This is a genomic window from Pseudomonas deceptionensis, from assembly GCF_900106095.1.
GTDB lineage: Bacteria > Pseudomonadota > Gammaproteobacteria > Pseudomonadales > Pseudomonadaceae > Aquipseudomonas > Aquipseudomonas deceptionensis.
This window is the reverse complement of record NZ_FNUD01000002.1, coordinates 2,946,603-3,001,395: the sequence shown is the minus strand read 5'-3', so window position 1 is coordinate 3,001,395 and position 54,793 is coordinate 2,946,603. Positions and strand designations below refer to the sequence as shown.

At 59.0% G+C, this 54,793-nt stretch carries 61 protein-coding genes and 1 tRNA gene (2 of these 62 only partly in view); 20 read left to right on the top strand and 42 right to left on the bottom strand.

What is annotated here, in order from left to right:
• The 23 genes from BLW11_RS13760 to BLW11_RS13650 form a co-directional block, all read right to left on the bottom strand.
• On the bottom strand, positions 1-1,226 hold the 5' portion of the coding sequence (locus BLW11_RS13760; protein ID WP_048358223.1) for a pectate lyase family protein. It extends 868 nt beyond the left edge of the window; the window shows 1,226 of its 2,094 coding nt (coding positions 1-1,226); it begins with the start codon at positions 1,224-1,226; the stop codon falls past the left edge of the window.
• A gap of 137 nt (positions 1,227-1,363) precedes the next feature.
• Entirely contained in the window at positions 1,364-1,828 is a 465-nt protein-coding gene (locus tag BLW11_RS13755) for a hypothetical protein (RefSeq protein ID WP_048358224.1), read from the bottom strand.
• A 17-nt stretch (positions 1,829-1,845) separates the two neighbouring features.
• A complete protein-coding gene (locus tag BLW11_RS13750; protein ID WP_048358225.1) occupies positions 1,846-4,902 on the bottom strand; it encodes a host specificity factor TipJ family phage tail protein in 3,057 nt (1,018 codons plus the stop codon).
• Complete coding sequence (locus BLW11_RS13745; protein ID WP_048358226.1) at positions 4,841-5,275, bottom strand: hypothetical protein; 435 nt, start codon at positions 5,273-5,275, stop codon at positions 4,841-4,843. The genes BLW11_RS13750 and BLW11_RS13745 overlap by 62 nt, the downstream gene beginning before the upstream one ends.
• A 2-nt stretch (positions 5,276-5,277) precedes the next feature.
• Positions 5,278-5,757: a DUF1833 family protein gene (locus BLW11_RS13740; RefSeq protein WP_048358227.1), complete on the bottom strand. Its 480-nt coding sequence runs from the start codon at positions 5,755-5,757 to the stop codon at positions 5,278-5,280.
• 10 nt (positions 5,758-5,767) lie between these two features.
• The gene (locus tag BLW11_RS13735) at positions 5,768-9,289 is read right to left on the bottom strand and encodes a phage tail tape measure protein (protein ID WP_053069517.1); all 3,522 of its coding nucleotides are present in this window, start codon (positions 9,287-9,289) and stop codon (positions 5,768-5,770) included.
• 62 nt (positions 9,290-9,351) lie between these two features.
• Entirely contained in the window at positions 9,352-9,750 is a 399-nt protein-coding gene (locus BLW11_RS23820; RefSeq protein WP_139272544.1) for a hypothetical protein, read from the bottom strand.
• A 167-nt stretch (positions 9,751-9,917) separates the two neighbouring features.
• Positions 9,918-10,175 (bottom strand): phage tail assembly protein T, encoded by a 258-nt coding sequence (locus tag BLW11_RS13725; protein ID WP_048358228.1) that lies wholly within the window; start codon positions 10,173-10,175, stop codon positions 9,918-9,920.
• Between the two features lie 29 nt (positions 10,176-10,204).
• On the bottom strand, positions 10,205-10,555 hold the full coding sequence (locus tag BLW11_RS13720) for a phage tail assembly chaperone family protein, TAC (RefSeq protein ID WP_048358229.1): 351 nt from the start codon (positions 10,553-10,555) through the stop codon (positions 10,205-10,207).
• A 9-nt stretch (positions 10,556-10,564) separates the two neighbouring features.
• Entirely contained in the window at positions 10,565-11,056 is a 492-nt protein-coding gene (locus BLW11_RS13715) for a phage tail tube protein (protein ID WP_048358230.1), read from the bottom strand.
• Between the two features lie 57 nt (positions 11,057-11,113).
• Positions 11,114-11,479, bottom strand: coding sequence for a DUF3168 domain-containing protein (locus tag BLW11_RS13710; RefSeq protein WP_048358231.1), 366 nt, complete (start codon positions 11,477-11,479; stop codon positions 11,114-11,116).
• Positions 11,479-11,952 carry an HK97-gp10 family putative phage morphogenesis protein gene (locus tag BLW11_RS13705; RefSeq protein ID WP_048359474.1) on the bottom strand — a complete coding sequence of 158 codons (474 nt, stop codon included), beginning with the start codon at positions 11,950-11,952 and terminating at the stop codon, positions 11,479-11,481. The genes BLW11_RS13710 and BLW11_RS13705 overlap by 1 nt, the downstream gene beginning before the upstream one ends.
• Positions 11,945-12,280 carry a phage head closure protein gene (locus BLW11_RS13700; RefSeq protein WP_048358232.1) on the bottom strand — a complete coding sequence of 112 codons (336 nt, stop codon included), beginning with the start codon at positions 12,278-12,280 and terminating at the stop codon, positions 11,945-11,947. Before BLW11_RS13700 ends, BLW11_RS13705 begins: the two co-directional genes overlap by 8 nt.
• Positions 12,277-12,609: a head-tail connector protein gene (locus tag BLW11_RS13695; protein WP_019822885.1), complete on the bottom strand. Its 333-nt coding sequence runs from the start codon at positions 12,607-12,609 to the stop codon at positions 12,277-12,279. The genes BLW11_RS13700 and BLW11_RS13695 overlap by 4 nt, the downstream gene beginning before the upstream one ends.
• The gene (locus tag BLW11_RS13690) at positions 12,606-12,830 is read right to left on the bottom strand and encodes a hypothetical protein (RefSeq protein ID WP_048358233.1); all 225 of its coding nucleotides are present in this window, start codon (positions 12,828-12,830) and stop codon (positions 12,606-12,608) included. Before BLW11_RS13690 ends, BLW11_RS13695 begins: the two co-directional genes overlap by 4 nt.
• A 37-nt stretch (positions 12,831-12,867) precedes the next feature.
• Positions 12,868-14,037: a phage major capsid protein gene (locus BLW11_RS13685; protein ID WP_048358234.1), complete on the bottom strand. Its 1,170-nt coding sequence runs from the start codon at positions 14,035-14,037 to the stop codon at positions 12,868-12,870.
• A 3-nt stretch (positions 14,038-14,040) separates the two neighbouring features.
• Entirely contained in the window at positions 14,041-14,703 is a 663-nt protein-coding gene (locus tag BLW11_RS13680; RefSeq protein WP_048358235.1) for an HK97 family phage prohead protease, read from the bottom strand.
• Positions 14,704-14,720: 17 nt separating this feature from the next.
• The gene (locus BLW11_RS13675; protein WP_048358236.1) at positions 14,721-15,992 is read right to left on the bottom strand and encodes a phage portal protein; all 1,272 of its coding nucleotides are present in this window, start codon (positions 15,990-15,992) and stop codon (positions 14,721-14,723) included.
• Positions 15,992-17,665 (bottom strand): terminase large subunit, encoded by a 1,674-nt coding sequence (locus tag BLW11_RS13670; protein ID WP_048358237.1) that lies wholly within the window; start codon positions 17,663-17,665, stop codon positions 15,992-15,994. Before BLW11_RS13670 ends, BLW11_RS13675 begins: the two co-directional genes overlap by 1 nt.
• Positions 17,666-18,160: a terminase small subunit gene (locus tag BLW11_RS13665; RefSeq protein WP_048358238.1), complete on the bottom strand. Its 495-nt coding sequence runs from the start codon at positions 18,158-18,160 to the stop codon at positions 17,666-17,668.
• Between the two features lie 242 nt (positions 18,161-18,402).
• Positions 18,403-18,732, bottom strand: coding sequence for an HNH endonuclease (locus BLW11_RS13660; RefSeq protein ID WP_048358239.1), 330 nt, complete (start codon positions 18,730-18,732; stop codon positions 18,403-18,405).
• Positions 18,729-18,926 carry a hypothetical protein gene (locus tag BLW11_RS13655; RefSeq protein WP_048358240.1) on the bottom strand — a complete coding sequence of 66 codons (198 nt, stop codon included), beginning with the start codon at positions 18,924-18,926 and terminating at the stop codon, positions 18,729-18,731. Before BLW11_RS13655 ends, BLW11_RS13660 begins: the two co-directional genes overlap by 4 nt.
• Before the next feature lie 60 nt (positions 18,927-18,986).
• Positions 18,987-19,316, bottom strand: a complete 330-nt coding sequence (locus tag BLW11_RS13650; protein ID WP_048358241.1) for a phage holin, lambda family — start codon at positions 19,314-19,316, stop codon at positions 18,987-18,989.
• A 148-nt stretch (positions 19,317-19,464) separates the two neighbouring features.
• Here BLW11_RS13650 and BLW11_RS13645 point away from each other — a divergent pair, with 148 nt between their 5' ends.
• The gene (locus BLW11_RS13645; protein WP_139272542.1) at positions 19,465-19,668 is read left to right on the top strand and encodes a hypothetical protein; all 204 of its coding nucleotides are present in this window, start codon (positions 19,465-19,467) and stop codon (positions 19,666-19,668) included.
• 104 nt (positions 19,669-19,772) lie between these two features.
• Here BLW11_RS13645 and BLW11_RS13640 read toward each other — a convergent pair whose 3' ends face one another.
• The 6 genes from BLW11_RS13640 to BLW11_RS13615 all read right to left on the bottom strand — a co-directional run bounded on the left by BLW11_RS13640 (position 19,773) and on the right by BLW11_RS13615 (position 23,573).
• Positions 19,773-20,156 (bottom strand): antiterminator Q family protein, encoded by a 384-nt coding sequence (locus BLW11_RS13640; RefSeq protein WP_169883045.1) that lies wholly within the window; start codon positions 20,154-20,156, stop codon positions 19,773-19,775.
• 2 nt (positions 20,157-20,158) lie between these two features.
• Positions 20,159-21,454 carry a tyrosine-type recombinase/integrase gene (locus tag BLW11_RS13635; protein WP_048358243.1) on the bottom strand — a complete coding sequence of 432 codons (1,296 nt, stop codon included), beginning with the start codon at positions 21,452-21,454 and terminating at the stop codon, positions 20,159-20,161.
• Positions 21,451-21,660, bottom strand: a complete 210-nt coding sequence (locus tag BLW11_RS13630; RefSeq protein WP_048358244.1) for a hypothetical protein — start codon at positions 21,658-21,660, stop codon at positions 21,451-21,453. Before BLW11_RS13630 ends, BLW11_RS13635 begins: the two co-directional genes overlap by 4 nt.
• Positions 21,653-22,348, bottom strand: coding sequence for a replication protein P (locus BLW11_RS13625; RefSeq protein ID WP_048358245.1), 696 nt, complete (start codon positions 22,346-22,348; stop codon positions 21,653-21,655). The genes BLW11_RS13630 and BLW11_RS13625 overlap by 8 nt, the downstream gene beginning before the upstream one ends.
• A complete protein-coding gene (locus BLW11_RS13620; RefSeq protein WP_048358246.1) occupies positions 22,345-23,118 on the bottom strand; it encodes a DnaT-like ssDNA-binding domain-containing protein in 774 nt (257 codons plus the stop codon). The genes BLW11_RS13625 and BLW11_RS13620 overlap by 4 nt, the downstream gene beginning before the upstream one ends.
• A 233-nt stretch (positions 23,119-23,351) precedes the next feature.
• Entirely contained in the window at positions 23,352-23,573 is a 222-nt protein-coding gene (locus BLW11_RS13615; RefSeq protein ID WP_074836787.1) for a transcriptional regulator, read from the bottom strand.
• Positions 23,574-23,669: 96 nt separating this feature from the next.
• Here BLW11_RS13615 and BLW11_RS13610 point away from each other — a divergent pair, with 96 nt between their 5' ends.
• The 4 genes from BLW11_RS13610 to BLW11_RS13595 all read left to right on the top strand — a co-directional run bounded on the left by BLW11_RS13610 (position 23,670) and on the right by BLW11_RS13595 (position 27,038).
• Complete coding sequence (locus BLW11_RS13610) at positions 23,670-24,422, top strand: S24 family peptidase (protein ID WP_053069519.1); 753 nt, start codon at positions 23,670-23,672, stop codon at positions 24,420-24,422.
• Positions 24,423-24,447: 25 nt separating this feature from the next.
• Positions 24,448-25,536, top strand: a complete 1,089-nt coding sequence (locus BLW11_RS13605; RefSeq protein WP_048358247.1) for a type I restriction endonuclease — start codon at positions 24,448-24,450, stop codon at positions 25,534-25,536.
• A 377-nt stretch (positions 25,537-25,913) separates the two neighbouring features.
• Positions 25,914-26,297 carry a LuxR C-terminal-related transcriptional regulator gene (locus tag BLW11_RS13600; protein WP_048358248.1) on the top strand — a complete coding sequence of 128 codons (384 nt, stop codon included), beginning with the start codon at positions 25,914-25,916 and terminating at the stop codon, positions 26,295-26,297.
• Positions 26,298-26,690: 393 nt separating this feature from the next.
• Positions 26,691-27,038, top strand: a complete 348-nt coding sequence (locus BLW11_RS13595; protein ID WP_048358249.1) for a hypothetical protein — start codon at positions 26,691-26,693, stop codon at positions 27,036-27,038.
• A gap of 107 nt (positions 27,039-27,145) precedes the next feature.
• Here the strand turns inward: BLW11_RS13595 and BLW11_RS13590 are convergent, their stop codons facing one another.
• Positions 27,146-27,349, bottom strand: coding sequence for a hypothetical protein (locus BLW11_RS13590; protein WP_048358250.1), 204 nt, complete (start codon positions 27,347-27,349; stop codon positions 27,146-27,148).
• Between the two features lie 116 nt (positions 27,350-27,465).
• Here BLW11_RS13590 and BLW11_RS13585 point away from each other — a divergent pair, with 116 nt between their 5' ends.
• From BLW11_RS13585 to BLW11_RS13560, 6 genes are all read left to right on the top strand, one after another.
• Entirely contained in the window at positions 27,466-27,714 is a 249-nt protein-coding gene (locus BLW11_RS13585) for a hypothetical protein (RefSeq protein ID WP_048358251.1), read from the top strand.
• An 81-nt stretch (positions 27,715-27,795) separates the two neighbouring features.
• Positions 27,796-28,836 carry a nucleoid-associated protein YejK gene (yejK, locus tag BLW11_RS13580; RefSeq protein ID WP_048358252.1) on the top strand — a complete coding sequence of 347 codons (1,041 nt, stop codon included), beginning with the start codon at positions 27,796-27,798 and terminating at the stop codon, positions 28,834-28,836.
• A gap of 299 nt (positions 28,837-29,135) precedes the next feature.
• A complete protein-coding gene (locus BLW11_RS13575; RefSeq protein ID WP_048358253.1) occupies positions 29,136-30,059 on the top strand; it encodes a DNA cytosine methyltransferase in 924 nt (307 codons plus the stop codon).
• 46 nt (positions 30,060-30,105) lie between these two features.
• A complete protein-coding gene (locus tag BLW11_RS13570; protein WP_048358254.1) occupies positions 30,106-31,032 on the top strand; it encodes a phosphohydrolase in 927 nt (308 codons plus the stop codon).
• 47 nt (positions 31,033-31,079) lie between these two features.
• Positions 31,080-31,319: a DUF4224 domain-containing protein gene (locus BLW11_RS13565; protein WP_048358255.1), complete on the top strand. Its 240-nt coding sequence runs from the start codon at positions 31,080-31,082 to the stop codon at positions 31,317-31,319.
• A gap of 1 nt (position 31,320) precedes the next feature.
• Positions 31,321-32,370: a tyrosine-type recombinase/integrase gene (locus BLW11_RS13560; RefSeq protein ID WP_048358256.1), complete on the top strand. Its 1,050-nt coding sequence runs from the start codon at positions 31,321-31,323 to the stop codon at positions 32,368-32,370.
• A gap of 98 nt (positions 32,371-32,468) precedes the next feature.
• Here BLW11_RS13560 and BLW11_RS13555 read toward each other — a convergent pair.
• Positions 32,469-32,542: transfer RNA gene (locus tag BLW11_RS13555), tRNA-Cys, on the bottom strand.
• A gap of 193 nt (positions 32,543-32,735) precedes the next feature.
• A complete protein-coding gene (locus tag BLW11_RS13550; protein ID WP_048358257.1) occupies positions 32,736-33,299 on the bottom strand; it encodes a helix-turn-helix domain-containing protein in 564 nt (187 codons plus the stop codon).
• Between the two features lie 111 nt (positions 33,300-33,410).
• Here BLW11_RS13550 and BLW11_RS13545 point away from each other — a divergent pair, with 111 nt between their 5' ends.
• The 7 genes from BLW11_RS13545 (at position 33,411) to BLW11_RS13515 (ending at position 40,588) form a co-directional block, all read left to right on the top strand.
• On the top strand, positions 33,411-34,322 hold the full coding sequence (locus tag BLW11_RS13545; RefSeq protein WP_048359477.1) for a DMT family transporter: 912 nt from the start codon (positions 33,411-33,413) through the stop codon (positions 34,320-34,322).
• 181 nt (positions 34,323-34,503) lie between these two features.
• Positions 34,504-37,434, top strand: a complete 2,931-nt coding sequence (locus tag BLW11_RS13540; protein WP_048358258.1) for a monovalent cation/H+ antiporter subunit A — start codon at positions 34,504-34,506, stop codon at positions 37,432-37,434.
• Entirely contained in the window at positions 37,434-37,778 is a 345-nt protein-coding gene (locus tag BLW11_RS13535) for a Na+/H+ antiporter subunit C (RefSeq protein WP_003446102.1), read from the top strand. Before BLW11_RS13540 ends, BLW11_RS13535 begins: the two co-directional genes overlap by 1 nt.
• Positions 37,775-39,460: a monovalent cation/H+ antiporter subunit D gene (locus BLW11_RS13530; protein WP_048358259.1), complete on the top strand. Its 1,686-nt coding sequence runs from the start codon at positions 37,775-37,777 to the stop codon at positions 39,458-39,460. The genes BLW11_RS13535 and BLW11_RS13530 overlap by 4 nt, the downstream gene beginning before the upstream one ends.
• Positions 39,457-39,945 (top strand): Na+/H+ antiporter subunit E, encoded by a 489-nt coding sequence (locus BLW11_RS13525; RefSeq protein ID WP_048358260.1) that lies wholly within the window; start codon positions 39,457-39,459, stop codon positions 39,943-39,945. The genes BLW11_RS13530 and BLW11_RS13525 overlap by 4 nt, the downstream gene beginning before the upstream one ends.
• Positions 39,942-40,220, top strand: coding sequence for a K+/H+ antiporter subunit F (locus tag BLW11_RS13520; protein WP_048358261.1), 279 nt, complete (start codon positions 39,942-39,944; stop codon positions 40,218-40,220). Before BLW11_RS13525 ends, BLW11_RS13520 begins: the two co-directional genes overlap by 4 nt.
• Entirely contained in the window at positions 40,217-40,588 is a 372-nt protein-coding gene (locus tag BLW11_RS13515) for a Na+/H+ antiporter subunit G (protein WP_048358262.1), read from the top strand. Before BLW11_RS13520 ends, BLW11_RS13515 begins: the two co-directional genes overlap by 4 nt.
• A gap of 98 nt (positions 40,589-40,686) precedes the next feature.
• On the opposite strand, the gene BLW11_RS13510 is transcribed toward BLW11_RS13515, so the two are convergent.
• From BLW11_RS13510 to BLW11_RS13485, 6 genes are all read right to left on the bottom strand, one after another.
• A complete protein-coding gene (locus tag BLW11_RS13510) occupies positions 40,687-42,177 on the bottom strand; it encodes a DASS family sodium-coupled anion symporter (protein ID WP_048358263.1) in 1,491 nt (496 codons plus the stop codon).
• A 197-nt stretch (positions 42,178-42,374) separates the two neighbouring features.
• Entirely contained in the window at positions 42,375-43,169 is a 795-nt protein-coding gene (locus BLW11_RS13505; protein WP_048358264.1) for an energy transducer TonB, read from the bottom strand.
• Positions 43,166-43,612 (bottom strand): protein TolR, encoded by a 447-nt coding sequence (gene tolR, locus BLW11_RS13500; protein WP_048358265.1) that lies wholly within the window; start codon positions 43,610-43,612, stop codon positions 43,166-43,168. The genes BLW11_RS13505 and tolR overlap by 4 nt, the downstream gene beginning before the upstream one ends.
• Positions 43,613-43,625: 13 nt before the next feature.
• A complete protein-coding gene (gene tolQ / locus BLW11_RS13495) occupies positions 43,626-44,336 on the bottom strand; it encodes a protein TolQ (protein WP_048358266.1) in 711 nt (236 codons plus the stop codon).
• A 65-nt stretch (positions 44,337-44,401) separates the two neighbouring features.
• On the bottom strand, positions 44,402-46,309 hold the full coding sequence (locus BLW11_RS13490; RefSeq protein WP_048358267.1) for a phytase: 1,908 nt from the start codon (positions 46,307-46,309) through the stop codon (positions 44,402-44,404).
• A 129-nt stretch (positions 46,310-46,438) separates the two neighbouring features.
• Entirely contained in the window at positions 46,439-48,973 is a 2,535-nt protein-coding gene (locus tag BLW11_RS13485; protein WP_048358268.1) for a TonB-dependent receptor, read from the bottom strand.
• Between the two features lie 418 nt (positions 48,974-49,391).
• On the opposite strand from BLW11_RS13485, the gene BLW11_RS13480 reads away from it, so the two are divergent.
• Together BLW11_RS13480 and BLW11_RS13475 are read left to right on the top strand one after the other, a co-directional pair.
• Entirely contained in the window at positions 49,392-50,312 is a 921-nt protein-coding gene (locus BLW11_RS13480) for a GGDEF domain-containing protein (RefSeq protein WP_048358269.1), read from the top strand.
• Positions 50,309-51,340: an AraC family transcriptional regulator gene (locus tag BLW11_RS13475; RefSeq protein WP_048358270.1), complete on the top strand. Its 1,032-nt coding sequence runs from the start codon at positions 50,309-50,311 to the stop codon at positions 51,338-51,340. The genes BLW11_RS13480 and BLW11_RS13475 overlap by 4 nt, the downstream gene beginning before the upstream one ends.
• A gap of 22 nt (positions 51,341-51,362) precedes the next feature.
• On the opposite strand, the gene BLW11_RS13470 is transcribed toward BLW11_RS13475, so the two are convergent.
• From BLW11_RS13470 to BLW11_RS13455, 4 genes are all read right to left on the bottom strand, one after another.
• Complete coding sequence (locus BLW11_RS13470; RefSeq protein ID WP_048358271.1) at positions 51,363-52,790, bottom strand: amidohydrolase family protein; 1,428 nt, start codon at positions 52,788-52,790, stop codon at positions 51,363-51,365.
• Positions 52,791-52,814: 24 nt separating this feature from the next.
• The gene (locus tag BLW11_RS13465) at positions 52,815-53,543 is read right to left on the bottom strand and encodes an ABC transporter permease (RefSeq protein WP_338152523.1); all 729 of its coding nucleotides are present in this window, start codon (positions 53,541-53,543) and stop codon (positions 52,815-52,817) included.
• Between the two features lie 64 nt (positions 53,544-53,607).
• Positions 53,608-54,450: an ABC transporter ATP-binding protein gene (locus BLW11_RS13460; RefSeq protein ID WP_048358272.1), complete on the bottom strand. Its 843-nt coding sequence runs from the start codon at positions 54,448-54,450 to the stop codon at positions 53,608-53,610.
• On the bottom strand, positions 54,447-54,793 hold the 3' portion of the coding sequence (locus tag BLW11_RS13455) for an aromatic ring-hydroxylating dioxygenase subunit alpha (protein ID WP_048358273.1). 688 nt of this gene lie beyond the right edge of the window; 347 of the gene's 1,035 nt are visible here — the last part of the coding sequence; the start codon falls outside the window, past its right edge; the stop codon is at positions 54,447-54,449. The genes BLW11_RS13460 and BLW11_RS13455 overlap by 4 nt, the downstream gene beginning before the upstream one ends.

Genomic DNA, 54,793 nt, shown 5'->3' with positions numbered 1-54,793 from the left:
TCAAAAATAGCTAAGTGCCCGCTACCGTTGTCAGCAACACAGTTGAGCATAAAGCCGTCGTTAGTGATCCCCTTGGTTCTTACACCTACGTCAGCAAAGAACCAGCAGTCCCGAACGTCCCAGCCAGAGATGCTGTCGAGGAAGATTGCGCTGACGCCGCCCACGGTCTCGGCAAGGCAGAGATCTGTAACCTTTGGGATGAGGCCGCCGGGGTCTCGCACGAGTACGCCGTCAACCAACCCCCAGCCCACGTAGATAAGCTGACCTATCCCGGATTGGTTGGAGAAGATGCGCGTGGCGGTGTAACCGCCACCCTGAAACCAATCCCCCTTGCGCAGGTACACAGGGCGCGTGATCCGGTAGTTACCACCAGGGCGACCTTTGATCCTACGACCACCCTCCTTGCGGAACGTGTAGCCATAGTCGGCAACGTACTGACCTTCTGAGCGGCAGGCTAAGCGCAGCGCGTCGGTGTCGTCCTGTACACCGTCACCCAGAGCCCCGTACCACTCTGGCTTCACAGTGGAAGTGTGGCCCATGCGCACAACGCGCCCTCCGGGAACTTCGAAGACGATGCCGTCATCCGCTGGAATGGTAGAGCCAGCCAAAAAATTGAAGTCACCACCGCCCAATGGGCCGACGTAGGGCACTGCGACGGCCCATCCGCCGTGGTAGGACGCAACACGATAGGTCAGAGATTCTTTGTGTGTTGCGGTCAGCAGATCGGCGATTGACGCTATCGAAACAACGCCGCGCCCGAGGATGGCCGCGCCTTTGGCTGGATCAGTGAAGTTGGCCATATCCTGTCGAAGCGAATCATCACCAACCAGCTTGAGCTTCGACTCGTCACCGACCCAGTTCGTAGTCAACAGCGGCAGAAACTGGCTTTTAACTCGGTACTCATTTCCCAGATAGCCGACCGTCTGAGTTGCACGCTCAAGAATTAGGCCGGGCGCATATGGCACGGGCGCTTCATAACCGCTGGCATCCAAGAACGCTTTGAACTGGGCTTCGCGCTCAGTTTGAGCCGTATGGAATTCAGTGGCGCGGCGCAGGCGATCCGCAACGTACTCGGCCTCCATGCCCTTCCACGACTTGCGCGGCACGCCCTTACGGTCCGGGTATGACGGATCATCTCCGAGCAGCAACAGGTCCAGGTTCCGGGCGTTATCGGACAGGTCTTTTGGAGAGGTCGACCCGATCGGGTTGCCAGTGTTGTAAGCCATGGGCAGTTTCTCGCAGGCGCGACGACGCCTCCGCGAAAAAGTGCGGATGCGTAAACGCTGTTTTTAAGTTCCCGGCGAGCTGCCGGTGGAATATTTGTAGAGGTGCAGTGACCCGTGCTGGCGGTTACGGGGTTGGTTCAGCTTTCGGTGTGTCTTGGCCACTTCTGGTTCATAGCTATATCGAAGATGTCTGCCCCGAGGATGTAGTCCGGTGCATCTACTATCCACTCCTTATCAATCAGTGGCCGCTTGAAAAGGCTGAGCTGGGCGCTAAACCGCCAGAGATCAACGCCCACCAATACAGGGCCACTGTAGATGTCGACGAAGTTGGCGCGGTAAGGCTCCATCCCCATCGGCGTCAGGAGTGGGCATTCAAACGGTAATGATCCAGACAGCAGAACGTATTCAAACCACCCTTCAAACAACTGCGCCTCGGACGGTGTCAGCAACCAGGTGACAGTCGCCACAGTTGGAGTGCTGACAAAGGCCCGACGACGCTCCGAACGCCCGCTCACCAGTTTTGTGCTGGTCATCGGGCTGACAGGATCAAAGCCGTAGCCCTCCCGCTGCGGCGTAGGCAGACCTTCAGGGTATGCAAGCATGGTTAGCAGATCCTTTATCAGTCAGGCGCCGTGGCGTGGTCGTAGGTGTAAACGCGGGCGTCATAGGGCATTCCCTTCATTGAGACGTTGCCGCCGGAAGGATCGGCCGAGGTCACCAGCACCGGGTAAGCCCACTTGTCAGCAGGGCCAAACAGCAGGCGTGGTGAATTTAAGGCCGGATCGTTGCTGGGCACGAAGTCCAGGTCATCGACCCTGACGTGGAACTCATCGATTTGAGTGGCCGGATAAGGCCCGGACAACGTGCCATCCAGGCGACTGATTCCGATCTTGTGGGCGCCGCCGGCAGACCAATCCAGCGGCTCCGATGATTCCAGTACCAGCCCGTCAATTACCGGCTGAACGCCAAATAACAGCGCGCTCTGACAAAGCCCCGGTGTATCACTGGCAACCGCGCAAAAGCTCAAGTAACCCGAGTTACGCCCGGCCAGCGTGGTCGCCCAGGTGTAAGTATCCGATCGGAACAGTTGGTGCCCCCGGCGGCGCATACCCCACCGATAGGCGCGGTCTCGATCAGTCACCCCGGGCAGTTTTACCTTCTCGACTTTCAGCCCAAGGTCGTTCGGCCAACGGCACTCGACAGTCTCCCAAGCCCAGCTCTTACTGGAGTAGAACTCAACGTCCACACCATCGAAGTCGTTGATCGAAGGAAGTGGCCCGCTGATTTTCAAGGCGGTGGTCATGTTCTGCGGTGAGTAGGTTTGGGTCTTAGGGCCGTACTCGCGCTCAAATACGGCTCTAGGCTCATCACGGACTGGTCTGATGAGCCCGTTAGCGATGGTCAGCTCAGCCCAGCCGCAGGCGAGCGCATTGTTCAGCGCTTCCTTGGCAATACTTGAGGCATCAATCGTCTCGTCGTAGAGCTGGCCATCGGCAACACAGGACGCGTGCAACTGGTCAAACTCTTCAAGGTCGATATCGGCGTCGGTGTAACCCAGCGATTTGAGTACATTCAGCACCCACGGCACGATGTCGCGTGTAGGTGCAGGTGCTTGCCAGGCGCCGCCGTTGCGCAGTGGGAGGATTCGGGTGGCCTCCAGATTCACCTGGCTCTCTGATTGCGCTGAGAGCCGGTCAGCACCACGGATTTTGGCCGAGATGACAGTCATGCCCGGATAGCTGGTTGGGCGAATCTGACGCAGCCCGCGCAGGCCGTACCACATCATGTCATCGTTGACCTCGTCAGCGTTCGCGCCGCCGATCTTGGGTAGGCGCTTGAGGCGACACTCAGGGCGCATTGGATAAGGCAGCTCATGGCGGAAGGTAAAGCCCTGGGCGTCACGTGAAGCTCCACTCACCCATTTCGGCAATACCGTCCAGGCACCAGCCACATCCGCATCCCGGTACTCAAACTGGTGGCCTGATGAAATAGCGTACATGTCCCCTTTCTTTCCAAGACCAATCAGGCCGTTGGCCGCAAAGACGGAATACTCGATGGCGGTGACCTTCTCTCCGACCGGAGCGCAGACGAAGGGACCGCGGTACCCACCCTGCAGGCTGGAGGGGTCGAGGTTGATCACGCTGTTGACGCTTTCCAGATAGCTGAACCCAGGCCAATCCTCATCAACGGCACCTGCGGAGGTCAGACGCTCGACTTCAATAATGGAACTACCGGAGGCTGTGATGCGATACCTCAACCCTCTAGGACCAATGCAGGCCAAGCCAGTGCCCAGCGCAAGGCCATTCGCAGGCGCTCCGCCGTCATAGTTCAAGGTCATCTCTGCGGTCTGCTCAGGCGACCCGCTGGTTGGCGCAGTGCCGGTGCTGCTGATTGGACTGCTGCCGAAAAGAGTCGTGTCCGTCGATGTCAGCGGCATACCGGCAAAAGCGGACGTTTCCGTGATCAGCAGTCGGCCCAGCGAGGCGCTGGCAATGAATGGCGCAGCGCCCTTGGCAGCGTTGAGCGCCGACACCAGACCGGCAAGATCGGTTGTCGCAGTGTTCAGGGTGGCCGGGTACGCCGTCCCGCCTCGGCTGACGGTGAACGACAACGGTGTCACATCAAAGTCGTAGCGCGACGGAGCACTGGAGCCCCGCAGCGTTGAAGCCGTACCTGCGCCGGGCGGTATTGCAGGCGCATAAGGCGTGTAGCTGTTGACGATGTACAGCCCGCCGTTGGCACCCACAACCTCGATCGGCATGCCGACTTCAGGATTGAGCACCTCCAAAGGGCCTTGGACGATGTCACGACCCGCCCCACCATCGATGACCGTGTATTCGTAGTAAGCCAGCGCACGAATCACCAAGCCGCTGACCCAATCCACAGGGAACGCGCCCGCGCCCGCAGGGATCGAGATGGTATCGCCATTGAACTGGTAGGCCGAAGCCCGCGCCGATGGAGTGATGCTGTTTGAAACCGTCAGCTGAAGGCCAGCCGATCCGCTCGAACTCGCTCCCACCTCGGCCACGTTGTACCAGAGCATCGATGCGGTATCTCCCGACACATCCGCACCAGGCGGATAGATCGTCACGCGAGCATCGGCACCCAGCGAAATCAGTGGTGTTTCACCCACCTTGATCTTGCTGATAGGAATATCCAGATCGCCCGCCGAGACGTACAGCAGCATCTCGATCCACTGCTCCCGTGGAGAAACAAACCAGGTGCGTGGTTCAGCCAGGTAGGACGGGTATACCTTTTGGTGCCCAGCGATCTGGCGAATGGTGTCGCCCAGCTTGACCTTGTTGCCCTTGGCGCTGGCCTCGGTCAGGGGGCTGCCCTGCACAGTAGAGTTCGAAGGCATGCCGGGCATCTTCGGCACCATCATCTTCATCACCGCTTTCGCGCCTGCAAACAGGGCGTAGGTGATGCTGAAGGGGTCAGTGCCCTTGGGCTCGCGATAGATCTCGACATGATCAGACGGCTTGAAAACTACCTTGTGCCAGCGTTTCGCTTCAATCAGTTCGTCATTCAGCACAATGCTGATCGGAGGCGACTCCATCCGCTGGTAGCTGGGCGACTGCTCGATCAGCCACTGCTCCAGCGTCATGCGCCGATCAGTCGTGTACGCGGCCATCGGCGCCGAGCCGGCCATCTTGTTCGGGAAAAATTCGATCACGGTAGAAGACCACCCTTGGAAAGTCAGTTTCAAACTCACGGACGGTGCGCAGTCGTACACCGCCAGGGTTGGTGTCCAGCACCTTGAGCCTGCCATCAGCCTCGACCACCACGCCGACATGCAGGCACAGCGCGCCACGAAACACAGCCGCAATGGCGCCGACCTCTGGAGGACACGTTTCCATGCCCTGCTTGAGGTCGTGATAAGCGTGGGTGTTCTCGCGTAGCCGGTCCTTGCCTACAGCGCCCAAGCTGGGCAGCAGAGGCAGGCCCAGTAGCTGATGGCGAACCGCGATGCACAGCCCCCAACAATCGAAGGCAATAGGTCCCCGGCCGCCATCCCGGTAAGGGGCGGATAAGTAGTGTTTAAGCATGGTTAGATGTACTTCAGGCCAGGTGCGACCAATGTGGTGAGCTTGTTTCGCGGGTACCCAATGTTCAGCAGGTCAAAGAACCCGCAGGAAAACTTGGCTGTGTTATCGGCGTACTCTCGATCCAGCACCGTGAGGTGGTAAATCGATGTCGGATAACTCAGATCGCTCAGTAGGTATTCGCGGTGAGTGATGTAAATCCGTTTCCCAGCAAGCCGGTATTCCTCGACGACCTTCTGCACGTTGCCCAGAGTGTTATCAATTTCGATGTTCAAGCTTTGGTATCCGCTGCCATCACTCTTGGGCAGCGCATCCCCCATCGCCACACCCGGGAAGGTCAGCTCCCTGCCGTCCTCGGTACCGCACGTCCAGTCATCGAAGCCCTGAGAAAACAGCAGTGTGGCGCTCTCTCCTTCTGCCCGGACTTCGACGGTCTTGATGATCATGTCGCCGCCAGAGGCGTAGCACTGTTCGATTGCGCTCATGTGATACCTCCTATCCAGCTTGGCGTTTCAGCCCGTAGGCGGCCTCGAGTGAATCTGACGCCTCGTTTCCTCCGGATCGAATCTGCGCTGCCCATAGGTTCAGGTATTCAGAGCCATCAGAATTGGTACCGCGCTCGCTTTGCCCTGCACGAGACCTGTCCTCGATGAGATTTACGGTCAGGCCTTTCCCGCCTGCCCCTCCGCCTTGCGCGACCTGCTCCAGCGTACGATCCAACTTTGCACTGGTCTGAGCAGTAGTAACCCGCTCACCCTTTTGCAGCAACCAAGTGCCGGTTTCCGGTACCGCATCGATGCCGTCGTGCGCCATACCGGCCACAGAGCCGATCATCCCCATGAAACTGCCCGCCGCACCCAGGGCGGAAGCTGCAGCCGCCGGCGCCGCAAACGGGCCTACGATAGGAATGGCTGCCGTCGAGGTGAAGGCGTTCAGAGCAGCCATGGCTACCTGAGCCGTACCCCACTGAATAAGCATCTTCAGCGCAGAACTGGCGAACGTCGCGGCCATATCTGAGAAGGACAGCTTGCCGGTGGTCACGAAGTTGTACAGCGCGTCATTCATGCCAGAGAAGGCATCGGTGAACATGTCCTTGGTCTGGCCGGAAATGTCCCGACTCTGATCCAGATAGTTGTTCCAAGCATCGCCCACACCGTCCATCCAGTTGCTCTGGGCGGCATCGAGCTGGTTGTAATAGTCCTGCTGGATCACCATGCGTTCGGCGAGTGCCTCGCTGAGCAGCTCGGTTTCCTGTTTGTAGAGCTCCTTGCTGATATCTCCAGCATTGCGCTGCTTGAACAGGTCAGAAACCTGCTTGTCATGCTCCTGCTGGATTTCCAAATCAGCCTGTAGACGCTCTTTCAGCTTATCGCCGGAGCCTGCGCCGGATAATTCAATTCTGTAGCCCTGTCTGATCGTTTGGTTGGTGTCTTTCAGGGTTGCGCCGAATGCAGCCAGCTTGGCGGCATCTTCGTTGGCCTGCTTCAACTGTTTCAGACTGTCCAGCTCTACAGCGAGACCTTCAAGTCGTTTTTGCTGCAGGGCATTGATGCCAACCAACTTGCCACTGGTGATCTCGAACGCCAGCTTCGATACTTCAGTGGCGTTTTTCTGCTTGTCGGTGGTGGTGTTGATCAGCTCGATTTGCCGCTGATAGTCCTCTTCGGTGCTGTCGAACGCTTTCTGATTGGCTTTGACAGCCGAGGTGTTCTCTTTGGTGGCCTGAGTGGCAACCTTGTTTGCGGCGGCTTGGGCTTTAAGCGCATAGCCCGTCGATAGAATCGCAACCCTGTCGCTTTCTGATAGGTCAGTATGCTCTTCGATGTATCGGGTCGCTTCCTTGACTGCATCACCGTTGTCCTGCAGCTTTGCCAGCTGCGACTGCAGAGTTGCCAGATATTTTTGCCCGCCGGCAGTCATCCCCGCCTTGGCCTGGGTATTGAGCTGCGTCTCGGTGGTGTTTCGGGTGAGCGAATTGCTGAGCACATCGAGGCGCTCAGTTGTTTGATCAAGCACCTGTTGGGCATCACTGACCTTGCCGGCCAGGTCCGTCCAATTTCTTGCAGCTTGGGGACGCACACCGGGATTGCTCGCCAGCTCATCCAGAATCGGCGTCAGTGACTGGCCATTGGCGCGCGCCTCCTTGAGGCGAGTCGACAACTCTTCAAACGCTTTCAGCTGCTTGCTGTGTTCCGGGGACCGGACATTGGACAAGCTGACCATTGATGACTTGATTGATGTTTCAAGATCGTCGTAAGCGTCCTGGACCGCCAGCGTCGCGCCAAGCTGCTTGTCTTTCCACTCGCTGATCTTGGCGCGCTGCTGATCCTCGTTGAGCCCGGCAAAGCTTTGGCGCAGTTGATCGACTGTGGTTTTAAGATCGCTCAAATCACCCATCAGTTTTTGGGATTTACTGCTCCAGTCAACAAATGAAAGGGCTACAGCGCCCGCAATAAAGGCCAGCCCCAATGGGCCACCCATCAACGTGAGCAAGCCCGCACCCGCCGCACGCAGCCCCGCAAAGGCTCGAGCGGTAACGCTTGCTGCGGCCGCCGCCCGATCGGACGCAATAACTGCAGCGTTCACCACCGCAGTTGTTTCGCCATAAGCCAGAGTCGCGGCGGTACGCATGGCGTAACCCGCCTGAATCTGGGCGGATGTTGCCGATGTAGTGGCCGCGAGGGACCGCTCGGCGATTTCGACCTGTTTTATCGTCGCAACTTCAGCCAGTCGCAATTCCGCCAAACGCGCAATCGAGAGCGTGCGGCCCTTTGCAGAAATTTGTGCAAGTAACCGCTGTTGTTCCAAATTGCGCTCAGCAAGAAGCGTTGCCTGCACTGCTTGTAGATTGGCCAGTTCGGAAGTCTGTCGCACCCGGTCGGAGGCGAGCTTGCCTTGTGCTGCTGCAATTTCAAGTTCAGCCCGGGCCACCATGGCCTTGGCATCGATCTGTTTGGCCTGGGCGGCCCACAGGTCCTGCTTTGCAGTTCTTGCGCTGGCCGTGAGTGCGGTTTGATTTGCCTGGGCGGCATACAGCGCTGAAGCGCCTTGCTGTGCATACCCACCCGCTACCCGGGCAAGAGCGACAAGTAGCCCTGTAGTAAGCGCCTGAGCCAATGCATCCGAGTTGTTTTTAACTCCGGAAATTGCTCCCGGCAGACTGCCATCAATAGCCTTGGATACGCTGACAAATGCGTTAGCGATCTGGTTGCTGGCTCCCGTGGCTTGATCAAGCTCGCCCACGAAGTGGGTCAGTGAGTTACCAATCTTGGTGAAGCTGTTGCCGATAGTGGTCGCCGTTTTGTCGAACAGTGCATCGACTGCTCCGACCTGACTTTGCAGGGCTTTAACCACTGCCTGGGCGGTCAGTTCGCCAGCCGCACCCATTGAGCGCAATTCGCCAACGGTTTTGCCCATGCCCGCCGCAATGGCCTGGGCCAGTGCAGGCGCCTGCTCCATAACGGAGTTCAGCTCCTCACCACGCAGCACACCCGAAGCAAAGGCTTGGCCCAACTGAATCAAGGCAGCGTTGGCACTTTCAGCGGACGCGCCGGACACTGCGAGGGTTTTACTGATGGTGCCAACGACACCCGCCACACCCTCACCGGAGAGCTTTAGCGCTTCCTGGTTGGTGGCAATGCGTTGATAAAGCTCTGCGGTCGAGGCCAAAGGCTGAGCCGATGCCTGAGCGATGTTGAACACCGCCGATTGAGCAGCTACCAACTCCGCTGAGCTGCTGGTCACAAGCTTTAAACGGTTTGTCAGAGTGCCATAGGCCTCTGTCATGTCATACACGCCCTTGACGCTCAGGGCTGCAGCCAGCGGCCCCGCAATACTGGCGGCGACACTGGCCAACGACCTGAAGCTGTTTTGCAGCGTGAGTACTTCTCGTGAGGATGCGCTGGCCACCGACGCAGTCCGGGACACCGAGCGGGAAGCGCGGTCCATGCTCTGCTCAAAGCCGCCAATGCGCGCAATGAGATCGAGCGTCAGCGTGCCGAGTGAGCGCGAGGCCATTTATCAATCTCCAGATGTGAAAAAACCCGCCGGGGCGGGTTTGTGCTGAAAGCAATAGTTTCTTAATTCTTTCCCGCAGCAGTATTTACAGAGCGATTGAAGTCAACCAGCGCCTCCCAAGCACCAGGCTGGCATCCAAAAATATTGTCACACCATAATTTTGCGATGATTTGATATTTACCGGAGCCGATTGCATCTTTGGATACTTGAGCTGCAAGCCTTGGGCTGTTTGCTATCGGATTGTATGTATCAAGATAATCTGCACCGTAGTTTTGAATTTTCGTTCCAGCATTACTCAATACCCATCGTCTTGCGGCAGACCACATAACCTGGCATTCGTCGTCCGACTGGCACTGCGGGGTAGTTCGTTGCGCTTCAGCTTTAAGAGCGTCTGACTGCTGATTATTTGCACATCCAACTAATAGAAAAGCACTTATTGCTAACGGATAAAGCAGGCGCATTTTTTCTACCCTCTATTGAAAATGAAGGCAATTTAACATCATTGCTTGAAGCAGGGTCTTCTACTCGCCAAAATTTCCACCCGACGCTACCAAACCCTCAGCACAGCACCTCCCCTAAGGGAGGGCCGATCCGATTTTTAGCCACGCTTAAATATCATCGGAATCATTTACTGCCACGTCGCCATGGCCTCTTCCAGGCTGATCGTCCCTTCTGCCTGGCTGTAAACCATGAAATCGCTCAGATCCATTTTCCCGCCTGCTACTCTGCTGGTCAGGTGGGTCAACAGCGCGAAGTGACGCTCCAGGCGCCGGTTCTGATCCAAAGTGCCGTACTTTTCCCTATAAGCGATCCAGTCCAGCACTTCGCGGTGGGTCAGCCGCTCCTTGGCTTCGGCAATGGTGCTGCCTCCGATGCGGTTCAGCACCAATTCGTGCCAGAACTCATCGGAGGCGCTTAGTTTTTTGCCTGATCCTTCCCGGTGCCATTGGCTTCATTGACCGCGGTGAGAATGGCAAAGCCCAGGGACGACTCCAGGCTAAAGGCGTCTTCGTAGCTAAGCGTTTCAGCACCCTCTTCACCCAGAAACACGCTTGCCGCGATGTACTTCGCGTTGCGGCTTTGCTCGGCTTCGTCCGGGGCAAACAGGCGCTCAATGACACCGAACGACTGGCGGCGGATATGCACGTTGAATTTATCAGTCACGTCCTTGCCGGTGACCGGGTCTGCATGCACCCAGGTGACTTCTTTTTTAACCAGCGCGCCGTCGACGATGCCGCCTTTGGCTTTGAGTTGCTTGAGGTTCATGGAAAGCCCTTAGATTGTTTTGCGGATCCAGGCGAGACCGCCGGAACGCTGAATGGAAACGGTCGAGGCAACCACTGCGTTTGCCGCGAAAGAAAAAGGGAAGTCGGCCACATAACCCTCAAAGGCACACCAGGTGCGCGTTTTGGGAAATTCAAAGTCATCACCCGCCTCATTCAAGGTCGGCGGCGCAGCCCCATCGGCCCAACCAATGGCCCACTTGATGTTGTCCTCGTCATCCGATTCGGAAAGCTGATGCACGCGGACGTGGCTTGCATTGGTGGGGTCAGCGTTGAGGCCAATGGATGCCTGGCCGGGCGTGCGCAAACCCTTCTTGTAACGGCGATCTTTATCGCTGAGGCAGGTGTCTTCAATCTGGTCTGCCGGTGAGCCCGCCGGGTCGAAGGTGGTGATGCACTCCACCTCCATGACGGTCAACGGGCCGGTACCGGGCAAGGCCTGCACGAGGATGTAGGCCTGCGTGCCCTGTGTGAGAACGGACATGGGTGTCTCCTTTAAACGAAAAAGCCCGCTCAAGGCGGGCTGGGGGGCGGTGTTGGTTTAGCGCGGTACCAGCCAATCCACATCGAAGCTGTAGCGGTAGGTCTTGGTGGCCGGGTCATGTGAGTCGCCGCCCCAGCGCGCAATATTGGCCTTGAGTTCAATAGCGTTTCTGATGGCTTTGGCAACGTCACGGGCCTGTGTCACGGAGAGCCCATAAACATCGATTTGCAGACTGAAACCGTCGATGTCCGGGCGTTGAGCCAGATAATTTTCAGGGTTGCCGCCTACCGTTTGCCACACTACATAGGGCTTGGTGACACCTTCGGGCGCTTCGCCAAAGGGGTAGATCCGCACGGGCGAAACGCCCAGCAAGTCCGTTACCGCCAGATCGGCGGCGCACACGGCGAATATCGGCGCGTACATCAGCGTGCCCCCAGCAAAGCGTTGATTTCAGTATTCAGCACTGCGACAAAACGATCAGTGACAGCCTGCACGTTGCTGGAAAATGCCGGTCGCATAAATGGCGCCGCCGGATTGTGCTCGGTACCGAACTCGATATAACGCCAGTGCCGGGTATCACCGCCAGGGTTGCCGGAAGCGTCCTTGCTGTGCTGGTTGGAACCCGAGCCGCCGCGCACGCCGACCCGCATCACCACCCCGCCTTCGCGCTTGGACTGCTTACTCGACTCCTGGGTGATCAGGTTGCGGAACACCTTCTCTTTGGTGGATGGGTCGTCGATGGCCTTGGCGTTGGCTTTCGCGGCGTCACGCACAATGTTCATTGCAGCCCGCGCCGCTTTACGCAGGCCTTTCTTTTGCAGTCGTGGGCCCAGGGTGCGCATTTTGTCGACTACGCCATTGAGCCCCTGGATATTGAAGTGCATACCGTCAGCCATCATTCACCCCCGTAGCGACAACAAGGGTCAGGTACTCCAGGCCCGAATTTCTGTCCGGGAGTGGCTGACCGATGATTGTGAAGATTTGCCCGCGATGCAGGATGCGCATGGTCGGCAGCACGCCTGGGCGATAGCGGATCGTGATCCGCCCGCTGGCCTGGGACTGGCTTGCTTGCGCGGCAATCAGGTCGCGGGCGCTGAGTGGGTCGACTGCCGCCCATACACGCGCAAGCTCAACCCAGGCCGTTACTACCTCGCCTGTGACCGGGTCTTGCTGTGTGGTTTGGTGCTGGATGACGATCGGGTGTCGCAGATCCCCCGCTCTCATGGCTCAGGCTCCTTTCTGGCCGGGCCTGTGAAGTTGCGGGACGACCACAGCAACGACTCCACCCCGAGCGGCACCTTGTCCGCCGTGGTGCCCACAACAACCGCTTCGCGGACGGCGTAGGAGTTGCCAAGCAGCAATAGCAGTGCTGATTTGAATGATGCGGGTATGTCGCTGGCTTGAAGAAATGCAGGGTTGTCGCAGAACCACAAGGCCCAGGCCAAAGCAGACTCGGCATACAGCTCGATCAGGTCGTCGTCCTCCTGGTGATCGACCCGCAGGTGCTTGCGCATCAGCTCAATCGACAGCAGATCCGCAACGGTGATGGTCATTTTTTCGAGCCTTTCTTCTCAAGTTCGACCGGAGTTGTGGGCTCTGGCTCTGGCTCTGGCTCTGGCTCTGGCTTCAGGATGGGATCGGCATGGACCTCTTCTGCCAAGCCCATTCCGATCAATGCTTCTGCATAATCGTCTTTAACCACTCGCACTTCGAACTGGTTGAAGCTGCCAGCGTGATAGTGCGAAAACTGACGCAGTGCGCGAATTTTAGTCATTGCGGTACCGGGGCAGTTGCCTGCCCCGCCTCGATAATCAGCCGCCTGCAGCTGGGGTGAAGGTGCCTTTGATGATCGCGGTTGGACGGTAGTGAGCCAGGGCCAAACGCTCTTCACACAGGATGGTCAGCATGTTTTTGACGAAGTTGTCGCGATCCTGATTGCTGACCTCGACCGTGGCGTCCATGCGGTCCCATACCTGCGAAGCGAGGTCAAAACCACCAACGGTGAAGGTGCCCAGCGTCTGGGCCTTGGTGGCTACCACAGGCAGGCCCCACATGACCTTCGCCGCAAATGCAGCTGGACCACCGAAAATGTAGCGGCCATCAGCGTCTTTCAGCAGTGCAATGGCGTGCCAGTCACGGGGGTTGAGGATCAAGCCCGATGCTTCAAACTCGGACTCACTGGTCTGGAAGATCGCGTGGGCAATCTGGTCGGCGCGGGTATCGCCCTCGACATCCAGGCCCGCATCGTAGGCCGTGGCCACCTTGTTCAGGCCGATCAGGTTGTCGCCCGTGCCGTCACCGTTGAGCAACTGGCCCTCTTCCACCAGCGCCAAACCGAACAGCAGGCGGTTGTTGACGTAGGACTCCAGCATCGGCGCGTCATCCATCACCTGGCGCGATGCCTGAATCCAGTGAGCAATGGTTTTGACGTTGGCGGTTTCTTTGGTGAAGGTCAGCTGAGATTCAGGCTTCAGAGTGCCTTCGGCCACCGATGCGGCGCTGTTGACGAAGACGTTTTCACGAACGTACTCGATTGCATTGGACGTGGTGCGGCCCTGGGCCAACAGGTCCCGGATGGTCAGACGGCGCAGGCCGGGCATCAGGATGCCAGGGTTTTGCTGTGCCTGAATCAGCGTGCCGGCAGAGCCCGCGCCACTGCCCAAAGCCTTGTTGAAGGTCTTCACCTCAACTTTTCCGGAGGTCGAGCCATTCCACGACTTCTTGAGGTCTTCAGCGGTGCGCTCGGCGAAAGACTTTTTGGTCTCTGGGTTGTCCAGGCTCCCAGCCGCCAGTTTCTGCTCCAGATCGAACAGCCGGGTGCTGGATTTGGTCAGATCGGCCTGAACGGTCTGCAGGTCGGTTTGCAGTTTCTTGCTGATCTCGCCGGTGGAGGCGATCTCTTTTTTCTGCGCATCGAACAGTTGGGTCATGTTCGTTTGCGCGGTTTCGATTGCCTTTTGGATATCAGCCAATTCGGACATGAATTAGTTTCCTACAGATGGGAAGGACTTGATGCGATCAAGGATCGCGTTGATTTCGCCACCTTCGGAGTCGCTCCGAACTGCGGACTTGATGCGGGCGATAAACGCCAACGCTTCCGACTTGGAGAGCCCGGCGGAATCTCTCAGCCAGTTCTCCGCATCACGGATGGTTTCAATGGTGTCCATGCTCTTGAGCGCCGACACCGTGGCGTGCTCATTCGCGGGGAAGGTGCAAATGCTGATTTCGCTCAACCGGGAGACGTTTTTGAACGAATAGCCGGTCGCAATGGGAGCGCAGTCGCCTTTTGCCGCAGAGAAACCCACCGACATGCCGCCCACGGTGCCGTGGATCATTGCCGCCTTCAGCGCGTCCGACTGCGGGTTGCCGGGGGTCAGCTCACCCCGGACATGCAGGCCGGTGCTGTCTTCCGATAGATCCAGCCACTTGCCCACCGGGATTTCATTGCGCCGGTGGTTGAAGAACATGGCCACCGCCCGGGATTGGGTTTTCAGTGCGGCAGCAAAGGCGCCCGGCTCGATAATGTCGCCGTCGCTATCGACCACGCTGAAGACGCTGGCATAGCCTTCGAAAATGCCCTGGGAGCCGCCGCTGGAAAACTTGATTGCGGCCTGATCGAAGGCCAGTGTTTTGCAAATGCTCGGCATTTCAGTCTCCAGAAGAACTAAACCCCGCTGGGTGCGGGGTTCGTTTTGCCAAGTTGGGTAAGCGGCACGTTCTGAGACTGCCGGGTTGCGACGTCGCCGCCGGGGAGTGGCGGACGGTTATCAACGCGCCGGCCCTCGTTCACCGTGAGCAGGCCCGTGTCGATTTTGGTCTTCATGTAATTGGCTCGTGCCGTCGAGTCACCGCTCAACAATCCGTCGCGGTTGTGCTCGGCGTGGATGCGGCCCAAGTCCGCGGGCTTGATCAGCCAGCGCAAAATGCTGGTTTCCCAGATTTCGAGGTACGGGTCCAGGGTGTACTGCAGGAAACCGAGATTCTGCTGCTCGATGCCGGAGCCCCAACTAGTGGATTTTTCGACATCTCCCACCAGGTGCGGCGGCACGCCGAAGAACCGGGCCAGTTCGCTGACCTGAAACTTGCGCGCTGCCATGGTTTCGGCGTCCTGCGGGCTGACGCCGATGGCCTGGGTGGTGAACCCCGCCTCCAGCACCCACAGACGCTTTTTGACCGGCCCGCCGGAGATCTCCTTGAAGTTCTCCTCAAGCTGATCGCGCTGGGCCTTGTTGAGTGTCTTACCGTCGCCGGTCATAAGGATCTGCGGCGACTTCGCACCATTGGCATAGAAGTCGCGCTGCTGATCCTCCATCGCCACCGCGACACCGACTGTTTTGGCGCCAAAGGCAATCGGGGAAAGTCCCACCAGCCCGTTAAAGCCAAAGCCCTTGAGGTGGAAAATCTCCGACTGTTTGAAGTCGGCGTATTCACTGTCACGGCGGTAGCGGTACACAACCCGCTTGCCCTCTAGTCGCACGTCCATATTGACCGACATCAGCGGCACCAGACTAATGATGTCGCCCACGCTGTTGCGCTCGATCAGTGCGTAGGCATTGCCGTAATAGCAAAGCTGCATGGTCATGGCGGCGCGAAAATCGAAGGCCGTCATAAACTGGTTGGGGCTGTAACGCAGCAGGCGTGCCAGCGGATTATCAAAGCCAACCTTGGAGCGATCCTCACCTTTGGTTTCAAACACGTCCAGCGGCAGGCAGGCCGTTACGCTTGAGATCAACCGCACGCAGGCGAACACAGTGGAGATTTGTAGCGAGCGTTCATCGTTGACGACTGAGTCACCCACCACGCCGGTGGCGGAGACAGGCCCGGTCTGCGAGCCCCTCTCGGGAGAGACCAGACGCCCACCAACGAAGAAGCTCGCCATACGCGCCCAGAACGGACTGCGGGTGCGCAGGTCAATGCTGTAGTCGGTGTCTGCCATTACATACTCATTGGTCGATTAAGGAAGTCATCGATGTTTGCCGAGGGCATGGGATTCAGTGACAGCAGCGTCACCGCGTTAAACGTGGCCATCAGTGGATCGATCTTGGCCGAGCCCGACGCCTGCTTGGTGATCAGGATCGAGTTGCCACGTGGCTCGACTTTGGCGTTGCCGCAGCACCAGGCCATCATTGGCTGGCCGCCGTGGATCAAGGTGCCTTCGGCCAGCTTTCGCTCAGCGGTCTTGATTGCGCCGCCGAGCTTCCAGCCCTGAGAGATACCAATGACCTTTTCTTCGGGTACGCCGGCTTCGACCAGGGCGTCGAGAATCGCGCCGATACCCGCCGGGTCGAGCCCGACCTTGTCCAGCAGGCCGGATTGCTCAACCCGGGCAACCAGATTGGCTACCTGCTCCACGTCCTGACCGATCTGGTCGACCAGGGTGAGGTTTCCGTCTTTGGCAAAGTCGTGAAAGTTGGCAGCGACGGACTGGCGACGGACCAACACCGAGGGGTGAGCCCAAGCGTGATTCCACAACAACCACTCGCGTGTCACCCGATGCCTACCAGCCGCTGCAAAGCCCAGCAAGTCATCCAGCCCGCCGCCGTCGATGCCGATATCAATCACTTCGCACTGGCGTAGCAGGTCATCGAAGCTCAAGCCAGGGCGCTTGCCCTGTACCTCCCAAAAGTCCGCCCCGGCCCAGCGTTCGGACAGCAGAGCCAGACCGACTTCGATATTGGCGTGCTTGGCCAGAAAGCCGCGCAGCTCTTCTTCGCCCGCTTCCTGCGCCATTTTGAAGCTGCGCAGCAGGAAGGCTTCATCCACCGAGAACCCCATGTTCGGATTCACCAGGTGGAAGTTTTCAACCAGGCGGGCTTCGCCGCTTTTGATCATCGCCTGCGGAAACTCGTAGATCACAGGCAGGAACTGGTTGTCATCGATACGCCCGTCACGCACGGCGCGGGAGTACTTGAGCTTTTCGCGGAACACACCGGCAGGCGGCTCGTTGGACTGCGTAGTCAGCCAGATCACAAAGCCTTCAGGCCGTGACGCCAAGCCGCCGGTGGCCTCGCGGATAATGTCCGGCGCCTTGACGTTCTTGCCGAACAGCCAGGCTTCGTCGATCAGCACGCCCACGGCCTTTTTGCCGCCCACCGTGTCGCCATCGGCAGCCACCACCTTGAGCGTGGCGCCGGTTTCGCGATGAGTAATGGTGCGCAGATGCGGTTGGACGTGCATCAGGTCGCGCAACTCTTCATCGTGCTTGACCATATCGGCAGCAGGCTTGAATGAGTTGTCAGCAATTTCCTTGGTCGGGGCTAAGATGATGAACTCGGCCGACAGGCGCCAATTGCGAATCAGCGCGGTAAGCATGATCCCGGCAGCAATGGTCGACTTGGAGTTCTTCTTCGGAATGCACAGCATGTATTCCGAGATCATCCGGCGCCCGGTGGTGTAGTCGTAGGCGCCGAAGATCGCCCCGGCAAAGTCGAACACCCACTCGGCGCAGGACTCGCCAATAGTCGGGCTGCCTGGGGCGTCGACGATCTTCAGTTCGCGCAACACCGCCAGACCGGCTTCGGCCTCCTGCGGGAACAGCGGCGCCGGGATGATCGACTGCCCCAGGCGCAGTTTTTGCTCCCAGTCCGGGCAGGCAGTCGTCCATTGCATTTACTTCACCGCCTTCAATGGGGGTGGGCTTGAGCCGAAGCGCCCTGCCCCGGCAACCTTCGCCGCGTTTTCGCGCTCAGTCTTCTTGCCGGTCTCGCCTTTGCGCGGGTGCATAAAGGGCATCAGCGCTTTGGCGGCATCGACCCGCAGCTTTGCCTCGGCCTCATGGTCATTCATGGCAGCCAGCAGGAACGCTTTCGGGTCGGAGAATGACAAGGCCCTGTTCAAATCGAAGCCGGGGCCGTCATCGAGGTCAGCTGCTTGCGGCGCATCAGCAGCCGGTTGTTGCGCTGCTGGAGCTTTAACAATTTTGTTAACTTTTTTGTTAAAGGTCGTCCCGGCCATTGCGGCCATGACGTAAGGGTCTTTTGCCAGCCGAGAACCGGCGGCCGATGCGCTGGACGCCGCGTAGCCTGCGGCGATGGCTGCGTCCTTGTTTGAGGCACCGCCCCGCAAAGCGTCGACGAATGCCCGCTTCTTGGGTGTTAAAGCCATTAACAAAAATTCCTGAAAAGGGGAAAAAATGTGCGCGTGCGGGGATGGGTGGTCTAGGAGCAAAAGACCTCTGGAGTTTTACCCTCCCCCCTCCATCAAATGAGAAACATTCTCATTAAATCGAATAAGAATCATTCTCACAATCATAAATGAGAATAAATTGCAACAACTTTATTGATAAGTATTCTTATTTGCATATTTGTGACCGAAACGAACAATAAAGATTGACATTGCAAGGTCGCTCAACCTGCTGATTCCTCACGCTTTTTGACGATATCGTGGCAAGGTCTGCACAGCGACTGCCAATTGCTGCGATCCCAAAACAGCGTCATGTCGCCACGGTGCGGGATGACGTGGTCGACCACGCTGGCCGCTGTCACCCGGTCATCACGCTCGCAGTAGACACACAGGGGATAGGCATTGAGGTGCACCAGTCGCGCCTGTTGCCATGCGTAGCCGTAACCGCGCTGGGTCGAGGTGGCCTTGTCACTGCGCCATGACCCAGGCACTGCGGTTGCGATGCGATTGGCTTGGGGTTGCAGGCGTGTAGCCAGTGTCTTGAGGCGGCTCATGCTGGATGGCGCGGTGCGCCGCTCATGTAGGTCAGAGGCTCTGACTCGGGGTCCTGCTCAATCCCCTCTTCCGCCAAGGCTGTGATCAATTGGGTCTGCTGGGTCGCTATCCGTTGGAGGATCGCTGTCTGCTTGATCTGTTCCGCCAGTACCTGGCTGAGCAGGCCAGCCAAAGAGCTCTGCTGCTCGCTCATATGCAATCGCCTTCCACTTGTTGAGTTGTTCGCGCCGGGCGGCGCATCCGCTGCAGGCCATTACTCGGACCGCCGTGGCAGCTTGAAGTCAGCAAAGCGGTCAGCCAGGTCGGCGATCTTCTTCACACCCAAGAAACCAATCCAGATACCTACCGGTGTAGCCAGGCTGGACGGCAGGCCGAAGTACTCCAGTACCGCGATCAGGCTGGTGGTGAGCAGCATGCAGATGGTTGCTTCGAGCATCGCCTGCCGCCGAGTGCCGCCGCCATAGATGATTCGCAGCGCCGCCATTACAAAGGACAGTGTGGCGGCATAGATCGTCGGCGAGTGCTGACTCAGCCACGCGAGCGCTATCACCCAGGTGTCTGGCTTATCAGGCATATGAGGCATCCGGTGTCCTCCCGAGCTGGGAGCAGAATGGGTTCGGCCCCGACAGCACTCCCAGCTTGAGGCGATGGGTGTGGCGGGGCCGAAAACGAAAAAGCCCAGCGCGATGGCTGGGCCTTGTATATTTATCAATCACCAAAGGGAGATTGATATGTTCAAGCGTACTGAGTTCGATCGTTTGCTAGTTACTGCTAAAAACCACCTTGATCTATCCGAAGATAATCCTGTTGAGCTTCGAAATTCGCTCATCATGATGATGCACGCGATGAAGGCGTTAGCGGATAGCTGCGAAAATGACTTTAACGATCAATTGAAAGCACTGGAAGCACACTCAGCAACAGGTGTAGCCCGATAAGGCAAAAAGCCCGACTCAATGGTCGGGCTTTCTCTGTGGTGTCCCGCTGTAACAGCTAAACACGGTGCTATGAAAACAGAGCTATTCCATATGGACAACTCTTTTTACGCAGCTTCGCGCAGGGTCTCCAGAACGCAGTCGATCCATGCCACGCCCGCCTTGATCAGCTCTCGCGCCTTCATTTCGCTCACCTTGTAGTGGCGACCTACCCGCACTGCCGGCCATTTGGATCCGTAGTACAACCACACCATATCGCCCATCTGCTGGTCACGCTTGCACAGCTTGGCCAACGCCCCGTCAACGGCGCAGGCCAGCTCATCAGTGATGGTGTAAGACTTCGTACTGGAAGGCAGCGCGTCACGCATCAAGGCCAGCATTGGCGAGGCATAGCTGGGAATCCCCATCCCGTCCATTCGCCACCAGCCCCATTGCTCAAGCATGTGTTCGGTATCACCCAAAGGTCGGTGCAGCGTTTTGCGAATCATCATTTTTAATCCTCACCTATGGTTGTTTTCTGAATAGCGCTGTAAGCCTTGCCGTTAGCGGCCTCCAGCGTATTACCGGATTCTCCGAATCTAACGCCTGTCTGCCCGTGGATCAGGTTGAAACCCTTCTGGTCTAGATGGTCGTGCCACTTCTCCAGCGCGTCACGCTTGCGGCCCATCACGTCCGACTGGATGTACACCTTCACGTTGTGGCCCATCGCGTGATTGATCAGCAGCTCACCGATCAGGTGGTCAATACCGAGGTCTGCCCAGCCGGTACGGGCTACTTTGCGCAGGTCGTGGCTGGTCCAGTCGCCCTTGCCCAACCGGGTGAACACGGCACTGGCCTGCCCTTCGCTCAGCGCCTTGCCATTGCGCGCCGGAAACAGGTACTGGCCCTCATAGCCGCGGGCGGTTTGGGTTTCGCGGTACTGGATCAACAGGGCGCGCACCTGGTCAGTCAATGGCAGGTGATGCTCCACGCCGGTCTTTGTGTGTTCAGCCGGAATGAACCACTCGCGTTCGGCCAGACTGATATGCGGCCAGCGTGCTTGCCGGGTTTCCCCGATCCGGGTGCCGTGGCACAGCATCATCAGGGCCAGCATGGCGTCAGCCGGATCGCTCACCATGGCCTGACCCAGTTCGCCCAGCAGATCCTGCAATTGCACGCCACGCAGACGCGACGGCTTGATCCCTACCTTGGCCTTGGAGAAGTCGCTGAACTTGATGCCCGCCATCGGGTTGGACGAGATCAGGCCCAGCTTCAACGCCTGCCGGAATGCCAGGGCCAGCAGCTGGAACGCGAGGCGCACGTAATCGATTGAAAGAGCTTCCTGCAGCGGCCACATGAACAGATTATCGAGGGTCGCCTTGTTGACCTCCACCAGCGGCAACTCACCCAGGCGCGGCAGCAGGTGGCACTTCATGGCCGAGGCGCCGGTGTTCTTGCGCTTGGCCGACAGGCTGCGGTCGCGGGCCATACGATCGGCGTACCAGTTGAGCAGCTCGCCCGTGGTAACCCACTGGGAAATGGTCGAGCCTGCATCAGCCGAAACGCGCAGGCGCACGGCCGGCAGCGCGGCCAGCACCTGCTTGGCGCTCAAGTCCGGGAAGGCGCCGATGCGGTGCCAGCGGCGCTTGTTGAGCAAGTACCAGGAGCCCCTGGTGCGGTTCTTGGAGAAGCGAAAGTGCAGCGCCGGGTGACCGGCATCACGCAGGTCACGCACATGCTCAAGCTTGGCATTACGCCCGATCTCGGCGTCGGACAGCTTCACGGTCAGGGTTTGGATTTTGGTGTTCAACGGTCACCTTCCTGCGGGGGTTGCCGGTCGACAACCTCGTAAGTGGTTGGCCACATCAGGCGACCAAACGTGTGTGCCGCACTTTCATGCTCAAACAGGGCCACGGCCTGGTCGGGCTTATGGCTCAAATCGAGCTTGTAGGAGCAGCAGTGAACAGCCCAACGGTAGGCGCTCGACTCAACCGGGGCCAGGTGAGGGTTAGGCATGTGCAGCAACTCCCGAACGCATGGCCCGCAGCGCCGCCAGAGCCTTGTTGCCCACTTCAGGTGCGCTGCGCTCGATAGCTCGTGGCGGCAAAGCCAGCGGCATTTTCTGCAACGGCAGGCCCGCCAGAATGCGGCGCACCGTGATGGCGTAATTGCGCTCAAACAGCTTGATGCTCAGGTCGTGGGACAGCCGGTTGAGGTTTTCAAAGCTGCACTCTTTGGCCGTATGCCACACCGCGTCATGGGACCATTTCGCCTGCCCGGCCATGGACGGATGCGCGTTACGGCAAGCCTCTCGGTGAGCCGCTGCCAATCTCGGCAAGCCGAGCATTTCCGCCGTAGGTGTGCACCAACCGATGAACACGCCCACATTCGGTACAAAGTCCTTGGCTGCTTGGCGGGCCTGCATCAGGCCGAACCGCAGCTGCTCGGTGCTGCAGATGCCCGCTTCGAGAAAACCCCGCATCCACTGCTGCTTGGCCGCTTTGTAGGTCGCCATATCCGGCCAAGCCTGCTTCCACGCAGGGAAGATCGATCGCAGTTCGCGGAACAGGCCGTTGATAACCTTGGCCGTGGCCTGGGACAGCTCGGCGGCAGGCTGGATGTTTTCGCTTTCACCGGCAGCGATAAATTGGCCGGTCTGGACCTTGGCCCACAGGCCGGTGGCAATCACTGAAACTTGATTCATTGGGTGGCCTCCTGATGCAGCCAGTCGGTGTTTTCATCGTCAAAGGGTTCGTCAGAACGGGGCTTGCCCGGGAAGCGGCTGACGTTGGTTCCGGCGCTCTTGACCTGATCACGCTGCACCCACTTGACCAGCATGCTCACCCACTCGGCCTGGGTGTTGATCACACCCTTCGGCTCGTAGTGGCAGGTGAACAGGGCAATTACCGCTGGAGTGAACAGAGCGCCAGACAGGCCAACGTGAACGGCATAGGTTTTTAGGGTTTCTGGATCTGGCAACCAGTCCAGGGTCATGGCGACCATTTCGCGTGGGTCGAACGTCTCGTGCGCGTTGGGTGGGTTTTCTCCCTTATATTCCCCTTCCCTTCCGGGGGTGAGGGCTCGTCTAGGCTCTGGCGGCTCCTCGGCGAGGGCTCGTCGAGCACTCGCCGAGTCAGCGTCGATAGTCAGTCGATATGCAGGGTGCTTGATCGTCGGTCGGTCGATCTTTTGATGCTTCCAGCCGTTGACGTGCAGGTACTCTTTACCCGACACCTCGTAGAGATCGATCAGCCCATTCGTTGACAACTCAGCGAGCAGTTCACCGACCTTCGCCGAGGTGATGTCGTCGCCCGGGAATACCAGTGCCTTCAGGGTCTTGGCCGACATTGGATGGTTCCCCGCGTCGTCGCAGAAATTCCACACACCTATAAACAACAGGCGCGCCAAAGGGCTGCATTCCATGACCTGTTCACTGGTCCAGAACTCGGGTTTGATCGTGCGGATGCGGGCCATTACACGGCCTCCTGTGCGGTGGTCGTGGCAAGTAATGGTGCAAGGCGAGGTATCACGTCAGCGGTGTTGCGTGATGAACAAATGGTGCACATAATGGCCCCCGAAAGAAGTTGTGAAGAAGCCGGTCTAGCCACCGGCTTTTTTTTGCCTGCGATTTGGTAACTGGATGGATTAACAGCTAATCCGAGGTGCTGTTCCCTTGTGCCAAATGGCCTGACAATCGAATCTCTGGACTACGCGACCATCTCGGACCAGGGAAACGATGGGCAAAGGTCACCGCGTTTTACTTGGCCTTTTGTCAAAGCTTCGATTTGCAGAGCTCTTGGTGGGGGAATTGGCCGGTCGCCAGAGCACCACTGACTGACAGTCGGGGCTGAGACGGTAAGGCGCTTTGCCAGATCGGTCTGGCTCCCTACGATGCGGGCCGCCTCCCGAGCTGCTTGTGCTGGTGTCATGGATGTTCTCCGTTAGATCGCCGGGCAAATATAAGGCATTAGCTAATCACGGACAAGCTATTGCCTACTCAACCTGCGGATAGGCTTAATTAGGCAATGCTTACAGGTAAAGAATTAGGCGCAGCCATCGAGCAAGCTCGACTCGCCAAAGGTGTTTCAAAAAAGAAGCTCGCCGAAGATTTCGGCGTGGCGCCTCCGTCTGTCCAGGGTTGGGTGAAGACTGGGCGAATAGACAAAGCCAAGCTCATGGAGCTGATGGACTATTTCTCGGATGTGGCTAAGCCCTCGCACTGGGGTCTTAGCGATCGCGTGTCCGATTTTCTATCTGTATCGAGTCCTGTTGTGCAAGCAACTGATGTTGATCAGGAGAGCAACGTGTTTGCCATTAACTTTCGCAGAAAGAGCGCAGACATTAACTTCTTCACCATCCCCCACCTTGATGTAACGGCATCTATGGGGCCAGGCAGAAGTCCTCCCGAACACAACACCGAAGTCATACGGGATATAACTGTTCACGTTGACTGGCTCAAAAGCCAAGGCCTCAATTACTCCAGACTAGAGAACCTCGCCATCATTGATGGTGACGGCGATAGCATGGATGGCACCTTCCGTAATGGTGACTCTTTGCTCGTTGATCGCGGCATCACTGAGATTCGGACGGACGCGATTTACGTCTTCACCCTGGATGGCGACCTGTTCATCAAGCGGCTGCAGCGAATGACCGGCGGCTCGCTGAGAATGATTTCTGACAACCCGATTTATCCGGCAATTGTGATTGAAGGCGCACAACTCGAACGCGTCCATATCCAGGCAAGGGTTCTTCTCGCATGGAATGCTCGCAAACTGTAGAAAATTTTTCCCTGTGGAGGGAATCATGGAATTTGAAGAAAAGCTCGCAGGATTAGCGGCAAAAATTCGACAACAGAGCGCAGCCATTCAAACCGAAGAAGCAACTAAAAATGCTTTTATCATGCCCTTTATCCAGTCAATTCTGGGTTATGACGTTTTCAACCCGCTTGAAGTAGTGCCTGAGTTCACCTCCGATATCGGCACGAAAAAAGGCGAAAAGGTTGATTACGCCATCCTGAAAGATGGTGCCATTCAGATCCTCATTGAAAGCAAGAAAATCGGCGAGCCGTTGAACATCAACCATGCCGGCCAGCTCTTCCGCTACTTCCATGTCACAAGCGCACGCATTTCCATTCTTACAAACGGCCAGGTCTACAAGTTCTTCACCGACCTGGACGCCCCGAACAAAATGGACGAGAAGCCCTTTCTAGAACTCGACCTCCTGAATATCGACGAACACGCCATCCCTGAGCTGCAAAAACTGACCAAATCGGCGTTTGATGTGGACTCCATCATCAGCGCCGCAGGCGAGCTCAAATATGTCGGCCAAATCAAACGTATCCTGGCTGCTCAATTCAATGAGCCTGACGATGATTTCGTAAGGCTTTTCGCTTCTCGAATTTACGATGGCGTCATTACCCAAAAAGTCCGCGAACAGTTCGGCCACCTGACCAGAAAGGCTACAGTGCAGTTTCTCGGTGACCAAATTAACGAACGCCTCAAGTCCGCTATCAGCGGTAATACTCAGCCGGTGTTTTCAAGTCAGCCCGTGACGCCCTCTCTTACACCAGAGGTTGAACTCCCGGCAGACGAAGAGAAGGATCTGATTGTTACGACTGAAGAAGAAACTGAAGGCTACAACATCGTCAAAGCGATTGTGCGTACCGAGGTTGATGCCAAACGCATCGTTGCTCGTGACACCCAGAGCTATTTCGGCATTCTTCTTGATGACAACAACAGAAAGCCCATCGCCCGCCTCCACTTCAACCGTGCGCAAAAATACCTCGGCCTGTTCGATGCTGACAAAAAAGAAACTCGGCACCCGATAGAAACCCTGGACGATATTTTTCTGCATACCGATGCCTTGAAGTCGACAGCCAAACTGTACGGCTGAACCCCGCCTGGCTGGCTAAACCAGCCAACCGAGCACCTGTTTCCAGCAACAAACTGAAGCCCGCCAACGCGGGCTTTTTCACGTCCACAGGAAAATAATTAGCTAATGCCTATTTACACAAAATAGGCATTGGCTTATCTTTGCCTCGTCGAGTAGCCACACTGGCTCGACAGGCCCCAACAGGGCTCGGGTAACCGGAACGCTCTTTAACAACCTACAGACAAGCCCTGACGCCATACGGCGTTTGAGTTCAGGGAACAGCACGCAACAAGGCATCGCTTAGGCCACCGACATTCGGCGCTCAGGCTTGCTAACGGACACTTTCACTGCTGCACCTGGCTTGCCGGGTGCATCGGGAAAACAACCGAGTAAACATCATGGAATCGACAATCGTAGACGGTGCATGGAAAGGCCACCTCGGCCGAGGCCTTGCGCCGCGGGAACTGCAATTCGTGCTGTCAGTTGCCCAGGGACTGACCGCCAAAGAGATCGCCAGAGCGTTCGACATTGCGCCGGGCACCGTGGTCAAGCGACTGGCCTGTGCCATGTACAAGCTTGGCGTTCACCGTCAGGGCGCAATGGTCGCCGAAGCAATGCGTCGACAGATCATCAGCCCACTCTGCTTGCTACTGGCCGGGCTGATCGCCTTGCACGCCGCTACAGACAGCGAAATGTCGCGCCGCGACCGTCGCCCCTCAGAACGTCGCTTCGCCGAAATGCGCCTGGTGCGCCGCGCCGACGCACTTGAGCTGACCGTATAACCCGAATCAACCAGCGCCACGACAGCCTGTCGCTAACTGCCCGAGCCCCTGGTACTCCCCAGCACCAGGACGCATCGGTCTGATCTTGGGCATTACCCCGCTTGAGTACAGACCGATGCGGACGCCAACCCAGCAGACGCTGGACACCTGTATCACCCCGCCCTGCTGACGATCAAAACGGAGGATTTAGCCATGCACAAGTAATCAAAGACGGGCACGCCCGCACAGCCAGGCTCTTACATACGGTGGTGTTTTAAGAGTGCAACACGGCCCGGTTTCGACTGGGCTTTTTAATACCTGCGTTTATTCGTCAGCACTCCATTGCGCGCCCATCGGCAAACAGCGCAGCGCCTGAGTGCTGACGAATAACCGTAACCCTTTCGAGGATCGACCATGCATACATCTTTCGCCAAGCGCTGCGCAATTCTTGAAGGGTTGCGCGAACGCACACGCCAGGCCACTGCCGAGTTTTACCAAAAGCCCGGCGTAATGCCGCCGCCACTGGCTCCGCTGATCATTGTGCGCCCAAGCGGCAATAACACCTTCTCGCTGATCAACCGGGCTACTGGGGTGGTCGTAGCCGAGCGCTTCGGTCACAACAACGCCACCAGCCATGCCCGGGAACTGGAAGCCAAAGCCGCGCAGTTCAACATCAAGCAATTCGGGCAACACCTGCGAAATTGGGCTTTACGCATCGGCGCAATACTGGCCGTTTTCGTCTTCTTCGGGAGCCATCTGTGAGACGCATCAACGCCTCAGTAAGGCGCAGCCTTCGAAAAACTCAACACCATCTGCCGCCCAGCGCGCTCACAGTTGAAAAGTCAGCACTCCGGGCAGAGGTCGCGCCATTAGTTGTTACGGCTGAGCTGCAGGTTCTGGCTTGTGCATTCTGTAGTGCTAACGGTTCCCATAAATGCGTTCAGCTTCACAGCGCACCGCTCAATGTTCAGGCCATTGCGACCATCGCTAGAGATGTTCGTGACGTATGGACCGGCGGTTGTGCAGCCACCCAACACAGCGAGCAGGCACAGGGCGGTGATTTTCAGTTTCATGTGAATCCTTTGAGTAGTAGTTCAGACCGTTTAGTTGATCACAAAGCTATAGCAACTTGCCACTACACATCACCCTCTACTCCCACTGCCCCCATACGGACTTGAAGAGAAAGGCCATGGCCAAATCTGCAACCGAGCGCAAGCGCGAACAGCGCGTGCGGGACAAATTGAGCGCAAAGGAAAAAGAAGCGCTCCTGTTGTCACGCAAGATTGTCACGGCCCTCTATCACAACGATGACGCCGCGCTGAAACGTACCATGGCGCGCACCGGGATTGATGAAGAGCAGGACCTGATATCGCGCTTCATTCGCGGCGCCGACCGCATGACCGATCATCAATTAGCGGAGTTTATCCGCCTTCATTGATTGTCACGCCTGCACGTCACTAACGATAAATAACCTCGCTGCATCCGGTCACGGAGGGCGGCGCTATTCCGAGGTAAGCCCATGCCTATCCGTCACAGCATCATCCATAAGATCGACAAGAAGCCAGATGGCTCCCCCGCAGTTTTGCACGTCAGCGGCACAGAACTGGCCGAATCACAGGTCACTGAGAACCTGCTCCACGATCTGAACGAAGCCTACAACGCAAAGACTGGCAAGGGTTGGGGCTTGTTTCACGCTGAATCAGGTGCCTACCCATTCAGCGGCTGGCTGCGGGCCTATGTCGACGGCGGCGACTTTATCGAATTCAGCCGCGTCGCCGTTGAGCACCTGACCAAGCTGATGGAGGAGTCGAATCTTTCCGTTGGTGGCCACGTCTTGTTCGCGCACTACCAGCAAGGCATGACCGATTACCTGGTTATTGCACTGCTCCAGCACAGCGAGGGGATCACGGTGGGTGCTGACCTTAGTGACACGCCTTCCAAGCATCTGGACTTTGGCAACATCAACCTGGCAGCACGGATCAATATCTCGGAATGGCGCAGCAACCCTAAGTCGCGGCAATACGTTTCATACCTGAAAGGCTCGAAGGGCCGCAAAGCAACCGACTACTTCCGCGACTTCATTGGCTGCCAGGAAGGCGTCGACGGGCCGGGAGAAACGCGCACTCTGCTCAAGGCGTTCAGCGACTTTGTCACAGCTGAGGACCTGCACGAAGACAGCGCCCGCGAGAAGACTCAGGCGCTGGTCAGCTACTCAATGGCCCAGGCCAAGATTGGCGAGCCGATCACCCTCGACGAGCTGTCGGAACTGATCGATGAGGACCAGCCGAAGATGTTCGCCGACTTTATCCGGGGCAAGGACTACGGCCTGTCTGCCACCATCCCCGCGGACAAAAAGACCCTCAACAAATTCCGGCGCTTCACCGGCCGCATCGATGGCTTATCGATCAGCTTCGAGCAGCACCTGCTGGGCTCGAAAATCGAATTCGACGAAGCCGGGGGCACCCTGACGCTGCGCAGTCTTCCGACCCAGCTCACCGACCAACTCAAGCGCGCAGTCGCCTGCGTGATCGACGACCGCATAGAAGCGCACAATAGTTAACCAATCTGGCACCGGAAAACCCAGTTCGAGATGGCGCTTTAACCACGCCCTACCGGCCCACTGGATGCCAATTACATTTGTCCGGAGCGCGAGTATCGACCTGTCGCTGCCAGCGATCACCGCACTCCGTGCATTTGAATGGAGTGACTAACCGACCACGGTCTTCGACAGTTTCTCCCTTCTGAAATTTCTCAGAGGTGCCTGTTGCTTCCACCTCTTCCATAGCTTCTTGGCAGCAATTCCCGATCATAAATCCCACTCCTGAAAGTTCCCCCAAATATACTGGGCGCGGTGACCTCATGACTACAGCAATCGATTTGTTCGCCGGACTCGGCGGATGGTCTACCGGCGCCCGCAATGCGGGTGTAGATGTCCTCTGGGCCGCTAACCATTGGCCGGTTGCGGTTGAGTGGCATAGCGCCAACCACCCGGAAACACAGCACGTCTGCCAGGACTTGCACCAGGCGCAATGGGAGAAGGTCCCGCCGCACGACCTGCTGCTGGCTTCCCCATGCTGCCAGGGGCACTCGAAAGCCCGCGGCAAGAAGTCCGGCAACCCGCAGCACGACTCATCACGCTCGACTGCCTGGGCGGTGGTGTCGGCGCTGGAGTTTCATCGGCCTGAAGCTGGACTGGTGGAGAACGTCGAGGAGTTCACCGACTGGGCACTGTACCCGGCTTGGGTCGCGGCAGTGCAGGCGCTGGGTTACCAGGTAGCACCGCACGTCGTGGACTGCGCCGACTTAGGTGTGCCACAGCATCGAGTCCGACTGTTCTTGGTCCTGACCCGCAGCAAGGCGCCGCTGATGCTCGAGCTGCACCGGCGTCAGCATGTGCCAGCAGCCAGCTTCCTCAACTTTGACGCCGGCCGCTGGTCACCAATCGAGAAGCCGGGCCGAGCCCAGGCCACTCTGGATCGAGTGCGCAATGGCCGCCAAAGCTTCGGCGAGCGGTTCATCATGCCCTATTACGGCAAGGGCTCAGGCCTGACCGGGCGCGACATCAACCGCCCGATCGGCACCATTACCACGCTGGACCGATGGGCCCTGGTCGACGGTGACCGCATGCGGATGCTCAGCGCCGGCGAGGCCCTGGCCGCACAGTCCTTCCCGGCAGACACCCTGCGCCCGGACAACCACCGACTGACAATGCACATGGCCGGCAACGCGGTACCGCCGCTGGCTGGACAGCGAATCATCGAAGCATTGAAAGCCGCTTCCTAATCACCCCCCCTTCAAAGTCAGCCGCTATAGCGGCAAGGACGAAGTCATGCCTGAAAACAAATCGAAAACCATGTGCATCTACCACGGCAACTGCGCCGATGGCTTCGGTGCAGCATGGGTAGTTCGCAAAGCCCTTGGGGCTAATGTCGAGTTTGTACCTGGTGTCTACGGCCAAGAGCCACCGGATGTAACTGGAAAAGACGTTGTTCTCGTCGACTTCAGCTACAAGTACGACGTACTGGCGGAGCTCGCGTGGAGAGCGAAAAGCATAATCGTGCTCGACCATCACAAGAGCGCGGCCGAAGATTTGGGGCGCTTTGAGCCATTCCACGCAGGCATTGAAGAAGATACCCGCCGCGATGACGGGACCCCACTACTCGGATGGAAAACAGCGCACGACATGGCCAACTCACAAAACGGCCCATCGATCGCCTGCTGTTTCGATATGAACAGAAGCGGGGCAATGCTCGCGTGGGATCACTACTTCCCAGGCCAAGAGCCCCCTCAGTTACTGCGGCACATCGAAGATCGCGACCTTTGGCTGTTCAAGCTTGAAGGAACGCGGGAGATCCAAGCCAACCTGTTCAGCTACCCCTACGACTTTGAAGTATGGGACCAACTTATGGCCGCTGATGTACTCACCCTGGTATCCGATGGGGCCGCAATTGAGCGCAAGCATCACAAGGATTTAGCAGAGTTAGTTGGCGTGACAAAGCGAAGGATGCTGATCGGAGGTTTCGACGTACCTGTCGCATCCCTACCTTACACACTGACCAGCGATGCCGGCCACTTAATGGCCCAGGGCGAACCCTTTGCAGCCTGCTATTGGGATACGCCGACCGGACGAGTGTTCAGCCTGCGCAGCACTGATGAAGGAATGGATGTTTCGGAAATTGCCAACCAGTACGGAGGCGGTGGCCACCGCAACGCTTCAGGGTTCCGCGTGCCATTCGGCCATGTACTGACTCTCTGATCCCATCAACCTTCTGCCGCCCAGCGCGGCGGCATGGAGACACGCCAATGGAAACTGAAATCCTCTCCGAGGAAGAGCTGGCCGACCTTACCGGCTACAAACACCGTGGCTATCAGCGCCAATGGCTCAAGGCTCGCAACTGGGTCTTTATCGAAAGTCGCGGTGGTCGCCCTCTCGTTGGCCGTATGTTCGCCCGCATGAAGCTCGGAATAATTTCGCCAACACTCGCAGCCCAACCCCCACCACCAGCCCCTACCTGGACCCCTGACTTTTCTCGAGTAAGTTGAAATGCGCCCTCGCAAAACCGAAAACCAACACCTACCGCCAAGGATGTATCAGCGCACGCGCCTACGTAAAAACGGGAAAGTGTGGACGGCTTACTATTACCGCGATGCAACGGGCCATGACATTCCGCTGGGCAAGGATATTAACCAGGCCCGTATGAAGTGGGCCGAACTGGAGTCGAAAGAAAAACCTTTAGACCTGCTTGTAATGAGAGGGATATTTGATCGATACGCCAGAGACATCATTCCAAAAAAGGCCCCGAGGACGCAAAAAGACAATGCTGCCGAACTTCGCCAGCTGAGAGCGGTATTTGATGACGCGCCCATTGATGCAATATCGCCGTCTATGGTCGCCCAATACCGCGATGCCCGATCAGCCAAGACGCGAGCTAATAGAGAGCTCGCCTTGCTCTCGCATGTATTCAACATTGCCAGGGAGTGGGGGTTAACTCGACAGGAGAATCCGTGCCTCGGTGTTCGCAAGAACAAAGAGAAGCCCAGGGACTATTACGCCAATGACGAAGTATGGGCAGCCGTATATGGCTGCGCACCACAAGAAGTTCGGGACGCAATGGACTTAGCCTATCTGACAGGGCAACGCCCGGCAGATGTTTTGGCGATGCGCCGCGACGACATGGCGGGGGATTTTCTGCTGGTACGACAAGGCAAGACCGGCAAGCGCCTGCGCATTCACTTGAACACCAGTATCGGCCGCAGCAGTCTAGGGCTGTTGCTTGACCAAATCATGCAGCGCAATGCTGCTCACACCTCGCCTTACTTCATTCTCAGCAAAAGCGGTGTGCGGGTGTCCTGGCAAATGATGCGCAATCGTTGGGACGCCACCCGCCTGCTTGCCGCTGACAGGGCAAGAGCATCGGGATCTGAGGAGGAGGCAAAGCGGATCATGCAATTTCAATTTCGTGATATCAGGCCAAAGGCCGCGTCAGAAATCGCAGACATTTCAGAGGCGAGCGCGCTTCTTGGGCACTCAAAAGAAGGGATTACGGAACGGGTTTACCGGCGTATCGGAGCCATCGCCAAGCCCACAAAGTGAATTAGTTATGGAACACCATGCCCAAAGTAATGGAACACTTCACTTTCCTGCGCCCAATAAAAAACCCCGTAGACCTTGATCTACGGGGCTTTCGAATGTGGAGGCCGAAGCCGGAATCGAACCGGCGTGGGCGGATTTGCAATCCGCTGCATAACCATTTTGCTATTCGGCCAATTGTGCTTGAGGTTTCTTGAGAAACATCAAAAACAAGAGTTTGTTACTGCGACTTATCGCTACAACTATTTGATTCTTCAGCGCTTCAGGTAGTTGCCCCCGGGCTGATGGCGCGCATTATGTACTAGAAGGTGGAAGCTGGCAACCCCCTGAATTCTAATAATTTTTAGTTATTCTCCTGCCCCCCTTTTTCAGATCACCACATTGCGCACAAACCGCAGTATTCCTTCGCCCTCATTGCGGTAGGCGTGGGGTCTGTTGCTGGCGTACATGTAAAACTCCCCCGCGCTAAAACGCAGCGCCTGGTCGTCTATCAGCAGGGTCAGGCAGCCTTCGATCACATACAGCTGTTCGCTCCAGCCCTCGGCATCTGCCTGGGAGTGGTATTGCTCTCCCGGCTCCAACGTCCATTCCCAGAGCTCGACTTCGCGGGTTGCGGTGGCTTTGGACAGTAGCACTGCTTTGCTGCCCGCCTTGGTGCCCGTCCAGGCCACTTCGTTGATGCGGCTCGGGTCAGGGGAACCCGGCGCCTGGATCAAGTCGCTGAACGCTACATTCAATGCCTCCGCCACCCGGTCAAGGGTGCTCAGGCTGACGTTTTTTTCGCCCGCCTCTATAGCAACCAGCATCCGCCGACTCACGCCCGACAGTTCTGCCAAGGCGCTCTGGCTCAGGTGCGCCAACAACCTGAGGCGGCGCACGTTCTGGCTCACATGTTGTAAAACGGACGCACGTTGTGAATTTTCTTTGGGCACTATATTGCTCACCTTGTGGGGCTGCGCAGTATACTGCCCAGCTTTGACGCATTGTGCGTCTCCCTTCCTGTAACACGCAAGGTTGCGACGCCATTGAAATCTTTCAGCCTGATGTCTTTGACTTCCCGTTTCAGCAAAGCGGAATGCGTGCTGATCCTGATCACCATGGTGTGGGGCATCACCTTCTTGTTGGTGCAGAACGCGCTGACGGCCAGCGGGCCGATGTTTTTTGTGGGGCTGCGCTTTGCCGCGGCGGCAATCATCGTCTCCCTGTTTTCAATGCGCAGCCTACGCGGCATTACTCTGTTCGAGCTTAAGGCCGGGATGTTTATCGGGGTGTCGATCATGCTCGGCTATGGCTTGCAAACCATTGGGCTGCAGACCATCCCCAGCAGCCAGTCGGCCTTTATTACAGCGCTCTACGTGCCTTTTGTACCGCTGCTGCAATGGCTGGTGCTGGGGCGCCGGCCCGGGCTGATGCCGAGTCTGGGGATCATGCTGGCCTTTGCCGGGCTGATGCTGTTGTCCGGCCCTGGCGGCGCGTCTCTGGATTTCAGCCCCGGCGAAATCGCCACGCTGATCAGTGCCATTGCCATAGCGGCTGAAATCATTTTGATCAGTGCCTACGCCGGCAAAGTCGATGTTCGACGGGTCACTGTGGTGCAGTTGAGTACGGCTTCTATTCTCGCGTTTTTGATGATTGTGCCCACACAAGAAGCCATACCTGACTTTTCATGGCTATTGTTAGCCAGTGCGGTAGGCCTGGGTGCCGCGAGCGCCGTGATTCAGGTGGCCATGAACTGGGCCCAGAAAAGCGTTTCACCCACCCGCGCCACGCTTATTTATGCAGGTGAGCCGGTATGGGCCGGTATCGCAGGGCGCCTGGCCGGTGAGCGTCTGCCCGGTATTGCACTGCTGGGCGCGGTATTGATTGTTGCGGCGGTGATCGTGAGTGAGTTAAAAATCAAAGGCAAAAAGCTCGACGACCCCCAAGAAAAACAAGGGGATCAAGCCTGCGATTAACGCCGAAAAACTGAAAAGCAATACGAATAGTCTTACTCGCAAGCGGTGATACGAGCGAAGAACTGAAGGAAACCTTTACCGGTTATCGACAGACTTTGTAGGATTCAGCCACAGGTTCGCTGTTGGTGATCCGCAACTCGCCACGTATGATCGCTTACAAACTCCTGCAGATTAGAAGCCTATGTCCCTGATAGTTCTACTGCTTCTGCCCTTTGTCGGCAGCTGTCTGGCGGCTGTTTTGCCGCACAACGCCCGTAACAGTGAATCATTGCTGGCCGGTCTGATTGCATTGATCGGTACAGTTCAAGTAGCCCTGCTCTATCCGCAAATCGCCCATGGTGGGGTGATTCGTGAAGAGTTCATGTGGCTGCCCAGTCTCGGCTTGAACTTTGTCCTGCGCCTGGACGGGTTCGCCTGGCTGTTTTCGATTCTGGTGCTGGGCATCGGCACGCTGGTGTCACTGTACGCCCGTTATTACATGTCACCCGAAGACCCGGTGCCGCGTTTCTTCGCCTTTTTCCTGGCGTTTATGGGGGCCATGCTCGGCCTGGTGCTGTCGGGCAATCTGATTCAGATCGTATTTTTCTGGGAGCTCACCAGTCTCTTTTCATTCTTGCTGATTGGTTACTGGCACCACCGCTCGGACGCCCGACGCGGCGCTTATATGGCGCTGATGGTCACGGGCGCCGGGGGACTGTGCCTGCTGGCGGGGGTCATGCTGCTCGGCCATGTCGTCGGCAGCTATGATCTGGATGCAGTGCTGGCTGCCGGCGACAAGATTCGCGCCCACAGCCTGTATCCGATTCTGCTCCCGCTCATCCTGATCGGCGCCTTGAGCAAAAGTGCGCAATTCCCGTTTCACTTCTGGTTGCCCCACGCAATGGCGGCGCCCACCCCCGTATCGGCTTATTTGCACTCGGCGACCATGGTCAAGGCCGGTGTTTTTCTGCTTGCCCGCCTCTGGCCTTCGCTTTCGGGCAGTGAGGAATGGTTCTGGATTGTCAGCGGCGCGGGGGCCTGCACCCTGGTGCTGGGCGCTTATTGCGCGATGTTCCAGAACGACCTCAAAGGTCTGCTGGCCTACTCCACCATCAGCCACCTGGGGCTGATTACCCTGCTGCTGGGCCTTAACAGCCCGCTGGCAGCCGTGGCTGCGGTGTTCCACATCCTGAACCATGCGACCTTCAAGGCCTCGCTGTTCATGGCCGCCGGCATCATCGACCACGAAAGCGGCACGCGGGATATCCGCAAGCTCAGCGGTCTGTTCAAGCTGATGCCCTATACCGCGACCCTGGCCATGGTGGCCAGTGCGTCCATGGCCGGGGTGCCGTTGCTCAACGGCTTCCTGTCCAAAGAGATGTTTTTCGCTGAAACGGTGTTTATCAATTCCACGGCCTGGGTCGAAATCGCCCTGCCGGTGGTCGCGACCATCGCCGGTACATTCAGCGTGGCTTATGCGCTGCGCTTTACCGTGGATGTGTTTTTCGGCCCGCCCGCAACCAACCTGCCCCATACCCCCCACGAACCGCCACGCTGGATGCGCGCCCCGGTCGAGCTGCTGGTGTTTACCTGCCTGATGGTGGGCATATTCCCGGCACAAACCGTCGGCCCGCTGCTTGCTGCCGCTGCCCAACCGGTGGTGGGGGGCGAGTTGCCCGAGTACAGCCTGGCCATCTGGCACGGCCTGAATGCGCCGATGATCATGAGCCTGATCGCCATGTCCGGCGGCATCGTGCTCTATGTGTTGTTGCGCAAGCAGCTCAAGCTCGAGCGCTTCCCGCTGCCGCCGCTGATCAAGTACTTCAATGGCAAGCGCTTCTTCGAGCGCAGCCTGGTGGTGATCATGCGCGGCGCGCGGCGCATCGAGCGACGGATCAGCACCCAGCGCCTGCAAACCCAGCTGTTCCTGCTGGTGCTGGCGGCGGTGATCGCCGGGTTGATCCCGCTGCTCTACAGCGGTCTGGGCTGGGGCGACCGGCCGAAAATCCCGGGTTCGATCGTGTTTGTGACCCTGTGGCTGATTGCGATGGCCTGCGCCCTGGGCGCCGCCTGGCAAGCCAAGTATCACCGTCTCGCAGCACTGACCATGGTCAGCGTGTGCGGCCTGATGACCTGCGTAACCTTCGTCTGGTTCTCGGCCCCTGATCTGGCCCTGACCCAACTGGCGGTTGAAGTCGTGACCACGGTGCTGATCCTGCTGGGCTTGCGCTGGCTGCCCCGGCGGATCGAGGAAGTCTCGCCATTGCCGGGCACCCTGCGCAAGGCGCGTATCCGTCGTCTGCGTGACTTGTTGCTGTCCACGGCGGTGGGTGGCGGTATGGCGATCCTGTCCTACGCCATGTTGACCCGCCAGACCCCCAACGACATTTCATCGTTCTACCTCAGCCGTGCCTTGCCTGAAGGCGGCGGCAGCAATGTGGTGAATGTGATGCTGGTGGACTTCCGGGGCTTTGACACCCTGGGTGAGATCACGGTTCTGGCAGCGGTGGCACTGACCGTGTTTGCCCTGCTGCGGCGCTTCCGCCCGTCCAAAGAAAGCATGCAACTGCCCTCTCAACAGCGCTTGCTGGCCAAGGACGTGATGACCGATCTGGTCAACCCGCGCAGCGCCAGCGATACCGCACTGGGCTTTATGATGGTGCCCGCGGTGCTGGTGCGCTTGTTGCTGCCGATCGCCTTCGTGGTGTCGATGTACCTGTTCATGCGCGGTCACAACCAGCCGGGCGGCGGTTTCGTCGCCGGCCTGGTGATGAGTGTGGCGTTTATTCTGCAGTACATGGTTGCCGGCACGCAGTGGGTCGAAGCGCAGATGAGCCTGCGACCCTTGCGCTGGATGGGGACCGGCCTGATGTGCGCGACCCTGACCGGCCTTGGCTCGATTGCAGTGGGCTATCCGTTCCTGACCACCCACACCGCCCACTTCAGCTTGCCGCTGCTGGGGGATATCCATGTGGCCAGCGCCCTGTTCTTCGATATCGGCGTTTATGCGGTCGTGGTCGGTGCCACCCTGCTGATCCTCACGGCACTGGCGCACCAGTCGGTACGGGCCCATCGCCCGAGCAACCAGCTGGCCCCGCAACCTGCCCGTCAAACCAAAGAAGGAGCCGCCTGATGGAAGAAGTCATCGCTATCGCTATCGGCGTTCTGGCCGCATCGGGTACCTGGCTGGTTCTGCGCCCGCGAACCTTCCAGGTGGTCATGGGCCTGTGCCTGCTGTCTTACGGGGTCAACCTGTTCATTTTCAGCATGGGCAGCCTGTTTATCGGCAAGGAACCGGTGATCAAGGACGGCGTGCCCCAGGACTTGCTCAACTACACAGACCCGCTGCCCCAGGCGCTGGTACTCACCGCCATCGTCATCAGTTTTGCCATGACCGCGCTGTTTCTGGTGGTCTTGCTGGCCTCTCGGGGCCTGACCGGTACCGACCACGTTGATGGCCGGGAGCCTAAAGAATGAATTTGATGCCGCATCTGATCGTTGCGCCCATTCTGTTACCGCTGCTGACTGCGGCCATCATGCTGTTGCTGGGGGAAAAACACCGCCCGCTCAAAGCCCGGCTCAACCTGGTTTCCACCCTGATCGGCCTGGGCATCTCGGTGCTGTTGCTGCTCTGGACTCGACAGCAGGCCATCCCGGCCTCCATCGGGGTGTACCTGCCCAGTAACTGGCAAGTACCGTTCGGGATTGCCCTGGTGGTTGATCACCTGAGCGCCCTGATGCTGGTGTTGACCGGCATCATCGCCAGCTGCGCCCTGATGTTCGCCATGGCCCGCTGGGACCGCGCCGGGGCCAGCTTCCACGCGCTGTTCCAGATCCAGCTGATGGGCCTGTACGGGGCCTTCCTGACCGCCGACCTGTTCAATCTGTTCGTGTTCTTCGAAGTGCTGCTGGCCGCCTCCTACGGCCTGATGCTCCACGGCTCGGGCAAGGCCCGGGTGTCGGCGGGGCTGCATTACATTTCGATCAACCTGCTGGCGTCTTCGTTGTTCCTGATCGGGGCGGCCTTGATCTACGGGGTGACCGGTACGCTGAACATGGCCGACCTGGCACTGAAGATCCCTCTGGTGCCCGAGGCTGATCGCGGCTTGCTGCATGCGGGCGCGGCCATTCTGGCGATTGCGTTCCTGGCGAAGGCCGGGATGTGGCCGCTGAACTTCTGGCTGGTGCCGGCTTACTCCTCGGCCAGTGCACCGGTGGCGGCCCTGTTCGCGATCATGACCAAGGTCGGGATCTACACCGTGCTGCGTTTGTGGACCCTGCTGTTCTCCGGGCAGGCCGGAGCGTCGGCGTACTTTGCCGGCGACTGGCTGATCTACGGCGGCATGGCGACCATCGTCTGTGCCGCGATTGCCATCCTCGCCGCCCAGCGCCTGGAGCGCATGGCCAGCCTGAGCATTCTGGTGTCCGCCGGCATCCTGCTGTCGGCCGTGGGGTTTGCCCAGCCCAACCTGACTGCCGCTGCGCTGTTCTATCTGGTCAGCTCCACCCTGGCCCTGAGTGCACTGTTCCTGCTCGCCGAGCTGATCGAGCGTTCGCGTTCCTCTGCCGACCTGGTACTTGAAGACGATGCCGAGCCGCAACCCAGCCTTGCCGAGTCTTCCACTCCGCCGCGTGGCAGCAACCTGGACGACGAGCAAAAGGTGGTGGTCGGGCAGATCATTCCTTGGACCATGGCCTTTCTGGGGCTGAGCTTTATCGCCTGCGCCCTATTGATCATCGGGATGCCGCCGCTGTCCGGGTTTATCGGCAAACTCAGCCTGCTCAACGCCCTGCTCAATCCGATGGGCCTGGGCAATGCGACTGACGAGCCGATTTCAACGGCGGCCTGGAGCCTGTTGGCGCTGTTGATTCTCTCGGGGCTGGCGTCGTTGATTGCCTTTTCGCGCATGGGTATTCAGCGCTTCTGGACGCCCCTTGAGCGTGAGTCGCCGATACTGCGCCGCATCGAATGCCTGCCCATCGTGCTGCTGCTGGGGCTGTGTGTGGTACTGACCATCAAGGCCGAGCCGGTGTTGCGTTACACCCAGGCCGCTGCCGACACCCTGAACAACCCTGAGCGCTACGTCATGGCCGTGATCGGCACCCGCCCGGTACCGAGCCCTGAAGCCAGGGCAGCAACACCGGAGGTGCAACCATGAAGCGTCTGTTTCCCGCTCCCTGGCTGTCCCTCGCGCTGTGGGCGCTGTGGTTGTTGCTCAACCTGTCGCTGAGTGCCGGTAACCTGTTGCTGGGCGCCGCGCTGGCCATTGTGGCGCCGCTGATGTTCGCGCCATTGCGGCCATTGCCGGTGCGCATCCGGCGCCCGGGGGTGATTCTCAAGCTGTTCTTTCTGGTCGGCCTCGATGTGGTGGTTTCTAACATTGCCGTGGCCTGGGGTGTGCTCAGGGCCGGTAAACACCCGCCACGCTCCCGGTTTATCAAGATCCCCCTGGACTTGCGTGATGCCAACGGCCTCGCGGCCCTGTCGATGATCACCACCGTGGTGCCAGGCACCATCTGGTCGGAACTGGCACTGGACCGCAGCGTCCTGTTGTTGCATGTGTTCGATCTGGACGATGAGGCGCAGTTTATCGAACACTTCAAAACCGCCTACGAACGCCCATTGATGGAGATCTTTGAATGAGTGCCCTGCTCACCAATGCCATCCTGCTCAGCCTGTTCATCTTCAGCCTGGCCATGGTCCTGACCGTGATCCGCCTGTTCAAGGGCCCGTCGGCCCAGGACCGGGTTCTGGCGCTGGACTACCTGTACATCCTGGCCATGTTGATGATGCTGGTGCTGGGCATCCGCTATGCCAGTGACACTTACTTTGAAGGCGCATTGCTGATTGCCCTGTTTGGCTTTGTGGGCTCTTTTGCGTTGGCCAAATTCCTGCTGCGTGGCGAGGTGATCGAATGAATTCCCTCAGCGAGTTGTCGCTCTGGATCGAAATACCGGTGGCCGTGCTGCTGGTGCTCAGCAGCCTGTTTGCCTTGTGCGGCGCTGTCGGGTTGTTGCGCCTCAAGGACTTTTTTCAGCGCATGCACCCGCCGGCCCTGGCGTCGACCATTGGTGCGTGGGGGGTGGCGCTGGCGTCGATCCTGTACTTTTCTGCGCTTAAATCGACACCGGTATTGCACGCCTGGCTGATGCCGATCCTGCTGTCCATCACCGTACCCGTGACCACCTTGCTGCTGGCCCGGACCTCACTGTTCCGCAAGCGCATGGCGGGCGAGGATGTACCGGCGGAAGTCAGCAGCGGCGGGCGTAGCGAAAACGGTAGCTAGGTGGGAGCGAGCCTGCTCGCGAATGATCTTCGCGCGCAGGCTCGCTCCCACAGTTGAGTTATCTCTGTACATCCACAGCTACTCCGGTTGGCGGCTTTTTACATCCAGCCCAACCAGCTCCAGTACGTTGCGGCGAACAGCAACATCAGCAAGTACCCCACTGCGGTAACGATCAGCCCGACCTTGGCAAACTGCTTGGCAGTGAAGGTTTGGGTGCCCAGGCACACCATGTTCTGCGGCGCATTGATCGGCAGGATAAACCCGTAGCTGACTACAAAGCCCAGCAACATGGTCATGCCCAGGCGGTTGAATTCACCCGGCAAGGTTTGCAGCACCGCGATCAAAATCGGCAGCAGCGCCGAGGTCAACGCGGTGGCACTGGCAAAACCCAAGTGAATCAAAATCAGGAACGCCCCCAGAATCGCAAAGATCCCCAACGGCCCCACCTTATCCAGGCCGGTGTTCTGCACCACTTGCACGCCCAGCCATTGCCCGGCCTGGGTGGTCAACAACGCAGTGCCCAGGCTGATCCCGACCCCGAACACAATCACCGTGCCCCACGGAATACGTGATTGAACATCTTTCCAGGTCATGACGCCAAAGCGCGGCAACAGCAAGAAGACCAATCCGGCATAAGTGGTGGATGTCGTGTCAAAGCTGTGCAGCTTGCCTTCGGTGGCCCACGCCAGCAGCAACGCTATCGAAACACCCATCAGGCGTTTCTGCGGCCCGGTCATGGGGCCCAGTTCGGCCAGTGATTTTTCGACCGCCTCTTTGCCGCCGGGGATGCTGTCGCTTTCCGGCGGGAGCATTTTGAGCACCACAAACAGCAATACCGCCGACATGATGATGGCCCAGGGCGCACCGGCGATCAGCCAGTCGAGCCAGTTCACGCGGGCGCCGAGCATCTTGTCCATAAAGCCTACGGTCAGCAGGTTTTGCGCGGCAGCCGTTTGAATCCCTACGTTCCAGATACTGGTGCCCTGGGCCACGACAATCATGATCCCGGCGGCGATGTTCGAGCGTTTGTCCACGCCAAACGCCAGGATCACACCCATCATGATCGGCACCACGCAGGCACTGCGGGCAGTGGCGCTGGGCACCACCAGGCTCAGCAGGATGGTGACTGCAATAGCCCCCAGCAGGATGCGCCGGGTGCTGGTACCGATGCGCGACAGCGTGACCAACGCAATGCGCCGGTCCAGACCGGTGTGGGTCATGGCGGCGGCAATAAACAACGCACCCGCCACCAGTGCCAGGGCGGCATTGGAAAAGCCAGTCAGGGCCATGGTGATGCCGGCGGACGTGCCGTAGAGCCTGGACGGGTCATCCAGGGTAGGCGCCATGCCGATCAGGAACGCCATCAAGGACGTGATCATGATGGCGCTGGCTTCGTACGACACCGCTTCGGTGATCCACACCACCACGGCAAATGCCAGGATCGCGAGCATGCGATGGCCGGCTACCGGCAAGTCGGCGGGTAATGGCAGCAGTAAAATGCCGATCATGACCAGGACCGCAATCACCAGGCCTATGGGGAGTTTCGCTTTTGCCGTAGCAGGCGTCGGGGTGGTTGCAGGCGCATTCATGGCCATTTCCTTGTGCTTGAAAACCCGTGCAGCATAGGTCAAGAACAAGCGATGGGGCTTGATGCCTGTCAATCGTGAGCGTAGCCGCTGAGGAGCGAAGCGAGGCTGCGATAAGGTCCGCAGGACCTTCAAGATTTCAGGGTCGCTGCGCAACCCATCGCAGCCTCGCTTCGCTCCTCAGCGGCTACTTACAGGTTCTACTGGATCTTGTAGTGAAAGGTATTGCGCACCCCCTGCACCGTGACGGCCTGGCCATCAACCATTCGCGGCTGGTAGCGGAATGTCGCGGCTGCCACCAGTGAGGGCCGGATAAAGGCCGGATGGCAACTGCCCACCACTTTGGGGTTGTCGACCTTGCCTTGCGGGGTCACCGAATACTCCACCGTGCAGTCACCCTCAATGCCCTTGTCCAGTGCCCGCTGCGGGTAGTCCGGGGCTTGTTTGCTGATGGGCAGGTATTGGCGCACATCCGCTGCCGCAGCTGCCTGTTGCGCTCGTCTGGCGTTATCGGCGGCCACCCGGGCCAGCTGCGCCGAAGCATCGGCCAGCGCTTGCCGGCGCTGGGCCTCGATCTGTTCGGCCCGTTGCTGCGCGGCTTTTTGTTGCTCCACCTGCACCTGCTTTTGTTCCTCGACCCGCTTGCGCGCCAGCGCCGCCTGCTCCAGTTTGCGCGCCCTTAGCTGCGGATCAACCGTGGGTTTGACCACCTCGGGTTTTGCCTCCACTACCGGCGCCGGGGCTGCCACCGGCAGCGGTTCTGGCGCCGGTGGCACCGCAATCGGTTCGGCGGGCAACATCACCAGCCGGGTTTTCAGGCTTGAGGGCGCCGGCTCTGTCATCGGTTGCTCCATGCTCCAGCCCAGCACCAAAAAGGCCACCACCGCGCCGTGCAGGGCAACGGTTACCGTCAAGGCCAGGCTGTTGCGCCACAACCGGGTCCAGGGCAAGGGTCGGGCGTGCAGCAACGGGCCGTGCATCAGCGCGGCACTCATTCCGGGGCCTCGGTCACCAGCCCCAGGTGGGTGACGCCACCTTGCTGCAAGGCGGCCATGGCCTTGACCACGCTGCCGTAACCGGCCTCATTGTCGGCGCGGATATACACCTGGGTATCACCGTTTTGCGCCACCACCTCACCGACCTTGGCTTGCAGCTCTTCAAGGCTGACGGCGCTGTCGGTCTGGTTTTTGGTGTCCAGTTCGCTGCCCAGGTTCCAGTAGTAGCCGCCCTCGGCCTTGACCGACAGGGTCAGGATTTTTTGCTGGCTGTCATTGGCCAAGGCTTCGCTGGCGACTTTGGGCAGTTCAATCTTCACCCCCTGGGTCAGCATCGGCGCCGTCACCATAAAGATCACCAGCAGCACCAGCATCACGTCGATGTAGGGCACTACGTTCATTTCGGCCTTGGGCCCGTGTTTGCGCTGTGGTCGAGTTAGCATGTTGAACTCCCTTTCAAGCGACGGCAGACATGTTCCGCGAACCGGCATGCAGGTTGCGGTACAGGCGCATCTGCACTTCGTTGCCCAGGCTGTAGTAACGGGTCAGCAAGGTCTGGCCACGGGCCGAGAAGCGGTTATAGGCAATCACCGCCGGGATCGCGGCAAACAGGCCAATGGCGGTTGCGATCAAGGCTTCGGCAATGCCCGGGGCCACAGTGGACAGGGTCGCCTGCTGCACCTGGGACAGACCGATAAAGGAATTCATGATCCCCCACACGGTGCCGAACAAGCCGATGTAGGGGCTGACCGAACCCACGGTGGCCAAAAACTGCAGGCCTTTTTCCAGACGGATTTCCTGCTCGCTGATGGCCACATACAGCGCCCGCTCGACCCCTTGCATCACGCCCTCGGCATCCACCCCCGGCTGTTGCCTGAGCTGGGCGTATTCACTGTAGGCGGCAACAAAGACCTGCCCGGCGCCAGCATCTTCCTGGCTGGCGTCACGGCTTTCGCGGTACAGCGCATTGAGTTCACCCTGGGCCCGCAGGCGCTGGGCGAAGCTGTCCATGTCGCGCTCACTGCGGCGCAAAATGGCGCTGCGCCGCACAATCAAAAACCAGCTCAACAGCGAGGCCACCAGCAGGGTCAACATCACGCCTTTGACCAGCAGACTCGCGTCGCTGATCAGGCCCCAAATGGTCATGTGTTCCATGGTTGCGTGCATAGTGCTGCTCCTGCCGGGGTTATTCGCCAGCGGTTAAAGGATTGAAAAGGATTCACATGACCGGGTTATGGCAAGTGCAGCGCCTTGGCCACTTCGGCCCAGGGGATGTACTTGAAGTTCTGTGCTTGCTCGGGCATGCGCTTGCGACCGTCCTGCACCACCAGCATCCCTTTGCTCCACGGGCCTCCCAGGTTGGCCGAAGTCACTTCAAGGCCATCGGTCTCCGAGGCACCGTCGATGCCCTCCCCGGCATTGACGCCCACCCGGAATGCGCCACGCAGGGCATAAGGCGGCTCGGCATCGAGCACGACATAGCTGTCATTGCCCTGGCTGGAGATCACCAGGTAGTTGTCTTTGTCGGTCTGATAAAGCGCCAGCCCTTCGATGTCGTCATGCACCTGCTCACCCACCCTGATCACGCTGCTCAGCGTTGCAGGCTGGTCAGGACGGGCATCCACCGCCCATACCGCTACATCCTCTTCACCAAGGAACAGGCGTTGGTGCTTATCGTCTGCCACACAGCCTTCAGGCTGGCTCGGGACCTTGAACTGGCGCACCAGCTCGCCCTCGACCTTGTCACCCCTGGCAAACAGGCGGTGTTGCACAAAGGTGCCGTCCTTGTCGTTGGCAAAGCTGTAGATGTCGCCCGACGGCGCCTTGAACAGGCACAACCCGTAGATGTCGCTGACCGGCGTGGCGATCTCGCCGGCTGGCTGCAACTCACCCGTGGCGCGATCAATGCTGAACACGCTCAGGCTGTTGTGATCACGGTTGGTCGCCACCGCCAGGTCCACAGTGCGCGAACCCAGGGTGAAACCCGGGCGTACATCGACGTTGTTCAGCCGCCCGACCGGCAGGTACTGCACCCGCTTGCCTTGCAGGTCGTACACCTCAAGGCCTTGCTGCTTATTGGTGCCCAAAACACGGCTCAGCGCGGGGTGTTGCGGGTGAACCCAAATCGCCGGGTCATCCGCCGCATCGCCCTGACTCACCACTACTTCGGTCTGCACCACAGGTTTCACGCTCACCAACACCGGCGGCAAACTCACCGCCGTGGCTTGCCAGCCCAAGGTGCCTTCCAGCAGCTTGCTGTTGGCGCCATCCTGCACCAGCACTTGCAGGCCTTGCGGTGTCTGGCGCACGGCCAGATGTTCGGGTTCGACCACACCGGCCAGCGCCAGGCTGGCGACCGGTGACCAGCGTTTACCTTGTTGCTGATAGAGGTTCAGCCGGGCCGCTTGCGGGTCAAGCCCAAGGACTCCACCCGGCACCGACGCCATCGCCCCGGCGCTTGTTTTCACGTTGCCAAACGGTTCGACCATGGCCACCGGCACGCGTGAAGCATCGGCTTCCGCGTGTGCCGGGTACGCCCACCAACCGACGTTTTCTTCGTTGACGAACAGGTTCTGCGCACCGTCGTCGACCTGGCAAAACTTGGCTTGCGGCGGCAAGGGCAGGCTGCGTACCAACAACGGTTTTTGCAAACGCTGGCTATCGGCAGCAACCAGCCATTGCTCACCCTTGCCCTCTTCGCCCACGGTGAACAGGTAGATGTTGCTCGCGTCATCCTGGTACAGGCACACCCCGTTCACCGCATAGTCACGGGGGGGCAGGTACGACGGTGCTTGCCATTGATGGCTCTTGGGGTCGAGGTTAAACAGCGCCACTTGCTGTTTGTCCTTGTCGTTGCTGGCAACCAGTACCTGATCCCCCAGCGCACGGCTGTCCAGCCCGGCAAACACTCCCGGCACCCGGCTCAGGGTTTTGCCCTGTTTATCGAGCAGCAGCAGACCTTCGCGCTTGCTCACGGCCAGGCGTTCGTCGCCCGTGCCATTTGGCAAGTAACTCAAAGCCTGGGCTTTGCTGGTGGACCACGGCTGCAAGACCGGGGCTGTGATTTCAGTCGCTGCCTGAGCGCTGCCAGCGGTCAAGCATGCCAGCAATGGCAAAAAGCGGGGTTTGCGTTTAAACATGAGTGATCAATCCTGAATTCTGTTCAAAAAAAGCACGGTCTTTCAGTGGGAGCGAGCCTGCTCGCGAGGGCCTCGGCATCGCTTACGATCTTCGCGAGCAGGCTCGCTCCCACAGGGGGCTGCGAACGTTTAGAAATGGGTGAAGGTCAGGCCAACCGAGTAGGTCGGGCCGTACTCTTCGTACTGGTTGTTGTAGCGGCTGTTGCCGCTGTAGACGAAGTACGGCTGGTCGGTGAGGTTCTGTGCATCGAAGCTCACTTGCAGGTTTTTGGTCAGGGAGTAACGGGCGCTGAAATCGACAAAGGTCTGGGCGTCGACATGGGTGTCATGGGCCTTGTCGTTGATCCCCGCCAGCTCGTAGAGGTAGTCCGATTTGTAGTTGGCCGACAGGCGCAGGCTCAGCTTGTCGTCTTCCCAGCCCAGCATCAGGTTGCCCACGGTATTGGACTGGTTGGGCAAGTCGATATCGCGCTTGAGGCTGGCCCCCGTTGCTGCATCCACGCCCTTGATGCTGGCTTTTGAACGGCTGAAGGTGGTGTTGGCCCCCAGGATGACGCCGTTCCAGGGTGCCGGCAGCCAGTCGAATTTTTGCGAGTAGGCCAGCTCCAGGCCGTAGAGCTTGGCGCTGTCGCCGTTGGCGTAGCTATGGGCTTCGGTAAAATCGATCCACTCGCCGCTGCCGGCCAGGTCGGTGTTGTAGACGAAGTTTTTGATGTCCTTGTAGAAGAGGAACGCCGACACCGTGCCCGCTTGCCCCATGAAGTGTTCTATCCCGAGGTCGAAGTTGCTCGACTCCAGCGGTTTGAGGTTGGGGTTGCCGAACTCCGCCACGTCATCGTCGATCACGAAACCCGGCGCCAGCTGGCCGAAGGTCGGACGCACCACGGCGTTGGTCCAGGCGGCGCGCACCTGGGTGTTTTTCGCCAACTGGTAGCGCGCATGCAGGCCCGGCAACCAGTGGTGATAATCACGCTTGGTGTCCTGGGCTTCGAACACGCCATCACGCACACCGGTGCCCTTGGCTTCGAACTCAGTGCCTTCGTAGCGCATGCCGGCGATAAAGCGCCAGTCATCGACATCGACGGTGTTCATCAGGTACGCCGAGTTGATGTCTTCGCGCATGGTGAAGTCATTGGCCCGCGACTCCTGCTCATCGTAGTAGTCGTTGGGGTTCAGCCCGCCAATCAGGTCCTTGATCGCCCCGCCACTGATGCCCGGGCCGAACTGGCCGAGGTTGTAATGCAGGTTGCCCTTGTCGAACCGGTCGAGGTTGAGCTGATCGTCGGTATACCCCAGGTCCGAAAAGTCCTTGTAGACCCAGGCATTGAGGTCGTTGTCCTTGTTGCGCCGGCTGACCTTGCCGCCGAATTTGACCTGGGAGGCATAGCCTTGCACGTCATAGTCGCGGGCCAGGTCCAGGCGGATATTTTTTTCCGTGTCCTGGGTGTTTTGTTCTTCCCAGTCCACCTTGTCGAGGGCGAAGTTGGCCGGGTCATAAAAACCCGAGCCAATGATGGGGCGCGGTTTTTCGGTGTCATAAAAACCACCGTCACCAATGCTGGAGTTGCCTTTGAACGTGGCGCCGGCAATGTGCCCGGGGCTGTCTTCGCTGGACTTGCTGTACCCGGCCTGCCCGCTGAGCGTCCACAACCCCATCATGCGTTCGCCGCCGAACACGTATGACTGGATTTCCTGGGTTTCTTCGCGCTGTTTGAGCTTGCGCTTGGTCTTGGTTTTGCCCACCTCGCCCTCGGCCTGGGGGTTGGCAAACTCGATGGCGGTGGAGTTGCGGGTTTCGCTGTCCTTGAAGCGGCTGTACAGCGTGCGCAGGTACAGGCTGGTGTCGTCGTCGGGTTTGTAATCGAAGTTCAGACCGCCGCCGGTACGCTCGCGGCTGATGTCATAGATGCGCTGCTCGAAACTGTTCAGTCGCGCGCCATCGGTGAAATCCCAGTCGCCGCCGGTTTCGACGTTATCAGAACGGAAGTCGCGCTTGTTCCAGCTCAGGGCGGCCGCTACACCGAAGTTGTCGACGCCGTCGCCGAGGCTGAAGCGGTCACTGATGGCGCCCGATACCTTGGGGCTGGTTTGATGGCTGTTCTTGTTATAGGCCGCCTCGGTGCTGGTGGTGTAGAACAGGCCCTCATGGTCGAAGGCCGAGAGGCTGCGCACGTCGACCGTGCCGCCCAGGGAGTTGGCGTCCATGTCGGGGGTCAGGGTTTTAATCACCGACAGCGACTGCACCAGCTCCGAAGGCAATACGTCCAGCGCCACGGCGCGGCGGGCGCTTTCCGGGGACGGCACCAGGGTGCCGTTGATGGTCACGGTGTTGAGGTCCGGCCCCAGGCCGCGCACGCTGACAAAGCGGCCTTCGCCCTGGTCGCGTTCAATGCTGATACCGGGCAGGCGCTGCACGGCTTCGGCGACGTTGGCATCAGGCAACTGCGCCACGCCATCGGCATGCACCACGCTTTCGATATTGTCCGAATTGCGCTGCTGCTTGAGCGCCTTGTCCAGGCTGACAGCCTGCCCTACCACTTCTACGTGCTCGGTGGCGCCAATGGCCGATGCCTCGGCGGCGCTCAGGCGCTCGCTGGCAATTGCCAGGGCCAATGCACTGAACGTAAAGCCGACCCACTGCGCCCTGCTGCGACACTTGTACATGTTTGTCCTCCCCCAAAAACGCACTTCAGGCCGGGCAAATGGCCCGGCAACTTGGGAGCGAACGCTAGGGGCGGTGAATGACAGTGCGGTGACAGTGCTCGGCTAAACGCCCGGAACAGAGGGTTTTGAGCGGTATAACAGGCGCAAATGAGCTGATATGACTCCTGCGCAAATCGCTCTCAAACCTGTAGCCGCTGCCGCAGGCTGCGATAAGGCCCGCAGGGCCTTGCCTTTGTCTCCATAAACGCAGGGGCGCTTCGCTCCCCATCGCAGCCTGCGGCAGCGGCTACAAAAGCAGAGTGCTTGTTTGGGCCTTTTTTGCTCAAGACACCTGAGCTGATTTGACCCGCACACCCCGTCATATCGCTGTCACACACCTCTGTTCTGCTGACCGGTAATACGTATGGGTAGAGCTTTCATGACCTGGTTAAACGTTCTTCAACATCATCGCTGGAAGCTTGCGTCACTCGTGCTGGCGACCCATCTCGGGCTGCTGCTTAACCTGGCCTTCGGTACGCCCAAAACCTTCAGCGAATGGCAATGGCTGGATATAGTCGGCGAAGGCGGCACAGCCCTGTTTATGCTGTTCTGGCTGGGCCTGGTGCTTAAAAGCCGACCGACCGGGCGGGTCACCAACTACCTGGCAAGCGGTTTGTGCTTCATGTTTTTTTCCTGGTGGATCGACGTGCTGGACGAATTCATCCGCCTGCCCAAGCACATCGGCTGGGATCACTGGATCGAGTCGGGCCCCATGCCTGTCGGCATGATTTTGCTGACTGTCGGCCTGTTCCACTGGCACCGCGAACAGCAGGCCATTAACCAGCAAATGGAGAAGCGCGAGCGGGTGTTTCGCGAGCATCGCCTGTTCGACAAGCTGACCCCGCTGGGCGGCGCCGAGTACCTCAAGCGCCAGGTCAGCGACTGCCTGAACCAAAGCCTTGAGCAACAACAGCCGCTGTCACTTCTGGCGCTGGATATCGACGACTTTACTGCGGTCAATCAGCACTACGGCCACCCTGAAGGTGACGCCGTGCTGCAAGCCCTGAGCCAGTTACTGCTGCTCAACCTGCGCCGTCACGACTTGCTCTGCCGACTGGCCGGCGACCGCTTTGTGGTGGTGCTGCCCAATACCGGCGAAAGCCAGGCCCGTCTGCTGTCGCTGGAGCTGCAACAGGCCGTCCAGAGCCTGGCCCACAAGACCCGCCAGCATGGTGAGCGGGTGTACCTGTCGGCCAGCACCGCCGTGGTGATGGCCCTCAATGAGACACCCGATGAACTGCTCAAACGTCTGAACCTGGCGCTGGTGCGCGCCAAGCCGCCCCGGAGCAAACGGGCATGACCCTCGATGCCCCGTGGTACGAAGCCGACAGCCGTTTTATCGCCGGGCATTACCAGCCTGCAGCGCTGATTGATCTGGCACTGTCCCGGGATATCGACAGCCATCGCCTGCTGCGCGGCACCGGGCTGTTTTACGACGATATTGTGGCCGGGCACACGCGACTCAGCCCGCAGCAGTGCTTTGATCTGATTGCCAACGCACAGCGCCTGCTCGAAGCCGATGACAGCAGTTTCCTGTTTGGCCAGCGTCTGTGGCCGGGGCATTACGGCCCCGCCAGCCACGCCCTGCAACAGGCCCAGAATCTGCATCAGGCACTGGAAACCCTGATCCACCATAGGGCCCTGCTCAGCCCCTTGCTGACGCCGCGTCTGTTGCTGGACGACAAATACGCCTACGTGTACTGGCTCGACAGTTGCGGCGCCCGTGAGCAACTGCGCTTTGTCGTGGAAGCCAGCATGACGGCCCTGAAGGCGATGAGTCAGTGGCTCAGCGGCGAGCGCCTGCCATGGGAATGCAGCTTCAGCCATGCCGAGCCGCGTTATGTGGAGCAGTACTGGGTACACCTGGGGGAAAACACTCAATTTGACGCGCAGCTGAACCTGATGCGCCTGCCCCGCGAGTACCTGACCCGTCCCTGGCCCAATGCCTCGGCCATTGCCCGGCAGGTGGCCTACCAACAGGCGCAGGGGCAGTTGCACGACCTGGGGTTCAGCGCCAGCCTGCTGGACCGGCTGTATGTGTACCTGCGCGACAATGCGCAGCACGCCCCCAGCCTTGAGCAGGCGGCGCAGCATTTTTCAATGAGCCAGGCCACCCTCAAGCGCAAACTGAACAAGCACGGTACGCACTTCCAGGCCCAGCAGGACCAGGCGCGCAAGCATATGGCGCTGTACCTGTACCAGATCAAGGGGCTGAGCAACGAGGCGGTGGCCGATTACCTCAACTTCAGCGACCCGGCCAACTTTCGCCGCGCACTAAAACGCTGGACCGGGTATACCCCGCAGCTGATTCGACAGTTTTTGACCTAAGCGCTCCTGTGGGGCTGGAGCATTAACCCGCCCGACGCTGTAAATCGAGCACCGCTTTCGCTGCTTCGCGCCCCAGCTCAGCCATGTCCAGCCCCGGTATCCGATCATCCGTCACCACTTGCCGGCCACCGATCAGCAACGCTTTCAAGCTCGCTCGCCCACCGCACGCGACCGGGCCAATCGCCGGGTCATGCAAGCCGAAATAACGCGGGTCATCCAATCGGTAAATCGCGATATCTGCCGCCTGCCCCACCGCCAAAGTGCCTACCGCAGGCAACCCCAGGACATGAGCACCACCCGCCGTGCCCCAGCGCACCACGTCTTCAATGCTGGCGGCATCGGCGCCGCCTTCGAATGTGCCCCCGGCATAACGCGGCCGGGCCTGCTCGCCCTTGCGTGCGCGTTGCAGCAGCCATGCCGCGTGGGCCTCGGACTGCATGTCCGCCGCCTCATTGGAGGCTGCGCCATCGACGCCAATGGAAATCGGCACCCCGGCTGCTTCCAGCGCCACGATGTCGGCAATACCACTGCCCAACCGCCCATTGCTTTGCGGGCAATGGGCGATGCCGGTCCCGGTCTGGCCCAACAGGCGAATCTCTTCAGGGAGCAACTTCACCAAGTGCGCAAACCATACATCCGCCCCCAACCAATCGTGCTCGGCGCAAAACTGCACCGGGGTCATGTCGAACTTTGCCCTGGCCGCATCCAGATAATCGACGGTTTCGGACAAATGACTGTGCAAACGCAACCCCCACCGCCGCCCCGCCCTCGCGATTTCCCGCAGCTCATGCGCAGTGGTTGAATGCAAGGTAGTGGTCGGCGCCATCACCACACGGCGAAAGGCATCCGGCGCCGGATCGTGATACAGCCCCACAAGACGTTCGACATCCGCCAGATAGTCGTCGAGCTTTTCGGGGCGTAACGCCTGTGGCAAGTCGGCTTCCAACTGCCGGGTCTGGGTGCCGCCACCGCGACACAACACAAAGCGCATGCCGAGCTTGTCGGCCTCCTCGAATAAAATCGCCGCGCTGTCATAGGGCATTCCGGGGTAGTACAGGTAGTGATGATCGGCCACCGTCGCGCAGCCCGAGCGCAGCAGCTCGATCAGGCCAATACGCGCGGCAAGCCGGAAACTGTGTTCATCAAAGGCACCGCGATAACGGTAGGGCGTGGCGGCGAGCCAAGGTGTCAGGCTCTGATTCACCCCCCCGGGCTCACCCTTGAGCAATGATTGAAACAAATGATGATGCGTATTGACCCACGCCGGGTACACCACGCAATCACGGGCATCAATCCGGGTTTCGCCGGGCAAAGGTGTCAGCGCACCCATCGCCACTATGCGCCCATCCAGCACACGGATATCCGGCCCGTGGTGCCGGGCTGCGGCGCCGCGCAACCCGGTCAGCACATGCACGGCATTGCGGATCAAGCAAGAGGTGTCAGCCGTCATCGCATTCTTACTCCCTGTCATCGGTTAACCCTGCTCACTTTCGTGCCAGTGCCCCATGCACATTTTCGCCAGTACGGCCATCAGGCTGAACAGCAGAATGCCCGTCATGGCAATTAACACCAGCGCTGCAAACAGCCGCGGGATGTTCAGTTGAAATCCAGCCTGCAAAATCTGATACGCCAAACCCGCGCCCGTGCCACCCGTGCCCGCGACAAACTCGGCCACCACTGCGCCAATCAGCGCCAGCCCGCTGGCGATGCGTAAACCACCAAAAAAATACGGCAAGGCACTGGGGATGCGCAGGCGCCACAAGGTTTGCCAGCGTCCTGCCCGGTTGAGCTTAAACAGGTTGAGCAACCCCGGATTAACGCTGCGCAAGCCCAGCACGGTATTGGAAATCACGGGGAACACCGTCACCAGCGTGGCGCAAATCACCAGGGCCAACGTGGTGTTGCTGACCCAAATAATAATCAGCGGCGCAATTGCCACCACGGGGGTCACCTGCAACAGGATCGCGTAAGGAAACAGGCTGGCTTCAAGCCATCGGCTTTGCACAAACACAAAGGCTGCCATCACTCCCAACACCACGGCCAAGGCAAACGACAGAAACGTGATCTTCAGCGTGACCCACAACGCGCCCATCAGCAGCGGCCCGTCCTGAATCAGCGTTTGGCCGATATCCAGCGGGCTCGGTACCAAATACACAGGCACGTTCAACCCCACGCACAGCAATTGCCAAAGCCCCAATAGCAGAGCGCCCACCAGCAACGGCGCGAGGATTTTCTGCAACGCCGGATTGGCCATCCACGCCTTGGGTTCAGTGTCCATATGCCACGCCTCCTTGAGCACCCATTTCACCATTGGCCTGTGCCAGCAGCGCAGACAACTGCGCGCACTGGGCGATAAACCCGGTCGAGGTACGAAACGCTTCGTCACGCACAGTCGGACCCTCGATCGCCACATCCGCCAGCACTCGCCCCGGACGCGCGCCCATCACCACCACCCGCGATGACAGAAATACCGCCTCATAAATACTGTGCGTGACAAACACCACCGTCAGGTCGCGCTCGACCCACAGCACACGCAAATCGCTGTCGAGGCGGTTGCGGGTGAACTCATCCAATGCTCCGAAGGGTTCGTCCATCAGCAACACATTCGGTTCGGTGACCAGAGCGCGAGCAATCGAAGCACGCATCTGCATGCCACCCGACAGTTCCCGTGGATAGGCCTCGGCAAACTCGCCGAGGCCCACCCGATCAAGCGCCGCCTGCACACGAGGCCCGCGCTCTGCAACGGGCACACCGCAAAGGTCCAGCGGCAGGCTGACATTCGCCGCGAGGGTGGCCCAGGGCATCAGTGTTGCTTCCTGGAACACCATGGCCATTTTTTGCTCAGCTTCGGCCTGGCGAATGTCGCCCTTGCCCCACCAGCGCACATGGCCTGCGCTGGGTTGCTCCAACCCGGCAAACATCTTGAGCAACGTGCTTTTGCCGCAGCCTGAGGGGCCGAGCAGCGAGACGAACTCACCACGGCCGATACTCAACTTCAAGCGTTGCAGGGCATGCGTGCCGTTGCTGTAGGTTTTTTCAACCTGATTAGCCAGCAATACCGGAGGTTGCACGCCTGCCTGAGGACGTTCCATGTGCAGGGCGGCGTTCATAGTGCTGCTCCTGCGGGACGGAATTGCTCCTCTTCACCGTGGGCCTGCAGCAGATCAAACAGCATTTTGCGCATGATCAGCCCCGGCTTGTCGGACTCCATATGGAACTCCACCCGCCGCCGCGTATCGACGCACGCGTCGTAGTCAGTCGCTTCGAGAATGTCCTGGTCCTCGCGGGTAATTGGCGCATCCCAGGCAATCAATTCGGCGCTGGTGCACTCGGCTTCCGTGTCGTTGCGATACAACCACTGCACTAACTGGATAGTTTTGTCGTCAATCGGCGTGGCGCAGTTATAGATGATGTGATGCACGCCGCTGTCAGGGTAAGTGCAACCAAAACGCC

Excerpts from the sequence above, each read along its gene's own strand:
- BLW11_RS13480 (WP_048358269.1), top strand. The coding sequence starts at position 49,392 with ATGACCTGGTTAAACGTTCTTCAACATCATCGCTGGAAGCTTGCGTCA.
- BLW11_RS13740 (WP_048358227.1), bottom strand. The coding sequence starts at position 5,757 with ATGAGCGCAATCGAACAGTGCTACGCCTCTGGCGGCGACATGATCATC.
- tolR (WP_048358265.1), bottom strand. The coding sequence starts at position 43,612 with ATGCTAACTCGACCACAGCGCAAACACGGGCCCAAGGCCGAAATGAAC.
- BLW11_RS13570 (WP_048358254.1), top strand. The coding sequence starts at position 30,106 with ATGCCTGAAAACAAATCGAAAACCATGTGCATCTACCACGGCAACTGC.
- BLW11_RS13475 (WP_048358270.1), top strand. The coding sequence starts at position 50,309 with ATGACCCTCGATGCCCCGTGGTACGAAGCCGACAGCCGTTTTATCGCC.
- BLW11_RS13685 (WP_048358234.1), bottom strand. The coding sequence starts at position 14,037 with ATGTCCGAATTGGCTGATATCCAAAAGGCAATCGAAACCGCGCAAACG.
- BLW11_RS13560 (WP_048358256.1), top strand. The coding sequence starts at position 31,321 with ATGCGCCCTCGCAAAACCGAAAACCAACACCTACCGCCAAGGATGTAT.
- BLW11_RS13590 (WP_048358250.1), bottom strand. The coding sequence starts at position 27,349 with ATGAAACTGAAAATCACCGCCCTGTGCCTGCTCGCTGTGTTGGGTGGC.
- BLW11_RS13650 (WP_048358241.1), bottom strand. The coding sequence starts at position 19,316 with ATGCCTCATATGCCTGATAAGCCAGACACCTGGGTGATAGCGCTCGCG.
- BLW11_RS13485 (WP_048358268.1), bottom strand. The coding sequence starts at position 48,973 with ATGTACAAGTGTCGCAGCAGGGCGCAGTGGGTCGGCTTTACGTTCAGT.
- BLW11_RS13675 (WP_048358236.1), bottom strand. The coding sequence starts at position 15,992 with ATGGCAGACACCGACTACAGCATTGACCTGCGCACCCGCAGTCCGTTC.
- BLW11_RS13660 (WP_048358239.1), bottom strand. The coding sequence starts at position 18,732 with ATGAGCCGCCTCAAGACACTGGCTACACGCCTGCAACCCCAAGCCAAT.
- BLW11_RS13705 (WP_048359474.1), bottom strand. The coding sequence starts at position 11,952 with ATGGCTGACGGTATGCACTTCAATATCCAGGGGCTCAATGGCGTAGTC.
- BLW11_RS13735 (WP_053069517.1), bottom strand. The coding sequence starts at position 9,289 with ATGGCCTCGCGCTCACTCGGCACGCTGACGCTCGATCTCATTGCGCGC.
- BLW11_RS13470 (WP_048358271.1), bottom strand. The coding sequence starts at position 52,790 with ATGACGGCTGACACCTCTTGCTTGATCCGCAATGCCGTGCATGTGCTG.
- BLW11_RS13665 (WP_048358238.1), bottom strand. The coding sequence starts at position 18,160 with ATGGCTTTAACACCCAAGAAGCGGGCATTCGTCGACGCTTTGCGGGGC.
- BLW11_RS13690 (WP_048358233.1), bottom strand. The coding sequence starts at position 12,830 with ATGACTAAAATTCGCGCACTGCGTCAGTTTTCGCACTATCACGCTGGC.
- BLW11_RS13700 (WP_048358232.1), bottom strand. The coding sequence starts at position 12,280 with ATGAGAGCGGGGGATCTGCGACACCCGATCGTCATCCAGCACCAAACC.
- yejK (WP_048358252.1), top strand. The coding sequence starts at position 27,796 with ATGCCTATCCGTCACAGCATCATCCATAAGATCGACAAGAAGCCAGAT.
- BLW11_RS13625 (WP_048358245.1), bottom strand. The coding sequence starts at position 22,348 with ATGAATCAAGTTTCAGTGATTGCCACCGGCCTGTGGGCCAAGGTCCAG.
- BLW11_RS13720 (WP_048358229.1), bottom strand. The coding sequence starts at position 10,555 with ATGAACCTCAAGCAACTCAAAGCCAAAGGCGGCATCGTCGACGGCGCG.
- BLW11_RS13510 (WP_048358263.1), bottom strand. The coding sequence starts at position 42,177 with ATGAATGCGCCTGCAACCACCCCGACGCCTGCTACGGCAAAAGCGAAA.
- BLW11_RS13645 (WP_139272542.1), top strand. The coding sequence starts at position 19,465 with ATGTTCAAGCGTACTGAGTTCGATCGTTTGCTAGTTACTGCTAAAAAC.
- BLW11_RS13715 (WP_048358230.1), bottom strand. The coding sequence starts at position 11,056 with ATGTCCGTTCTCACACAGGGCACGCAGGCCTACATCCTCGTGCAGGCC.
- BLW11_RS13525 (WP_048358260.1), top strand. The coding sequence starts at position 39,457 with ATGAAGCGTCTGTTTCCCGCTCCCTGGCTGTCCCTCGCGCTGTGGGCG.
- BLW11_RS13710 (WP_048358231.1), bottom strand. The coding sequence starts at position 11,479 with ATGTACGCGCCGATATTCGCCGTGTGCGCCGCCGATCTGGCGGTAACG.
- BLW11_RS13505 (WP_048358264.1), bottom strand. The coding sequence starts at position 43,169 with ATGAGTGCCGCGCTGATGCACGGCCCGTTGCTGCACGCCCGACCCTTG.
- BLW11_RS13695 (WP_019822885.1), bottom strand. The coding sequence starts at position 12,609 with ATGACCATCACCGTTGCGGATCTGCTGTCGATTGAGCTGATGCGCAAG.
- tolQ (WP_048358266.1), bottom strand. The coding sequence starts at position 44,336 with ATGCACGCAACCATGGAACACATGACCATTTGGGGCCTGATCAGCGAC.
- BLW11_RS13755 (WP_048358224.1), bottom strand. The coding sequence starts at position 1,828 with ATGCTTGCATACCCTGAAGGTCTGCCTACGCCGCAGCGGGAGGGCTAC.
- BLW11_RS13545 (WP_048359477.1), top strand. The coding sequence starts at position 33,411 with ATGTCTTTGACTTCCCGTTTCAGCAAAGCGGAATGCGTGCTGATCCTG.
- BLW11_RS13565 (WP_048358255.1), top strand. The coding sequence starts at position 31,080 with ATGGAAACTGAAATCCTCTCCGAGGAAGAGCTGGCCGACCTTACCGGC.
- BLW11_RS13610 (WP_053069519.1), top strand. The coding sequence starts at position 23,670 with ATGCTTACAGGTAAAGAATTAGGCGCAGCCATCGAGCAAGCTCGACTC.
- BLW11_RS13520 (WP_048358261.1), top strand. The coding sequence starts at position 39,942 with ATGAGTGCCCTGCTCACCAATGCCATCCTGCTCAGCCTGTTCATCTTC.
- BLW11_RS13490 (WP_048358267.1), bottom strand. The coding sequence starts at position 46,309 with ATGTTTAAACGCAAACCCCGCTTTTTGCCATTGCTGGCATGCTTGACC.
- BLW11_RS13745 (WP_048358226.1), bottom strand. The coding sequence starts at position 5,275 with ATGCTTAAACACTACTTATCCGCCCCTTACCGGGATGGCGGCCGGGGA.
- BLW11_RS13620 (WP_048358246.1), bottom strand. The coding sequence starts at position 23,118 with ATGGCCCGCATCCGCACGATCAAACCCGAGTTCTGGACCAGTGAACAG.
- BLW11_RS13585 (WP_048358251.1), top strand. The coding sequence starts at position 27,466 with ATGGCCAAATCTGCAACCGAGCGCAAGCGCGAACAGCGCGTGCGGGAC.
- BLW11_RS13575 (WP_048358253.1), top strand. The coding sequence starts at position 29,136 with ATGACTACAGCAATCGATTTGTTCGCCGGACTCGGCGGATGGTCTACC.
- BLW11_RS13640 (WP_169883045.1), bottom strand. The coding sequence starts at position 20,156 with ATGATGATTCGCAAAACGCTGCACCGACCTTTGGGTGATACCGAACAC.
- BLW11_RS13535 (WP_003446102.1), top strand. The coding sequence starts at position 37,434 with ATGGAAGAAGTCATCGCTATCGCTATCGGCGTTCTGGCCGCATCGGGT.
- BLW11_RS13655 (WP_048358240.1), bottom strand. The coding sequence starts at position 18,926 with ATGAGCGAGCAGCAGAGCTCTTTGGCTGGCCTGCTCAGCCAGGTACTG.
- BLW11_RS13615 (WP_074836787.1), bottom strand. The coding sequence starts at position 23,573 with ATGACACCAGCACAAGCAGCTCGGGAGGCGGCCCGCATCGTAGGGAGC.
- BLW11_RS13605 (WP_048358247.1), top strand. The coding sequence starts at position 24,448 with ATGGAATTTGAAGAAAAGCTCGCAGGATTAGCGGCAAAAATTCGACAA.
- BLW11_RS13595 (WP_048358249.1), top strand. The coding sequence starts at position 26,691 with ATGCATACATCTTTCGCCAAGCGCTGCGCAATTCTTGAAGGGTTGCGC.
- BLW11_RS23820 (WP_139272544.1), bottom strand. The coding sequence starts at position 9,750 with ATGCGCCTGCTTTATCCGTTAGCAATAAGTGCTTTTCTATTAGTTGGA.
- BLW11_RS13600 (WP_048358248.1), top strand. The coding sequence starts at position 25,914 with ATGGAATCGACAATCGTAGACGGTGCATGGAAAGGCCACCTCGGCCGA.
- BLW11_RS13515 (WP_048358262.1), top strand. The coding sequence starts at position 40,217 with ATGAATTCCCTCAGCGAGTTGTCGCTCTGGATCGAAATACCGGTGGCC.
- BLW11_RS13630 (WP_048358244.1), bottom strand. The coding sequence starts at position 21,660 with ATGCCTAACCCTCACCTGGCCCCGGTTGAGTCGAGCGCCTACCGTTGG.
- BLW11_RS13670 (WP_048358237.1), bottom strand. The coding sequence starts at position 17,665 with ATGCAATGGACGACTGCCTGCCCGGACTGGGAGCAAAAACTGCGCCTG.
- BLW11_RS13530 (WP_048358259.1), top strand. The coding sequence starts at position 37,775 with ATGAATTTGATGCCGCATCTGATCGTTGCGCCCATTCTGTTACCGCTG.
- BLW11_RS13680 (WP_048358235.1), bottom strand. The coding sequence starts at position 14,703 with ATGCCGAGCATTTGCAAAACACTGGCCTTCGATCAGGCCGCAATCAAG.
- BLW11_RS13460 (WP_048358272.1), bottom strand. The coding sequence starts at position 54,450 with ATGAACGCCGCCCTGCACATGGAACGTCCTCAGGCAGGCGTGCAACCT.
- BLW11_RS13540 (WP_048358258.1), top strand. The coding sequence starts at position 34,504 with ATGTCCCTGATAGTTCTACTGCTTCTGCCCTTTGTCGGCAGCTGTCTG.